The 57382-nt window shown below is 66.0% G+C and carries 57 protein-coding genes (1 of these 57 cut by a window edge); 27 read left to right on the top strand and 30 right to left on the bottom strand.

Annotation, left to right across the window (positions count from 1 at the left end):
• Positions 1 to 379, top strand: partial view of an isopenicillin N synthase family dioxygenase gene (locus NA5_RS29485; RefSeq protein WP_062991866.1) — the end only. It extends 671 nt beyond the left edge of the window; 379 of the gene's 1050 nt are visible here — the last part of the coding sequence; the start codon falls outside the window, past its left edge; it ends in the stop codon at positions 377 to 379.
• A 9-nt stretch (positions 380 to 388) separates the two neighbouring features.
• Here NA5_RS29485 and NA5_RS29480 read toward each other — a convergent pair whose 3' ends face one another.
• The gene (locus tag NA5_RS29480) at positions 389 to 1255 is read right to left on the bottom strand and encodes a MetQ/NlpA family ABC transporter substrate-binding protein (protein ID WP_084484512.1); all 867 of its coding nucleotides are present in this window, start codon (positions 1253 to 1255) and stop codon (positions 389 to 391) included.
• 131 nt (positions 1256 to 1386) lie between these two features.
• Here NA5_RS29480 and NA5_RS29475 point away from each other — a divergent pair, with 131 nt between their 5' ends.
• The 3 genes from NA5_RS29475 to NA5_RS29465 are packed head-to-tail and all read left to right on the top strand — an operon-like array spanning position 1387 to position 3984.
• Positions 1387 to 2262: a MetQ/NlpA family ABC transporter substrate-binding protein gene (locus tag NA5_RS29475; protein WP_062991864.1), complete on the top strand. Its 876-nt coding sequence runs from the start codon at positions 1387 to 1389 to the stop codon at positions 2260 to 2262.
• Positions 2259 to 3269, top strand: a complete 1011-nt coding sequence (locus NA5_RS29470) for a methionine ABC transporter ATP-binding protein (protein ID WP_062991861.1) — start codon at positions 2259 to 2261, stop codon at positions 3267 to 3269. Before NA5_RS29475 ends, NA5_RS29470 begins: the two co-directional genes overlap by 4 nt.
• Before the next feature lie 52 nt (positions 3270 to 3321).
• A complete protein-coding gene (locus NA5_RS29465) occupies positions 3322 to 3984 on the top strand; it encodes a methionine ABC transporter permease (protein WP_062991949.1) in 663 nt (220 codons plus the stop codon).
• A gap of 69 nt (positions 3985 to 4053) precedes the next feature.
• Here NA5_RS29465 and NA5_RS29460 read toward each other — a convergent pair whose 3' ends face one another.
• Positions 4054 to 4491: a DUF4189 domain-containing protein gene (locus NA5_RS29460; RefSeq protein WP_062991859.1), complete on the bottom strand. Its 438-nt coding sequence runs from the start codon at positions 4489 to 4491 to the stop codon at positions 4054 to 4056.
• Between the two features lie 462 nt (positions 4492 to 4953).
• Between NA5_RS29460 and NA5_RS29455 the strand changes: the two genes are divergently transcribed.
• Entirely contained in the window at positions 4954 to 6315 is a 1362-nt protein-coding gene (locus tag NA5_RS29455) for a hypothetical protein (protein WP_157110695.1), read from the top strand.
• Between the two features lie 79 nt (positions 6316 to 6394).
• Here the strand turns inward: NA5_RS29455 and NA5_RS29450 are convergent, their stop codons facing one another.
• From NA5_RS29450 to NA5_RS29420, 7 genes are read right to left on the bottom strand one after another with little or no spacing between them, the layout of a single operon-like run.
• Entirely contained in the window at positions 6395 to 6766 is a 372-nt protein-coding gene (locus tag NA5_RS29450) for a metal-sulfur cluster assembly factor (RefSeq protein WP_062991855.1), read from the bottom strand.
• Positions 6763 to 7257 (bottom strand): Fe-S cluster assembly sulfur transfer protein SufU, encoded by a 495-nt coding sequence (gene sufU, locus NA5_RS29445; RefSeq protein WP_062991852.1) that lies wholly within the window; start codon positions 7255 to 7257, stop codon positions 6763 to 6765. The genes NA5_RS29450 and sufU overlap by 4 nt, the downstream gene beginning before the upstream one ends.
• A gap of 3 nt (positions 7258 to 7260) precedes the next feature.
• On the bottom strand, positions 7261 to 8514 hold the full coding sequence (locus NA5_RS29440) for a cysteine desulfurase (protein ID WP_062991850.1): 1254 nt from the start codon (positions 8512 to 8514) through the stop codon (positions 7261 to 7263).
• 1 nt (position 8515) lies between these two features.
• Positions 8516 to 9292: a Fe-S cluster assembly ATPase SufC gene (gene sufC, locus NA5_RS29435; RefSeq protein ID WP_062991848.1), complete on the bottom strand. Its 777-nt coding sequence runs from the start codon at positions 9290 to 9292 to the stop codon at positions 8516 to 8518.
• A gap of 39 nt (positions 9293 to 9331) precedes the next feature.
• On the bottom strand, positions 9332 to 10543 hold the full coding sequence (gene sufD, locus NA5_RS29430) for a Fe-S cluster assembly protein SufD (protein ID WP_062991846.1): 1212 nt from the start codon (positions 10541 to 10543) through the stop codon (positions 9332 to 9334).
• A complete protein-coding gene (sufB, locus tag NA5_RS29425; RefSeq protein ID WP_062991844.1) occupies positions 10543 to 11979 on the bottom strand; it encodes a Fe-S cluster assembly protein SufB in 1437 nt (478 codons plus the stop codon). Before sufB ends, sufD begins: the two co-directional genes overlap by 1 nt.
• A complete protein-coding gene (locus NA5_RS29420; protein ID WP_062991842.1) occupies positions 11976 to 12791 on the bottom strand; it encodes a helix-turn-helix transcriptional regulator in 816 nt (271 codons plus the stop codon). Before NA5_RS29420 ends, sufB begins: the two co-directional genes overlap by 4 nt.
• Before the next feature lie 340 nt (positions 12792 to 13131).
• On the opposite strand from NA5_RS29420, the gene mptB reads away from it, so the two are divergent.
• The 4 genes from mptB (at position 13132) to NA5_RS29400 (ending at position 17846) form a co-directional block, all read left to right on the top strand.
• Positions 13132 to 14880, top strand: coding sequence for a polyprenol phosphomannose-dependent alpha 1,6 mannosyltransferase MptB (gene mptB, locus NA5_RS29415; protein WP_169811376.1), 1749 nt, complete (start codon positions 13132 to 13134; stop codon positions 14878 to 14880).
• Between the two features lie 125 nt (positions 14881 to 15005).
• Positions 15006 to 15941 (top strand): ABC transporter ATP-binding protein, encoded by a 936-nt coding sequence (locus NA5_RS29410; RefSeq protein ID WP_174555287.1) that lies wholly within the window; start codon positions 15006 to 15008, stop codon positions 15939 to 15941.
• Complete coding sequence (locus NA5_RS29405; RefSeq protein ID WP_062991840.1) at positions 15938 to 16729, top strand: ABC transporter permease; 792 nt, start codon at positions 15938 to 15940, stop codon at positions 16727 to 16729. Before NA5_RS29410 ends, NA5_RS29405 begins: the two co-directional genes overlap by 4 nt.
• Before the next feature lie 142 nt (positions 16730 to 16871).
• Positions 16872 to 17846: a COX15/CtaA family protein gene (locus NA5_RS29400; RefSeq protein ID WP_062991838.1), complete on the top strand. Its 975-nt coding sequence runs from the start codon at positions 16872 to 16874 to the stop codon at positions 17844 to 17846.
• Between the two features lie 212 nt (positions 17847 to 18058).
• Here NA5_RS29400 and NA5_RS40745 read toward each other — a convergent pair whose 3' ends face one another.
• Positions 18059 to 18250 carry a hypothetical protein gene (locus NA5_RS40745; protein ID WP_157110694.1) on the bottom strand — a complete coding sequence of 64 codons (192 nt, stop codon included), beginning with the start codon at positions 18248 to 18250 and terminating at the stop codon, positions 18059 to 18061.
• Here NA5_RS40745 and NA5_RS29395 point away from each other — a divergent pair.
• Complete coding sequence (locus tag NA5_RS29395) at positions 18249 to 19160, top strand: 2-hydroxyacid dehydrogenase (protein ID WP_062991943.1); 912 nt, start codon at positions 18249 to 18251, stop codon at positions 19158 to 19160. The genes NA5_RS40745 and NA5_RS29395 overlap by 2 nt on opposite strands.
• Before the next feature lie 18 nt (positions 19161 to 19178).
• On the opposite strand, the gene NA5_RS29390 is transcribed toward NA5_RS29395, so the two are convergent.
• A complete protein-coding gene (locus tag NA5_RS29390; RefSeq protein WP_062991836.1) occupies positions 19179 to 20015 on the bottom strand; it encodes a hypothetical protein in 837 nt (278 codons plus the stop codon).
• Between the two features lie 189 nt (positions 20016 to 20204).
• Between NA5_RS29390 and NA5_RS29385 the strand changes: the two genes are divergently transcribed.
• Together NA5_RS29385 and NA5_RS29380 are read left to right on the top strand one after the other, a co-directional pair.
• Positions 20205 to 20897: a type 1 glutamine amidotransferase domain-containing protein gene (locus NA5_RS29385; protein WP_062991834.1), complete on the top strand. Its 693-nt coding sequence runs from the start codon at positions 20205 to 20207 to the stop codon at positions 20895 to 20897.
• A 203-nt stretch (positions 20898 to 21100) separates the two neighbouring features.
• Positions 21101 to 21814 (top strand): respiratory nitrate reductase subunit gamma, encoded by a 714-nt coding sequence (locus tag NA5_RS29380; RefSeq protein WP_062991833.1) that lies wholly within the window; start codon positions 21101 to 21103, stop codon positions 21812 to 21814.
• Between the two features lie 5 nt (positions 21815 to 21819).
• Here the strand turns inward: NA5_RS29380 and NA5_RS29375 are convergent, their stop codons facing one another.
• Entirely contained in the window at positions 21820 to 22167 is a 348-nt protein-coding gene (locus tag NA5_RS29375; protein WP_062991831.1) for a hypothetical protein, read from the bottom strand.
• Positions 22168 to 22228: 61 nt separating this feature from the next.
• Between NA5_RS29375 and NA5_RS29370 the strand changes: the two genes are divergently transcribed.
• On the top strand, positions 22229 to 23194 hold the full coding sequence (locus NA5_RS29370; RefSeq protein ID WP_062991829.1) for a quinone oxidoreductase family protein: 966 nt from the start codon (positions 22229 to 22231) through the stop codon (positions 23192 to 23194).
• A 179-nt stretch (positions 23195 to 23373) separates the two neighbouring features.
• Here NA5_RS29370 and NA5_RS29365 read toward each other — a convergent pair whose 3' ends face one another.
• Positions 23374 to 23976, bottom strand: a complete 603-nt coding sequence (locus NA5_RS29365) for a TetR/AcrR family transcriptional regulator (protein ID WP_218020187.1) — start codon at positions 23974 to 23976, stop codon at positions 23374 to 23376.
• Positions 23977 to 24253: 277 nt separating this feature from the next.
• Between NA5_RS29365 and NA5_RS29360 the strand changes: the two genes are divergently transcribed.
• Together NA5_RS29360 and NA5_RS29355 are read left to right on the top strand one after the other, a co-directional pair.
• Positions 24254 to 25036 (top strand): zinc-binding dehydrogenase, encoded by a 783-nt coding sequence (locus tag NA5_RS29360; protein WP_218020186.1) that lies wholly within the window; start codon positions 24254 to 24256, stop codon positions 25034 to 25036.
• Between the two features lie 46 nt (positions 25037 to 25082).
• The gene (locus NA5_RS29355; protein ID WP_062991827.1) at positions 25083 to 26498 is read left to right on the top strand and encodes an FAD-dependent monooxygenase; all 1416 of its coding nucleotides are present in this window, start codon (positions 25083 to 25085) and stop codon (positions 26496 to 26498) included.
• Between the two features lies 1 nt (position 26499).
• Here the strand turns inward: NA5_RS29355 and NA5_RS29350 are convergent, their stop codons facing one another.
• The gene (locus NA5_RS29350) at positions 26500 to 27489 is read right to left on the bottom strand and encodes a heme o synthase (protein WP_062991939.1); all 990 of its coding nucleotides are present in this window, start codon (positions 27487 to 27489) and stop codon (positions 26500 to 26502) included.
• Between the two features lie 305 nt (positions 27490 to 27794).
• Here NA5_RS29350 and tkt point away from each other — a divergent pair, with 305 nt between their 5' ends.
• The 5 genes from tkt to pgl are packed head-to-tail and all read left to right on the top strand — an operon-like array spanning position 27795 to position 34338.
• Entirely contained in the window at positions 27795 to 29936 is a 2142-nt protein-coding gene (tkt, locus tag NA5_RS29345) for a transketolase (protein ID WP_062991937.1), read from the top strand.
• 6 nt (positions 29937 to 29942) lie between these two features.
• On the top strand, positions 29943 to 31073 hold the full coding sequence (gene tal / locus NA5_RS29340) for a transaldolase (protein WP_062991825.1): 1131 nt from the start codon (positions 29943 to 29945) through the stop codon (positions 31071 to 31073).
• 4 nt (positions 31074 to 31077) lie between these two features.
• Positions 31078 to 32679: a glucose-6-phosphate dehydrogenase gene (gene zwf, locus NA5_RS29335; RefSeq protein ID WP_062991823.1), complete on the top strand. Its 1602-nt coding sequence runs from the start codon at positions 31078 to 31080 to the stop codon at positions 32677 to 32679.
• Positions 32676 to 33584 carry a glucose-6-phosphate dehydrogenase assembly protein OpcA gene (opcA, locus tag NA5_RS29330; protein WP_062991935.1) on the top strand — a complete coding sequence of 303 codons (909 nt, stop codon included), beginning with the start codon at positions 32676 to 32678 and terminating at the stop codon, positions 33582 to 33584. Before zwf ends, opcA begins: the two co-directional genes overlap by 4 nt.
• Positions 33577 to 34338: a 6-phosphogluconolactonase gene (gene pgl, locus NA5_RS29325; RefSeq protein ID WP_062991822.1), complete on the top strand. Its 762-nt coding sequence runs from the start codon at positions 33577 to 33579 to the stop codon at positions 34336 to 34338. The genes opcA and pgl overlap by 8 nt, the downstream gene beginning before the upstream one ends.
• Here pgl and NA5_RS29320 read toward each other — a convergent pair.
• On the bottom strand, positions 34335 to 35105 hold the full coding sequence (locus NA5_RS29320; RefSeq protein WP_062991820.1) for an amidohydrolase family protein: 771 nt from the start codon (positions 35103 to 35105) through the stop codon (positions 34335 to 34337). The two genes, pgl and NA5_RS29320, sit on opposite strands and share 4 nt — an antisense overlap.
• Positions 35106 to 35173: 68 nt before the next feature.
• Here NA5_RS29320 and NA5_RS29315 point away from each other — a divergent pair, with 68 nt between their 5' ends.
• From NA5_RS29315 to NA5_RS29305, 3 genes are all read left to right on the top strand, one after another.
• Complete coding sequence (locus NA5_RS29315) at positions 35174 to 35527, top strand: MerR family transcriptional regulator (protein ID WP_062991818.1); 354 nt, start codon at positions 35174 to 35176, stop codon at positions 35525 to 35527.
• Positions 35528 to 35676: 149 nt separating this feature from the next.
• Positions 35677 to 37851 (top strand): thiamine pyrophosphate-dependent enzyme, encoded by a 2175-nt coding sequence (locus NA5_RS29310; protein WP_084484510.1) that lies wholly within the window; start codon positions 35677 to 35679, stop codon positions 37849 to 37851.
• Positions 37852 to 38000: 149 nt separating this feature from the next.
• On the top strand, positions 38001 to 38480 hold the full coding sequence (locus NA5_RS29305; RefSeq protein WP_062991931.1) for an SRPBCC family protein: 480 nt from the start codon (positions 38001 to 38003) through the stop codon (positions 38478 to 38480).
• Positions 38481 to 38485: 5 nt separating this feature from the next.
• Here NA5_RS29305 and NA5_RS29300 read toward each other — a convergent pair whose 3' ends face one another.
• Complete coding sequence (locus NA5_RS29300) at positions 38486 to 39472, bottom strand: alpha/beta fold hydrolase (RefSeq protein WP_245672449.1); 987 nt, start codon at positions 39470 to 39472, stop codon at positions 38486 to 38488.
• 54 nt (positions 39473 to 39526) lie between these two features.
• Here NA5_RS29300 and NA5_RS29295 point away from each other — a divergent pair, with 54 nt between their 5' ends.
• On the top strand, positions 39527 to 40375 hold the full coding sequence (locus NA5_RS29295; protein WP_062991816.1) for an SDR family NAD(P)-dependent oxidoreductase: 849 nt from the start codon (positions 39527 to 39529) through the stop codon (positions 40373 to 40375).
• Between the two features lie 3 nt (positions 40376 to 40378).
• Here the strand turns inward: NA5_RS29295 and NA5_RS29290 are convergent, their stop codons facing one another.
• The gene (locus NA5_RS29290) at positions 40379 to 41212 is read right to left on the bottom strand and encodes a LysR family transcriptional regulator (RefSeq protein ID WP_062991814.1); all 834 of its coding nucleotides are present in this window, start codon (positions 41210 to 41212) and stop codon (positions 40379 to 40381) included.
• Positions 41213 to 41282: 70 nt separating this feature from the next.
• Here NA5_RS29290 and NA5_RS29285 point away from each other — a divergent pair, with 70 nt between their 5' ends.
• Positions 41283 to 42416, top strand: a complete 1134-nt coding sequence (locus tag NA5_RS29285) for a YbfB/YjiJ family MFS transporter (RefSeq protein WP_062991812.1) — start codon at positions 41283 to 41285, stop codon at positions 42414 to 42416.
• Here the strand turns inward: NA5_RS29285 and secG are convergent.
• The 4 genes from secG to NA5_RS29265 are packed head-to-tail and all read right to left on the bottom strand — an operon-like array spanning position 42403 to position 45649.
• Positions 42403 to 42636: a preprotein translocase subunit SecG gene (gene secG / locus NA5_RS29280; protein ID WP_062991810.1), complete on the bottom strand. Its 234-nt coding sequence runs from the start codon at positions 42634 to 42636 to the stop codon at positions 42403 to 42405. The genes NA5_RS29285 and secG overlap by 14 nt on opposite strands.
• 58 nt (positions 42637 to 42694) lie before the next feature.
• Positions 42695 to 44305, bottom strand: coding sequence for an MFS transporter (locus NA5_RS29275; RefSeq protein ID WP_084484509.1), 1611 nt, complete (start codon positions 44303 to 44305; stop codon positions 42695 to 42697).
• Between the two features lie 37 nt (positions 44306 to 44342).
• Positions 44343 to 44996 (bottom strand): hypothetical protein, encoded by a 654-nt coding sequence (locus tag NA5_RS29270; RefSeq protein WP_157110693.1) that lies wholly within the window; start codon positions 44994 to 44996, stop codon positions 44343 to 44345.
• Positions 44993 to 45649 carry a hypothetical protein gene (locus tag NA5_RS29265; protein ID WP_062991806.1) on the bottom strand — a complete coding sequence of 219 codons (657 nt, stop codon included), beginning with the start codon at positions 45647 to 45649 and terminating at the stop codon, positions 44993 to 44995. Before NA5_RS29265 ends, NA5_RS29270 begins: the two co-directional genes overlap by 4 nt.
• Positions 45650 to 46032: 383 nt before the next feature.
• Here NA5_RS29265 and NA5_RS29255 point away from each other — a divergent pair, with 383 nt between their 5' ends.
• Positions 46033 to 46827: an META domain-containing protein gene (locus NA5_RS29255; protein ID WP_062991802.1), complete on the top strand. Its 795-nt coding sequence runs from the start codon at positions 46033 to 46035 to the stop codon at positions 46825 to 46827.
• Positions 46828 to 46829: 2 nt separating this feature from the next.
• Positions 46830 to 47348: a hypothetical protein gene (locus NA5_RS29250; protein WP_062991800.1), complete on the top strand. Its 519-nt coding sequence runs from the start codon at positions 46830 to 46832 to the stop codon at positions 47346 to 47348.
• Positions 47349 to 47354: 6 nt separating this feature from the next.
• Here the strand turns inward: NA5_RS29250 and NA5_RS29245 are convergent, their stop codons facing one another.
• The 9 genes from NA5_RS29245 to NA5_RS29205 all read right to left on the bottom strand — a co-directional run.
• Positions 47355 to 47984 carry a DUF1579 family protein gene (locus tag NA5_RS29245; protein ID WP_157110692.1) on the bottom strand — a complete coding sequence of 210 codons (630 nt, stop codon included), beginning with the start codon at positions 47982 to 47984 and terminating at the stop codon, positions 47355 to 47357.
• A gap of 155 nt (positions 47985 to 48139) precedes the next feature.
• Positions 48140 to 48925 carry a triose-phosphate isomerase gene (gene tpiA / locus NA5_RS29240; protein WP_062991796.1) on the bottom strand — a complete coding sequence of 262 codons (786 nt, stop codon included), beginning with the start codon at positions 48923 to 48925 and terminating at the stop codon, positions 48140 to 48142.
• A 3-nt stretch (positions 48926 to 48928) separates the two neighbouring features.
• Positions 48929 to 50143, bottom strand: coding sequence for a phosphoglycerate kinase (locus NA5_RS29235; RefSeq protein WP_062991793.1), 1215 nt, complete (start codon positions 50141 to 50143; stop codon positions 48929 to 48931).
• 5 nt (positions 50144 to 50148) lie between these two features.
• Entirely contained in the window at positions 50149 to 51168 is a 1020-nt protein-coding gene (gene gap / locus NA5_RS29230; RefSeq protein WP_062991791.1) for a type I glyceraldehyde-3-phosphate dehydrogenase, read from the bottom strand.
• A gap of 318 nt (positions 51169 to 51486) precedes the next feature.
• Positions 51487 to 52470 carry a DNA-binding protein WhiA gene (gene whiA / locus NA5_RS29225; RefSeq protein WP_062991789.1) on the bottom strand — a complete coding sequence of 328 codons (984 nt, stop codon included), beginning with the start codon at positions 52468 to 52470 and terminating at the stop codon, positions 51487 to 51489.
• A complete protein-coding gene (locus NA5_RS29220) occupies positions 52461 to 53507 on the bottom strand; it encodes a gluconeogenesis factor YvcK family protein (RefSeq protein WP_062991787.1) in 1047 nt (348 codons plus the stop codon). The genes whiA and NA5_RS29220 overlap by 10 nt, the downstream gene beginning before the upstream one ends.
• Complete coding sequence (rapZ, locus tag NA5_RS29215) at positions 53504 to 54508, bottom strand: RNase adapter RapZ (RefSeq protein WP_084484508.1); 1005 nt, start codon at positions 54506 to 54508, stop codon at positions 53504 to 53506. Before rapZ ends, NA5_RS29220 begins: the two co-directional genes overlap by 4 nt.
• Positions 54509 to 54591: 83 nt before the next feature.
• The gene (gene uvrC, locus NA5_RS29210; RefSeq protein ID WP_062991785.1) at positions 54592 to 56610 is read right to left on the bottom strand and encodes an excinuclease ABC subunit UvrC; all 2019 of its coding nucleotides are present in this window, start codon (positions 56608 to 56610) and stop codon (positions 54592 to 54594) included.
• Positions 56611 to 56655: 45 nt separating this feature from the next.
• Positions 56656 to 57382: LysR substrate-binding domain-containing protein (locus tag NA5_RS29205; protein WP_062991783.1), on the bottom strand; the 727-nt coding region annotated here is incomplete at its 5' end.

The raw sequence follows: 57382 nt of genomic DNA, 5'->3' as shown, positions 1-57382 counted from the left end.
CCTCCAGGTTGTCGGCGCCGACAACCGTTGGCACGATGTACAACCCGCCGACAATGCCTTGCTGGTCAACCTCGGCGATCTGATGGCGCGCTGGACCAACGAACGCTGGCTGTCTACCCTGCATCGCGTCATGCCGCCCATCACCGACGGCACCATCCAAAGACGCCGCAGTGCGGCCTTTTTCCACGACGGCAATCCGGACGCCGTCATCGAAACGCTCCCCTCCTGCATCGGTGCGGGCAGTAAGTATGCCCCGATCACGGTCGCCGAACACCTGCGCACAAAACTCGCCGGATCCCGTGCCCTGCAACCCAATATCAATGCCCCCCGCGAGGCGGCTCGCGTCATCGCCGCGGCAGGCACCGAATACACGGAGTGACCGCACCGCTCATTTGCGGAACTCGGCCTCCAACTCCGTCAGCGTCGCTTGCAGATCCGCCGCATCATTCGTCTTGAAGATGCCCTGGAATCCGGCCTCTGCTCGGATGGCCGCCTCGACCTCGGGGTCGTGGTAAAGCTTCACCAGCGCGAGCAGTTTCGGGTTGTCCTTGTCTTCGGCGCGGGCGGCGAAGATATTGATGTACTGCTTCAGCTCCGGGCGTTCCGGATCGTCGGTGAAGATGGTCTCGTTCTTGGTCAGCCCCGCGGGGCGGGCGAAGGTGTCATCGACGAACGCGGCGTCGACGCTTTCCAGCGACTGCGCGGTCAGCGTCGGATCGATGGTCTTCAGCGTCACCCGCGATGCGTCGGCATCCACATCCTCGAGCTTCGAATCCCAACTGGCACCGCCCTTCAGCACGATCAGTCCGGCGGCGGCCAAGCCGAGCAGCGGGCGGACCTGGTTGGCGGGGTTGTTGCTCAGCGTGATCTGGCCGCCCTTGGGGATCTGCGCCACCGACTTGTGCTTGCGTGAGTACAGCGTGAGCGGGTAGATCTCGGTCGCACCGATCGGCACCAGGGTGTCGTTATTGCGGACGTTGTAGTTGGCCAGATACCGCACGTGCTGGAATTTATTGAGATCGATCCGACGTTGTGCCAGTGCGGGATTCGGCTGGTTGTAGTCGGTGAAGTTGACGAACTCCACGGCGATGCCTTGTTCGGCGGCCTTCTTCTTGTAGACATCCCAATGCGGCAGCGAAATGTCGTTCACACCGATGCGCACCACATCGGGATGGTGCTCCCCACCACACGCGACCCCACCGGCGGCCAGGGCAAGAAGCAGGGGAATCACCAGAGCACGGCGCAGCAATCGCATTGCAGGCAACCTAGACGCCCGTCCAACTAGTTGCCAGGGTTTCGCTCAGCACAATCCAAACCGTTGTCCGCCCCCCGGACGCATCGCTTGGATTACCGGGTTCATATTGCGACAAGCATTCGGGAGCACGAGTGAAATTCCATCGGGTACTCGCGATCCCGGTCCTGGTAGCCACCGCGGCCCTCACCCTGACGGCGTGCGGCAGCGACGACAAGGCTTCCTCCGACAACGTAGTGCGCATCGGCACCACCGACAAGGATCACGCCTGGGACGTCTTCGAGGAAAAGGCCAAGGCACAGGGCATCACCCTGCGAATCACCAACTTCTCCGATTACAAGCAGCCGAATCTCGCACTGTCGCAGAAGCAGATCGATCTCAATCTGTTCCAGCATCTGCAGTTCCTCGGCGCCTATAACGTCGCCAACAACGACACCCTGACGCCGATCGCCTCCACCTACATCGTGCCGCTCGGGCTCTATTCCAAGAAGCACAAGTCGCTCGCGGATCTGCCGCAGGGCGCCGAGATCGCGATCCCGAACGATCCGACAAATCAGGCGCGGGCATTGTTCGTACTGCAAGCTGCCGGTTTGCTGAAGCTCTCCGGCGTCAGCAAGGCGCCGACGCCCGCCGATATCGATAAGGGAGCGTCCAAGGTCAAGGTGACCCCGGTGGACGCGGCGCAGACCGCGCTCTCACTGGCCTCGGTCGACGGATCGATCATCAACAACACCTTCCTCGACCGCTCCGGCATCGACCCCAATTCGGCGCTCTACAAGGATGATCCGAAGAATCCGGCGGCCGAGCCGTACATCAATGTCGTGGTCTCCAGGGCCGAGGACAAGAACAACGAGCTCTATCAGAAGGTGGCCCAGCTCTGGCACGATCCGGACGTGCAGCAAGCGCATGCCGAGGTCACCAAGAACACCGCGGTCGAAGTGAAGCGCAGCGGACCCGAGCTGGAGCAGATCCTGGCCAGGGTGCAGCAGACCGTCAAAGATGGCAAGTGAGCGAGCAGACAGTTCCTGCGGTGCAATTCCGCGCGGTCACCAAGGTTTTCGGCAAGGGCACGGATAAGCAGGTCGCGCTCGACCATATCGACCTGCGGATCGAACAGGGCGAAATCTTCGGTGTGATCGGCTATTCCGGCGCGGGCAAGAGCACGTTGGTCCGGCTGATCAACGCATTGGAGAAGCCGACCACCGGCACCATCGAGGTCTCCGGCACGCCCATCACGGGTGTGCGGGAGGCCGAGGTGCGCCGCATCCGCCGGAATATCGGCATGGTGTTCCAGCAGTTCAACCTATTCCGATCGCGCACGGCCGCAGGCAATATCGAGTATCCGCTGAAGGTCGCGGGCTGGAAGCGCGCCGAACGCAAGGCGCGAGTCGAGGAGCTGCTCGAGTTCGTCGGACTCGCCGATAAGGCTCGCAGTTATCCGGATCAGCTCTCGGGTGGTCAGAAGCAGCGGGTCGGCATCGCCCGGGCGCTGGCGACCTCGCCGTCACTGCTGCTCGCCGACGAATCGACCTCCGCGCTGGACCCGGAAACCACCGGTGAGGTGCTGCGGTTGCTGAAGAAGATCAATCGCGAACTCGGCGTGACCATCGTGGTGATCACGCACGAGATGGATGTGATCCGCGCGGTGGCCGATCGGGTCGCGGTGCTCGCGGAGGGCAAGATCGTCGAATTGGCCAGCACCTTCGAGGTTTTCGCGACCCCGCGGGGGGTGCCGACGCAGTCGTTCGTGGAGACCGTGCTGCGCAATCGGCCCGATGCCGACGAGCTGCGGCGACTCGGTGAGCTACACGGCGGGCGGTTGGTCACCGTGGATATCGATGACAAGCGCGGGATAGGTGCGGCGCTGGCCGCGGCCGCGCATGCGGGCGTCGAGTTCGAGGTGGTGTACGGCGGGGTGAGTACGTTGCAGGACAGGACATTCGGCAGCGTGACGCTGGCATTGCACGGTTCGGATGACGATGTGGACGAGGTGGTCGAGCGGCTCGATCGCCGCTAGCGACTGCTCGCAGGTCGCTGGAAACGATCTGCGTCGGCTGAAAGGAGAACTCGTGCATACCGATTGGGACAAACTCCGGCCGGTACTGACCGAGGCCATCGGCACCACCATCTATCTGGTGCTGCTCACCTTCGTGGTCGGTGGATTGATCGGGCTGTTGCTCGGCACCGCCCTCTACACCACACGCAAGGGTGGGCTGCTGGCGAATGCGCCGATCAATGTGCTGCTCAATGTGTTGGTGAATGTGGTCCGGCCGATTCCGTTCATCATCCTGCTGGCGGCGCTCGGTCCGGTCACCCTCGAAGTGGTCGGGACGACGATCGGCACGGAGGCCGCGGCCTTCGTCATGATCGTGGCGGCATCCTTCGGCATCGCCCGCATTGTGGAGCAGAATCTGATCACGGTGGATCCGGGCGTGATCGAGGCGGCCAGGGCCGTCGGCGCCGGTCCGCTGCGGATCATTCTGACGCTGCTGATCCCGGAAGCGTTGGGCCCCTTGGTGCTCGGCTATACCTTCGTGGTGATCGCCATCGTCGATATGTCCGCGATGGCCGGCACGGTCGGCGGCGGTGGGCTCGGCGATTTCGCGCTGGTCTACGGGTATCAGCGCTTCGACTGGCAGGTCACCCTGGTCGCCACGTTGATCATTATCGTCGGCGTTCAGGGGATTCAGTTCCTGGGCAATATCATTGCCCGCAAGGTGCTGCGCCGCTGATCCCTCGGCGCGGCCACATCCGAATGCGCTCTCGACACGATCCGTGTCGAGAGCGCATTCGTTTTTCCGTCAGCTCGCGTTCGCGGTGCACTGCGAATCGACGATGCGCGGTTCGCGCGGCACCGAGCTGCCGAAGTTCAGCAGTGGCGGCGGTGCGGTCGGCCCGGCATTGGCGATCGCCTGCTGCTCGGCCTCGGCCCGGGTCGGCGCCCAAGCCCAGCCCAGGTGATCATCGCCATTGCGGGCGACGGCCGCGCACGCATTGGCGAACTGCACGATGACGTGGCAGCTGGACAGACCGCACTGCTGCACCGCGGCACGGTCCGAATCCGCCCAGTTCGAGTAGTCGTACGCCCATCCGAGGGTCGCATCACCGCGCGATGAGACCGAAATCGCCAGCGAGCCGTAGAGGCCCTCGTCCGCCTGTGCGGCACCGGTCCCGGCGGCGACGAACGCACCCGCGGACGCGGCCACCAGACCCATGGCGGCCTTGGACGATAGTGACATGTGTTGCGCTCCCCAGTTCCGAAAATAGCTTCGGCTCGAATCCTCACCGTTTCGATCCGAATTGTCCAAATCTTTGTATCACCAGAGCTGAACAACCGTAGACCAGCGCCCCCTGGTCGGAGATCCCAACGCCTCCGACACTCCTGCCGACGCGCCGATACAGTGACACCTTTTGTCGCCAAAACCCTGCTCTTTGAGTGCCTTTCGCATTCTCGCGCGTGGTGTGCGGTGCATACCGTTGTGGGGTCGACTGTCCAGGCGAGATGGAGGGTGACCTCGATGCTGGTTGTCAACGAACGGGATACGCAAGGGGCCCGACAATGCGTCCTCGAATGGATACGGACTTGGAACGGCCAATACGTCATTGTCGGGCTTGCCGTTTCGGGGTATCCCATACCCAGCGGAAACGACGGCGACCCAGCTGAGACGGACGTGGTGGTCATCACACCACGCGCTGTGGTCGTGATCGAAGCGCAGGAAATCGATGCGGAGCCGATTCGGCTGCGCGACGATGATCCATTCGACCTGAGCCAGCTGGTGCGCAGACAGCACCCGGACGCCTTCGTCGACCGGCTGGTCGTGGTGATGCCGCCCGGTGAAGGGACCGGCACACCGGACATCGAATCGCGAAAGCCCAGCGGCACCATGGTTCTCGGCTCGTCGACGGAGTTGCGAGCCTGGTTCCTCCGAACGGCGAACCGGAAACTGATCTGGACTGCTGAACAGACATATGAACTGCTCGGCGAGCTCGGCCTTTCGCATGTGGTAACCATCGAAGAGCTGGTGGCCGAAGGATTTCCGTCGCAAACCAGACGACCTGAGCGCCCCGCCTCGAGAGTGCTGGTGGCCGCGTCCGCGCTCGGTGCCGTCGAACTTCCCGACGACGGTCACATGTCGTCGGACAGATCACCGTCCGGGGCCCCATACCCGCCATGGCTTCCCCCCGACATCGACGAGGAGCCGTCGGAAAGCGTATCGCTGACCGAAGTCGGTACCGATACGGAGCCGCAGATTCAGGTATATGTACCGTTGGAGCCACCGCCGGTTGACCATCCGGATGCGATACCGGCTCCGTCGACTCCGCAGTTGACGTCGGCATTCACCGACCGTTGGTCGTCGTGGATCGAGTCCGACGGGTTGTCGGACGTGCCTGCGTCTCACCGCCGTGACCTCGACCGCCGCGGTCGTCCGCATCGAGAGCAGCGCCTGCGCAATTGGTTGCCGAAACCGACCGCACCGATTCTGGTTGCTACCGCGGCCTCGGAAAATCAGCCTTGGGCGTCGGCTGAGCAGCAACCGCGATCGGTGGCGCAGCCGCAGCGTTGGACCGAGACCGGGTCGGGGCCTCGGTCCGCCATCGAGCCGCAGCCAGTGTCGACAGCACCGGCGCCCCCGCCGATGGTCGCGGCGCAGCCGATATCGGAGCCGGAGCCACCGCATTCGTCGGCAGTCGGGTGGGAACCGCCGCCGAGGATCGAGCCGCAGCCTCTGCGATCGTTGCGGCCGAGCAGTGCTCCCGCCGCCGCGGCTACACCTCGAGGTTCGACTCCTCGGGTGGCGTCGGTGCTGCGCACCTGTGTCGCTACCGTGCTCGCCACGGGGTCGAAGCTCATCGCTGGCCTGCCGCAACTGCTCGCGACGGCCGTGGTGATCGGGGTGGTGGTCGCCACGATCTGGTTACTTGTTTCCGAAGGTATGCACCCGAAACCCACTGTGGTCCAGCCGAGCCCGGAATCGAGTACCGAGCCTGCTGTGCTGCCGCAACTACCAGCACCACCCCAGTCACCCTCGGTGCGGTGCTTCCCATTCCAACAGCAGTGCTGACCGACGCGAGCCACGCACTGGTTCTCAGGGCGTGGCTCGTGCGCACGACCGGCTCACCGTCGCAGCGGTATTCGCGGTTCTAGACCGTGAAGCCCAAGGCGCGCAGCTGTTCGCGGCCGTCCTCGGTGATCTTGTCCGGCCCCCACGGTGGCATCCAGACCCAGTTGATCTTGAGGTCTTCGACCAGGCCGGAGCGGACCAGGGCGTTGCGGGACTGGTCCTCGATGACATCGGTCAGCGGGCAGGCCGCCGAGGTGAGGGTCATATCGAGGGTGGCGATATTGTCCTGGTCGACGCTCATGCCGTAGACCAGACCGAGGTCGACGACATTGATGCCGAGTTCGGGGTCGACGACGTCGCGCATCGCCTCCTCGATATCCTCGAGCTGCTTGATGTCCTCGGCCGAAAGTTCGACCTGCTCGGTCGTTTCGGTAGCCGGTGTCTCACTCATGACGTCTTTCCATTCGTGGAGATATCGCTGCCCATGGTCCGCTCGGCCTCTTGCGCGGAGGTTATCCGGATCACCGCATCTTTGAACGCCAGCCAGCCCAGCAGTGCGCATTTGACCCGCGCGGGATACTTGGACACTCCGCTCAGCGCGATACCGTCGCCGATCATGTCCTCGTCGCCCTCGACGGTGCCGCGGCTGGAGATCATCTCGTTGTACGAGTCGACCACCTTCAGCGCCTGCTGCACCGGCAGCCCCATCACCTGATCGGTGAGGATCGAGGTGGCGGCCTGGCTGATCGAACAGCCCTGGCCGTCGTAGGACACATCCGCGACATCACCGTTGTCGTCGAGCTGGACGCGCAAGGTCACCTCGTCACCGCAGGTCGGGTTGACGTGATGCACCTCGGCACCGAACGGCTCCCGCAGCCCGCGGTGATGCGGGTGCTTGTAGTGGTCCAGGATCACTTCCTGGTACATCTGCTCCATGCGCATGTCTTATGCAACTCCGAAGAAGCTCTGGGCCTTCCGCACGGCGGCTACCAGCTGGTCTACCTCGTCGAGCGTGTTGTAAACCGCGAAGGACGCGCGGGCGGTGGCCGGAATGCCGAGTCGACGCATCAGCGGCCAGGCGCAATGGTGGCCCACGCGCACGGCCACGCCCTCGTCGTCGAGAATCTGCCCGACGTCATGGGCGTGGATGCCCTCGACCACGAACGACACCGCGCCGCCACGATCGATATTCTCGGTCGGTCCGACGATCCGCACGCCCGCGATCGCCGCGAGTCCATCCAGCGCCGCACCGGTGAGCGTATGCTCATGTGCCGCAACGGCTTCCATGCCGATCTGTTCGAGATACCGCACGGCCGCGCCCAATCCGACCACCTGCGAGGTCATCGGCACACCGGCCTCGAAACGCTGCGGCGGCGGCGCGTAGGTGCTGCCCTCCATGGTGACGGTCTCGATCATCGAACCGCCGGTAATGAACGGCGGGGTCTCCGCGAGCAGCGCACGCCGCCCGTAGAGCACGCCGACACCGGACGGGCCGAGCATCTTGTGCCCGGAGAACGCCGCGAAATCGACGCCGAGCTCACGGAAGTTCACCGGCATATGCGGCACCGACTGGCAGGCATCCAGCACGGTGAGCGCCCCGACTTCCTTTGCCCGGCGCACCAATTCGGCGACATCGCTGACCGCACCGGTCACATTCGACTGATGCGTGAACGCGACGACCTTGGTGGCGGGCGACAATTCGAGCGAATCGAGATCGATCCGGCCGTCATCGGTGATGCCGTACCACTTCAGAGTCGCACCGGTCCGGCGCGCAAGCTCTTGCCAGGGCACCAGATTCGCGTGATGCTCGAGCTCGGTGATGACGATCTCGTCGCCCGAACCGACGTGGTACGGGAAGCGATCATCGGAGAACGCGTAGGTCACCAGGTTCAGCGATTCGGTCGCGTTCTTGGTGAAGACGATCTCGTCCGCGTCCACGCCGACGAACCGGCCGATATCGGCGCGTGCGCCCTCGTACGCGTCGGTGGCCTCCTCGGCCAACTGGTGCGCACCGCGGTGCACGGCCGAATTGCGCTCGGTGAGGAATTCACGTTCCGCGTCGAGCACGGCGAGGGGACGCTGCGAGGTCGCGCCGGAGTCCAGGTACACCAACGGCTTCCCGTCCCGAACCGTGCGGTTCAGGATCGGGAAGTCGGCCCGGATGCGGGCGACGTCGAGGGTGCGGACCGTGGCGGTCATATCAGGCTCCAGCGGTAGCGGTCTGAGTGAAACGTACGTAGCCATTCGCGTCGAGTTCTTCGGCCAGCTCGGCGCCACCCTCGGCGACAATGCGACCACCGACGAAGACGTGCACGAATTCGGGCTGGATGTAGCGCAGGATGCGGGTGTAGTGCGTAATCAGCAGCACGCCACCGTTCTCGCGCTCCTTGTAGCGGTTGACGCCCTCGGAGACGATGCGCAATGCGTCGACGTCCAGGCCGGAGTCGGTCTCGTCCAGGATGGCGATCTTCGGCTTCAGCAGACCCAGCTGCAGGATCTCGTGGCGCTTCTTCTCACCACCGGAGAAACCCTCGTTCACACTGCGCTCGGCGAAGGCGGCGTCGATTTCCAGCTCGCTCATCGACTCCTTCACCTCCTTGACCCAGGTGCGCAGCTTGGGGGCCTCGCCGCGGACCGCGGTGGCCGCGGTGCGCAGGAAGTTCGACATCGAGACACCGGGAACCTCGACGGGGTACTGCATCGCCAGGAACAGACCGGCACGCGCCCGCTCGTCGACCGACATCGCGAGCACATCCTCGCCGTCGAGGGTGATCGAACCGGACGTCACCGTGTACTTCGGGTGCCCGGCGATGGCGTAGGACAGCGTCGACTTGCCGGAACCGTTCGGGCCCATGATCGCGTGCGTCTCACCGGATTTGATGGTGAGGTTCACGCCCTTGAGGATCTTGATGGGCTCGCCGGACTCGTCCGGGTTGGCGACCTCGACGTGCAGGTCCTTGATTTCCAGGGTGGTCATCGAATTCGAGTTCCTTTGTGGGGAGTAGGTTTCGGTCGGTCAGACGCCGATCGCGGCGAGTTCGGCCTCGATGGCCGCCTCCAGCCGCTCCCGGATCTCGGGGACCGCGATCTTCTGGATGATTTCGTGGAAGAAGCCGCGCACCACCAGACGGCGGGCCGCATCCTCCGGAATACCGCGAGCGCGCAAGTAGAAGAGCTGCTCATCGTCGAAACGACCCGTCGCGGAGGCGTGCCCGGCGCCAACGATCTCGCCGGTCTCGATCTCCAGGTTCGGCACCGAATCGGCGCGCGCGCCGTCGGTGAGCACCAGATTGCGGTTCACCTCGAAGGTGTCGGTGCCCTCGGCGGCGGCGCGGATGAGCACGTCACCGACCCACACCGTGCGGGCATCGCCCTTCGGCGAATGCGGATCGCCCTGCAACGCACCCTTGTACAGCACATTCGACTTGCAGTGTGGCACCGCGTGGTCGACGAGCAGGCGCTGCTCGAAGTGCTGACCGGCGTCGGCGAAGTAGAGGCCGAGCAGCTCGGCGTCGCCGCCGGGACCGTCGTAGCGAACGTTCGCGGTGAGGCGCACCAGATCGCCGCCCAGTGTCACCGCGATATGCCGCAGGGTCGCGTCGCGACCGAGCTTGGCGTGGTGCGCGGTGGTGTTCACGGCGTCGTCGGCCCAGTCCTGGACCGCGACGACGGTCAGCTTCGCACTGTCACCGAGCACGAATTCGACATTCTCGGCGTAGGTCCCGCTGCCACGCTGGTCGATGACCACGGTTGCGACGGCGAAATTGCCGAGGCGAATCTGCAGGTGCCCGTAGGCGGTTTTGCCCTCGCCGGGACCGGTGACCGTCACGACCACCGGCTCGGCGACCTCGATCTCCGAGCCGACCGATACGACCGTCGCCGACTCGAAGCCCGAGTATGCCTGGGCGGCAACACGATCCGACGGCACACCGGCCACGCCGAGACGAGAGTCGGTGCGCGCCACCGTCTCCACGTCCACACCGGCGACCGAGGAGACCTCGACCGTGGCCTTGCCGTCGCGGACCGCGGTGCCGTCGTGCAGACCGCGCAGTCGACGCAGTGGGGTGAACCGCCACGCCTCGTCCTTGCCCGAAGGCACCTCGAAGGCGTTAACGTCGTAGGAGGTGAAGACCTCCCCTTTGTTGGTCGCGGCCCCTGCGCCCGGGTTCTGAATCGGCTTGGCCGTGGGGTTCTCGCCCTCGACCGCTCCAATTACGCCAGTCGCCATCAGCCAACGGCCCCTTCCATCTGCAGCTCGATGAGCCGGTTCAGTTCCAATGCGTATTCCATCGGGAGTTCCTTGGCGATCGGCTCGACGAAGCCGCGCACCACCATCGCCATCGCCTCGTCCTCGGTGAGGCCGCGGCTCATCAGGTAGAACAGCTGGTCCTCGGACACCTTCGAGACCGTGGCCTCGTGGCCCATGGTCACGTCGTCCTCGCGGATGTCGACGTAGGGGTAGGTATCGGAGCGGCTGATCGTATCGACAAGCAGCGCATCGCATTTCACGGTCGACTTGGAACCGTGCGCACCCTTGTTGACCTGGACCAGACCGCGGTAGGAGGCCCGGCCACCACCGCGTGCCACCGACTTCGACACGATGGTCGACGAGGTGTGCGGCGCCAGGTGCAGCATCTTGGCGCCGGTGTCCTGGTGCTGGCCCTCACCCGCGAACGCGACCGAGAGCACCTCGCCCTTGGCGTACTCACCGGTCATCCAGACCGCCGGGTACTTCATGGTGACCTTGGAACCGATATTGCCGTCGATCCACTCCATGGTCGCGCCCGCCTCGGCCTTGGCCCGCTTGGTGACCAGGTTGTAGACGTTGTTCGACCAGTTCTGGATGGTGGTGTAGCGGCAGCGGCCGCCCTTCTTCACGATGATCTCGACGACCGCGGAATGCAGCGAATCGGACTTGTAGATCGGTGCGGTGCAGCCTTCGACGTAATGCACGTAGGCGCCCTCGTCGACGATGATCAGGGTCCGCTCGAACTGGCCCATATTCTCGGTGTTGATCCGGAAGTAGGCCTGCAGCGGAATGTCGACGTGCACGCCCGGCGGCACGTAGATGAACGAACCACCCGACCACACTGCGGTATTCAGCGCGGAGAACTTGTTGTCACCGGCCGGGATGACCGTGCCGAAGTACTGTTCGAAGATCTCCGGATGCTCGCGCAGACCGGTGTCGGTGTCCAGGAAGATGACGCCCTGGGCCTCCAGATCCTCGCGGATCTGGTGGTAGACGACCTCGGATTCGTACTGCGCGGCGACACCGGCGACCAGGCGCTGCTTCTCCGCCTCCGGGATGCCGAGCTTGTCGTAGGTGTTCTTGATGTCCTCGGGCAGGTCTTCCCAGCTCTCGGCCTGCTTCTCGGTCGAGCGCACGAAGTACTTGATGTTGTCGAAGTCGATGCCGTCGAGATTGGAGCCCCAATTCGGCATCGGCTTGCGATCGAAGATGCGCAGCGCCTTGAGCCGGTGCTCGAGCATCCACTCGGACTCGTTCTTCTTTGCCGAGATGTCGCGGACGACAGCCTCGGACAGGCCTCGTTGTGCACTGGCACCGGCCACATCCGAATCGGCCCAGCCGTAACCGTATTTGCCCAGGGAAGCAATGGTTTCTTCCTGAGTGAGCGGTTGCACCTGGTCGGTGGTCGTCGTCATTCGGCACTCCTTCCGGAGTCGTTCGTACGTTCCGCTGCGGGCTGTGCAGCGGCTTTGTGGGAAGCGTTATCGGTGATAGGGAGAACGAACAGCGGCACATGGGTCGTGCACGCGCAATCGCCGTTGGCGATCGTCGCAAGTCGCTGCACGTGGGTTCCGAGCAGGTCCCGGAAAGCGTCGAGTTCGGCCTCGCACAACTGCGGGAATTCCTCGGCGACGTGGGCCACCGGGCAGTGGTGCTGGCAGATCTGCACGCCAGCGCCGACCTTGCGGGTGGACGCGGCGAATCCGGCGTCGGTGAAGGCCTCGGCGATCTCGTCCGCCTTGGCGGTGGTGGACTCGGCAGTATGTTCGGCGACCGGTTCGATGCCTTCGACAATGGTGCGCGCCCGCTTGCGCGCGAAATCGGCAATGGCGTGCTCCCCGCCGATCTCACCGAGCTGGCGAATGGCAGCACCGGCCAGATCGTCATAGGCGTGGCCGAGCCGTCCTCGACCAACGGCCGTCAGCTGATACTGCTTGGCGGGGCGGCCGCGACCCTTCTGCTGCCACGGCGCCGAGCGACTGGCCCGCGCCTGACCGGATTCGATCAGCGCGTCCAGGTGCCGACGGACACCGGCAGGCGTCAAGCCGAGCTTGGTGCCGATCGCGGTCGCGGTGATCGGGCCCTCTTCGAGCAGCAGCTGGACCACGGCGGCACGAGTATGCCCTTCACCGCCCGTGACCAGGGGCGCGGGCGCAGCAACGGACCCGGCACCGGTACGGCGACCGGCCCCTCGATCCTCGTCATGCGGCAAACCCACGGTTTTCACAACACCAGTGTGACGGAATTAGTTCCCGGAATCTAATAAGGGTGCCCTGACTCGACCGTGCCGATGACCTGCACCGGAGCGTTTTCGCGCGGCGTCCGGGTGCAACACGTTCGCGACCTGCAGGTCTCCCGCGCCGACCGGCCCGAGCACCCGGCGGAATTGCGAGTGCGATTTAGGCCACACATCGGTGCAGAAAATCGGACAGCGCACTGCGACCAGCTTCGTGAGCGGCGCTTCGCGCCGCGGTGACCGCGACCGCCGAGCGTAGTTCGAACCTGCCCTGCGGTCGGTTTCGCGGGGCGCTGGATGCGCCGGTGGCATCGGCTACGCTGGCCGCGTGATGTCAGGCGAACACGGCGAACCAGGTGTCGAACCGAGCCGGTCGACCACCTCGGGCACCCTGATTCGCCTGCGTCGGACCGCGCCGATCCGCACCGCCGTTTCGCTGGGGCGTCGGATCATCGGCCTGGATGTCGCGCCCGACCACACCGTCGGCGACACCCTGCACATCAACGAACCCGAAGCCGCCGAACTCAACCTGCAGGAGACCGCGCAACTGCGTCGCGTCCGGCTGTTGGGCGCGACCGGTTCGGTCATGATGGCCATCGGCGCGCTCGGTCTCGGCGCCCAACCCACGCTGCAGAATCCGACCTACGGCAAGGCGATTCTCGGGCTGCCCGCACGGGTGCACAATTCGGGGCTGGCCACGACCATGGTCGGCACGGTCATCGTGATGCTGGCCTGGCTGCTGCTCGGCCGATTCGCACTCGGCTTGCAGTCCAACCGCATTCGCCGGATCAGCAGATCACAACTGGACCGCACACTGCTGCTGTGGATCATCCCGCTCTCGGTCGCACCGCCGATGTTCAGTCAGGATGTCTATTCCTATCTGGCCCAGGGGGAGATCGCGGCGAGCGGACTCGATCCCTATGACGTCGGCCCGGTACAAGGGCTCGGCCAGGACCACATTCTGACGCGCAGCGTCCCTAATATCTGGCAGAATTCGCCCGCTCCATACGGCCCACTCTCGATTTGGCTCGGCAAGGGCATCGCCGAAATCGTCGGCGACAATATGCTCGCCGGGGTGCTGCTGCACCGCATGCTGGCGCTACTCGGCGTGGCCTGCATCGTGTGGGCGCTGCCCCGACTGGCACAGCGGTGTCGAGTGTCCCCCGTGGCCGCATTGTGGCTCGGCGCCGTGAACCCATTGGTGATATTCCACCTGGTATCCGGTGTGCACAATGAGGCCATGATGCTCGGCCTGATGCTGGTCGGGTTGGAGTATGGTCTGGCGGCCCTGAGCAATATCGGCCCGATGCGCGGACACGCACTCGTGCTGCTTTTATCGGGAACCACCCTGATAGCGCTGTCCGCCATGGTCAAGATCCCATCGATGCTGGCACTGGCATTCGTGTGGATGGCACTGAGTCGAAAATGGGGCGGCGATTGGCGTGCGGTGCTCAGAGCCGCGCTATTCCTCGGTTGTGTCACCGGCACCGTCATGCTGGCGGTATGCCTGGGCAGCGGACTCGGCTTCGGCTGGATAGACACCCTGACCATGGCCAATTCGGTGCGCAGCTGGATGTCGCTGCCCACCGCGCTCGGCGTCGCCACCGGATTCGGCGGCGTGCTATTGGGATTGGGCGACCACACCACCGCACTGTTGAGCATCACCCGACCGATCGCGGCGGCCGCGGCCTCGCTGGTGGTGGTGCGGCTCATGGTGGCCACCTGGCGGGGACGGCTGCATCCGGTCGGTGCACTCGGCGTCGCCTTCGGCGCTGTCGTCCTGCTGTTTCCAGTGGTACAGCCCTGGTATCTGCTCTGGGGCATCGTCCCGCTGGCGGCATGGGCCAGCCGACCCGCCTTCCGAGTGCCCGCGACGATCGCTTCGGCGGCGATCAGCGTCATGCTCATGCCCTCGGGCAGCGAAATCCCGCCCTTCGTCCTTATCTATGCGGCCTGCATCACCGTTCTCACGTGCACGCTGATGATCCTGGCCACCCGCAAGTCGCTGCCGTGGCGGCTGCATCAGCTCGGCGCCGACACGGCGCCCACCGCGGCCGGTCCTTCCGGACCACAGCGGTGACGAGGCAGGGGTGTCGTCCGGGTCACATCCGTCCACGGCTTACGGTGTGACACCGTGAGGGAGCGAAGCGAGCGAACAATGGGCACAGCACCCTTGGACGCGACGGAGCCGAGCACCGAGGCGCGATGGTGACCGCAGCCTCGGAACCCGCCGTCTGTATCGACGGCGTCGTCAAACGTTACGGCGAGACCACCGCCGTCGACGGGATCAGCTTCGCCGTCGAGCAGGCACAGGTGCTGGCCCTGCTCGGACCCAACGGCGCGGGTAAGACCACGACCGTCGAAATGTGCGAGGGGTTCAAGACCCCGGATGCCGGTTCGGTGCGAGTGCTCGGACTCGATCCGATCGCCGACTCGGACCGGTTGCGCCCGCGCATCGGCGTCATGCTGCAGGGCGGTGGCGCGTACCCCGGTGCGCGCGCGGGCGAGATGCTCGACCTGGTCGCCGCCTACTCCGCCGATCCGCTCGATCCCGCGTGGTTGCTGAAAACCCTTGGCCTGCAGGACAACCGGCGCACACCGTACCGACGGTTATCCGGCGGCCAGCAACAGCGGCTCGCCCTGGCCTGTGCGCTGGTCGGAAAGCCGGAGATCGTCTTCCTCGACGAACCGACCGCGGGCCTGGACGCACAGGCCCGGCTCATCGTGTGGGAGCTGATCGATGCGCTGCGCCGCGACGGTGTCACGGTGCTGCTCACCACGCACATGATGGACGAGGCCGAACAACTGGCCGACCAGCTGGTGATCATCGATCACGGACGGATCGTCGCCTCCGGGACGCCCGCCGAGGTGACCGCACACGGCGCGGCCGGGCAGCTGCGCTTCACCGCCCCACCGAAACTCGATCTACGGCTGTTGAAAACCGCGCTGCCGGAAGGTTTCTCGCCGCGCGAGACGACGCCCGGACAGTATCTGATCGAGGGTGAGATCGATCCGCAGGTACTGGCGACGGTGACCGCGTGGTGTGCCCAGCAGAATGTGCTGGCGACCGATATCCGGATCGATCAGCGTCGCCTCGAGGACGTCTTCCTGGAACTCACCGGACGGGACCTACGCGGATGAATCAGCCAGATCTCGCCGGGAACCGCTTCGCGCCGGGCACTTTCATTCCCGATCCACGTCCGAGCGGCCGCCTCGCCATGATGAACGCGCAGACCCAGCTCGAGCTGATCCTGTTGCTGCGCAACGGCGAACAACTGCTGCTCACCATGTTCATTCCGATCACCCTGCTGGTCGGGCTCAGCCTACTGCCGTTCGGGGACCTCGGTGCGGATCGGGTCGACAAGATCGTGCCCGCGGTCATGATGGTCGCGGTCATGTCGACCGCCTTTACCGGGCAGGCCATCGCGGTCGGATTCGACCGGCGATACGGTGCGCTCAAGCGCCTCGGCGCCACCCCACTGCCGCGCTGGGGCATTGTGGCGGGCAAGAGCGCCGCGGTACTGATCGTGGTGGTGTTGCAGGCAATCCTGTTGGGGGCCATCGGTTTCGCGCTCGGCTGGCGACCCGAACTCGCCGGGCTCGGGCTCGGCGCGCTGGTGATCGCGCTCGGCACAGCCACTTTCGCGGCCATGGGTCTGCTGCTCGGCGGCACGCTCAAGGCGGAGATCGTGCTGGCGCTGGCGAATATCCTCTGGTTCGTCATGCTCGGCATCGCGAGCATCGTGTTCGCGTCCGACGATCTGCCCTCGGCGGTGAATGTGCTCGTGCGGTTGGTGCCGTCCGGGGCGCTGGCCGTCACGCTGGAAGACGCCATGCGCACCAGCATCGACTGGTTCGGCATCGCCGTGCTCGCCGCATGGGGCGGCATCTCCGCATTCCTCGCCGCCCGCTTCTTCCGCTTCGACTGACTCGCTCGAGATCAGGGGAGCTGGTGGCGGAGGCTTCTCGACCGATGCCGCCACAGTGTCCACCGGATCTCGAGCACGCGGCAACGACGGGGTGTAGTAGACCGGGTGCGGGTCGTTGAAGGGGCCGGGCTACGATCGTTGGGTGCTGTATCGCGCATTCCTGCGGCTCGTCGATCTGCTCCCGCTGCCCTCGTTGCGGGTGCAGCGACTGATCGCCGTCGCGGTCATCGTCTCCCAGGCGGGTATCGCCGTCACCGGTGCGATCGTGCGGGTCACGGCGTCCGGACTCGGATGCCCGACGTGGCCGCAGTGCTTCCCGGGCAGCTTCACCCCGACCGGAGTGGCCGAGGTTCCGGTGCTGCATCAGACCGTCGAGTTCAGCAATCGCATGCTGACCTTCGCGGTGACATTGTGCGCGGCGCTCATCGTGCTCGCCGTCACCCGGGCCCGCCGCCGTCGCGAGGTGCTGGTGTACGCATGGTTGATGCCGGGCGGCACGGTGCTGCAGGCGATCATCGGCGGTGTCACCGTGCGCACCGGTCTGCTCTGGTGGACGGTGTCGGTGCATCTGCTGGCGTCGATGCTGATGGTGTGGGTCGCGGTGGTCATGTTCGCGAAGGTCGGCGAACCCGATGACGGGATCGAAGCGATCCAGGCGCCCGCGCCGCTGCGCTGGCTGACCGGGCTGAGCGGTATCGCGCTCGCCGGTGTCCTCATCGCGGGCACGCTGGTCACCGGTGCCGGACCGCACGCGGGCGATAAGAGCATCGAACGACCGGTCGAACGCCTCCAGGTCGAGATCGTCACCCTGGTGCACCTGCACTCACAATTGCTGGTCGGCTATCTCGCACTGCTCATCGGCTTGGCCTTCGGCCTCTTCGCCGTCGGCATCACCCCCGCCGTCCGCACTCGCCTGTCAGTCCTGCTCGGCTTGGTCCTCGCCCAGTCCCTCGTCGGCGTAGTCCAGTACTTCACCGACGTCCCCGCCGCCCTGGTCGCCACCCACGTAGGCGGCGCCGCAGCCTGCACCGCCGCCACCGCCGCCCTCTGGGCCTCCCTCCGCACCCGCGAACACATCTCAGCCCCGATCCCCAACTCCACAGAACAGCTGGCGTAGCCCGTCCGGCCCGCCGTTCCAACGGAACCATCAGCGTTGAGCACCGAAGCGCCACAACCATTGCCTGGCATCGAGCCGTACCAGCGCGGCCTCCTCGCACCACTTCGCCAATGACGCCTGGCTCGGCAATGGCGCCTCATTGCCGGAGGCACATCAGCTCGCGGGATTCCGGCTGCGCTGATTCATGGTCGTCTCGACCTGGCCGGATCTCTCTACACCGCTTGGCAATTGGCGCAGGCATGGCCGAGTGCCGAATTGCGGGTCATCGCGGATTCCGGGCACACGGCAGCCCAGCCACGCGTGACGCGATACTCGGGGCGTCGACTCGTTTCGGTAGCGACGACGGTGAATGGTCCGATGATGGGATGCAGTTCGGTGCTGGGCGCGGCTAATCTGGCAGGCATGCCGGTAACTGTGCTTGTGCCTGATGATTATGGGGTCGAGGTGTTGGCTCGGCTCGATGGGATACGGCCGGTTCGGTATACGCCCGGCGAAGCGCTGCCTGCGGCGGCGGAGTTGGCAGAGGTGTTGGTTCCGGCGTTCCTGGGTCGGCCCGAGTCGATCGATCTGGCCGGGCTGCCGAAGTTGCGGTTGGTGCAGATGCTGACGGCGGGGGCCGAAGGGTGGATCGGTCGGCTGCCCGATGGGGTGCTGCTGTCGAATGCGCGGGGTGCGCACGGTGGCAGCTCTGCGGAGTGGGTGGTCGCAGCGCTGCTCACGATGTATCGCGAGCTGACGGAATTCGCCGACTTGCGGCGCGAACATCGCTGGTATCAGCATCGGACGGATACGTTGGCGGGTAAGCGAATCCTCGGCATCGGTGCGGGTGATCTCGCCGTCGAATTGCGCCGCAGGGTGGAAGCTTTCGACGCGACGCTGACGCTGGTCGGCACGAACGCACGCGACGGTGTGCACGGCGTCGACGAATTACCGCGGCTGCTCGGCGAATTCGATGCCGTGGTGCTGATGGTTCCGGTGACCGATCAGACCATCGGCATGGTCGATGCCGAATTCTTGGCGAGGATGGCCGATGGCGCGGTGCTGGTGAATGTCGCGCGCGGGCCGATCGTGCGGACCGAAGCGCTACTGGCCGAACTGGTTTCGGGTCGATTGCGCGCGGCCCTCGATGTCACCGACCCGGAGCCGCTACCGCCCGACCATCCACTGTGGACGGCACCCGGCCTGCTGCTGACGCCGCACGTCGCGGGTAGCAGCCGCGGCAGTCTCGAACGCGCCTATGCCGTTGTCGCGACGGAGATCGCCCGATTCACGGCCGGTGAGTTGCCGAAAAACCTTGTGCGCGGCGATTATTGACGCGTATCAACGACCCGACTATGCGAACCGCGGCCGAGTGGCCCGCGCTAGCGTTCGAATCAATGCGTCCGATGCCAGTTGTCCGCGCTCGAGCCGCAGCCCCGCGTAGCAGGGATCACCGTTCTCGACGAGCCCGACGATCATCGGCTCTGCCAATTGCTCTGCCGCGAAGGCGTATATCTGCTCCAACTTCGGCACGATCAGACCGTAATCGAGTGCCCGTGCCACGCGTCCCTCCAGCGCGAGCACCGCATCGACGGACATATTCGTCAGCGGATACACCTCGGGAAAAACATTGCGCAGGTCGAGAAAAAGCCGAACCGAGCTGCGGCGCGGGTCGGCCGACCAGCCGCCGAGGGCCCCGAACCGGCCGAGCGCGAGCGTCGGCCGCGCCACCAGTACGTGGGTGAACAGCACCCGCATCAGCGTCACATTGATCATCAACCGTTCGGCGGGCAGTTCGGCCGCGGCCAACTCCTGATGTTCCAGATAACCTGCGACGATGCTTCGATTATGCGCCCGATACCACGCCGCGGGCGAAGGGGCGGTGAGGAATTCGAGCCACAGCAGGGCACCGGGTGTCGACGCATCGCGGGTCCCGGCATGGTGCAGCAGCGCGGCCTCCAGTTTGTCGTGCAGCAGCCGGTCATTGATCGCCCGCCACCACGGGCTGCCGGTCTCGGCGTGCAGCACGCCGCGGGCGAGTTCCCACTGCAGGAAGGCGATTTCGGCCCGACGGTAGGCGCGAAGCTCCGGTGGATAGAAGCTCTCGGCGAGCGCGACACGCTGCTGCGCGTCGGCATGCGCGGCACCAACACGCCGAGCCGCCAGCTCGCTCGCCTTATCCGCGTTCATCGTCCCCTACTTTACGATCCGGACGGCGTCCGGACTCGGAACCGGAGACCCATTATTATTCTGATGTCTCCTATTGGCGATCCAATTGGTGCTTCGATGATCTGGTGCCTAACGTCGACATCGCGACGGATTGGCACTCCGGATGCGGAACATCAGCACGTCGAACCATCCCCGATCAGGAGGCACACGATGTCGAAGGTTCTTTTCGTCATGACCGGCGTCGACTACTGGACGCTCGCCGATGGCACCAAACATCCGACCGGCTACTGGGCCGAAGAGGTAGTGGCACCGTATAAGGCCATCAAGGCGGCGGGTCACGAGATCGTGGTGGCCACTCCCGGCGGTGTCGTTCCGACCGTCGACCAGGGCAGTCTCGCGGCTGAGGTCAACGGCGGCGCGGACGGCGCCGCGCAGATCGCCCGGACCTTGGCCGATGCGGCGGAATTGCGCAGCCCCATCCGGCTCGAGGATGTCGACGTGACCGACTACGACGCCGTCTACTACCCCGGCGGACACGGCCCGATGGAAGATTTGTCGGTGAATACCGACTCCGCCGCGCTGCTCGGTGCCGCGCTGGCCTCGGGCAAACCGCTCGGCGTCGTCTGCCATGCGCCCGCCGCGCTGCTCGCGACCGCCATCGACGGCGAATCCCCGTTCGTCGGCTACCGGGTCACCGGATTCACCAATGCCGAAGAGACACAAGCCGGTTTCGCCGATAAGGCCAAGTGGCTGCTGCAGGATCGGCTGGTCGAGCTCGGCGTCGATTTCCGCGAGGGCGAGCCGTGGGCCCCGCATATCGAGGTCGATTGCAATCTCTACACCGGGCAGAACCCCGCATCGTCGGCACCGCTCGCCGCAGAGATTGTCAAAGCACTGGGCTGATCCCGATGGCCGCGATGGCCCACCGAGGTGCTGGGCGCCACGCGGCCCCGCCTGATCCACTACGGCGTCCGACGCACCTGATCGCCACCGACCGCACCGCGCTCCTCAGCTGCGCCATCGTCGTCCTGTCGGACCACGAGTCCCGAAGTACCGCTGGGTAAGGGCCGTTGGTCCCTTGTTCCACATTCGGTGTCTCTGCGAACGTGATACGTCCGATCGTCGGCAAGGGAAGCGAACTCGCCGTGACATCGCTGTTGTGGATCGCGCTGCCCTACGGCGCGTTCATCTCGTTCGTGCTCGGTCACGTATGGCGCTACCGGCGCGACGGTTTCCGCAGCTATTCCAACTATCCGGAGATGGATCGCAGCCAGCGGGTCGGATCGACGGCATTCCGGCTCGGCGTCTGCCTCATAGTCCTCACCCGACTGATCCAGGTGATCACCGCCGAACCGCATGCCCGCCCCTCCGGTGCGCTGCACGTGGTCATCACGATCGTGCAGATCGGCGGTGCCGCCGCGGCCACGGTAGGGGCGGTGTTGCTGTTCCTACCGGATCTGATCGCGGGTCCGTCGCGTCCGGTGGTCACCCCGCTCGACCGCATCACCTTCCCGGCGTTGACCGCCGCGCTGCTATCCGGGGTGATCATCGAATACGACCCGACCACAGTGGCACGCGAATATCGAACCGGCGAAACGCTTTTCGCTTGGTTCCGCTCGCTGTGCACCATCGATCCGTATCCCGAGGCCATGCAGCATGCCCCGCTCATCTACCAGGCGCGCGGCTTGATCCTGCTGCTGATCCTCGGCATCTGGCCCTTCACCCGGCTCGCGGGCATCTTCGCTGGCCCGGTCGTGCGGCTGGTCCTGCGCGTCCCACGCGAAACTCGCGGTTCGGACGGCGCGATCACGCGAGCCTGAGCGGCTCAGTTCTCGTTGCGCGCCTTGGGAAAACGGGTCTGTCGGGCGACCCAACCAGCCATCTTGGCCCAGTGCCCTTTACGCGGGGTGACCACCGAAATCAGCTCGCGGTCCCATTCATCGGCCTCGGTGAGCCCGTCGACGGTTTCGACCAGCTCCTTCGCGGTCGCCAGATCATCGACCACGCGGTCACCGAGGACACCGTCGGAGCCGACCAGGGTGACACGCACACCCGCGCGGCCGATCGGCTGCAGCACGGCGGTGGCGGAGCCGCCGTGCTCGGCGACGAATCCCTTGACCGAATCCACTAGTGAACCCGACAGCTGCACTGGGGCGGCGGCTTCAACACTCATGGCGGCTAGTTTACTGACCGGTACGTTCGGGTCCAGCCCGCGTGGGTGTAGAACGGATCTCATGCGCGCTATTCAGGTTTCCGAGCACGGCGGTCCCGAAGTCCTGAACTATGTCGAGGTGCCGGATCCGCAGACCGGTCCGGATCAGCTGCTGGTCGACACCGAGGCGATCGGCATCAACTTCATCGACACCTATATCCGTACCGGCCGCTATCCGCAGGCGGTCCCCTATATCCCCGGCGCGGAGGGCACCGGCGTGGTCGCCGAGGTCGGCCCGGATGTGACCGAATTCGCCGTCGGCGACCGGGTCGCCTGGGCGGCCGCGCCCGGCAGCTACGCCCAGCGAGTCGCGGTTCCGGCGGCGGTCGCGGTCAAAGTGCCCGACGGTGTCGACGCACCGGTGGCCGCGTCGGCACTACTGCAGGGTATGACCGCGCACTACCTGATCGAATCGATCTACAAGCCCGAACCCGGCGAGACCGTGCTGGTGCACGCGGGCGCGGGCGGCGTCGGCCTCTTGCTCACCCAGCTCGCCGTCGCACGCGGTGTCCGGGTGATAACCACCGTCTCCTCGGACGCGAAGGAGAAACTGTCCCGCGAGGCGGGCGCGAGCGAGGTACTGCGCTACACCGATGATCTCGCCGAGCAGGTCCGCGCGCTTACCGAGGGCGTCGGCGTCGCCGCCGCTTACGACGGTGTCGGCGCGGCCACCTTCGAGGCCAGCCTTGCATCGTTGCGGGTACGCGGCATGCTGGCCCTGTTCGGCGCGGCCAGCGGCCCGGTACCGTCCTTCGATCTGCAGCGCCTCGGCCCGGCGGGCTCGCTGTTCGTCACCCGACCCACGCTGGCGCACTACACCCGGGACCGCGCCGAATTGGTCTGGCGCGCAACCGATATCCTCAACGCGATCGCCAACGGCACCCTGGACGTGCGGATCGGCGCCACATATCCGCTGGCCGAAGCCGAGCAGGCGCACCGCGATCTCGAGGGCCGCAAGACAACCGGCTCGATCGTGCTACTGCCGTAGCCCTATACCAACGGCCGTGCACCGGCGCGGCCGTTGGTACACGGAACCAATTGCCCCGCAGTCTGATTCATTCCTCCCGTCGCCGCCGGATCGGTTCCACTGCCGCGCAGCCCAATCACACCTCTGCCGGGCAGTTTCCCTGCGCCGCAGCCCGATTCACCCGACGGAGCGCTGCCGAGTCAGTAGTCCCGTCCGGTCAGACCGCGGTAAATGAACCGCGTCAACCCCTCGATCGCCTGGTCATCGGTCAGCGCGACGGTGCCGTCCTCGACCAGCGCCACCATGCCCTGGGCGACCTGGAACATCATCGCCAGACTGGCATCGATGCTGCTCGGCAGCCGTAATCCCTGGTCGGCCAGGACATCCAGATGATCAGCGATATCCGCGCGCTGTTCGACCCCGAACCGTCCGAGTACGCGCGCGAAATCCTCGCTGACGATCGCCGCCTGCGTCATGGCGCGCAGCACCGGCGCATGTTCCCGCGCAAAGGTCCAATATCCGGCGACGTGATACCGCACCGCCTCCGGATCACTGAAATCGGATTTGTGTTCGGGCTGCTCCGCGCGCTCGTCCCCGGCGCTCGCCAGATCGTTCAGCAGGGCTTGGAGCAGTTCCTCCTTGCTGGCGAAGTGGTTGTAGAACGACCCGGCCGCGCGCCCCGCTGCCGCGGTGATGTCGGTGATCTTGGTGTTCAAGTAGCCACGTTCGGCGAACACCCGCCGCGCCGCATCCTTGAGCGCCTGTTCGGTCTCTGCGGACTTCTCCCGGCGACTCGACGTCACGCGCACCACCTCCTTGACAGGAAAACCTACCAACTCCATACTGAATTCAGATTCAGTGAATTTCAATTCAGATTGGTGGCGATGATGAAAGCGGCAGTCCTGCACAGCGCACGTGAGGTTCCCGTATACGGCGACTTCGACGACCCTCAGGTGACCGAAGGTCGGGACCTGGTGGAACTGGTGGCGGCGGGCATCCATCCGATCGTTCGAGCGCTGGCCGCCGGCACGCACTACGGCAGCACCGGCGCCTATCCCCCTGATCCCGGGCATCGACGCGGTGGCACGCACCGCCGAGGGTGCACTCGTCTACACCGGGTTCCCGCAGGCCCCCTACGGCACGCTGGCCGAGCGGATGGCGGTGCCCGCGCGGATCCGGATTCCCCTCCCGACCGGCGTCGATCCGGCGCGGATCGCCGGTGGTCTCAATCCCGGTTTGTCCTCGTGGCTGGTTCTGCGCGAACGCCGCGCCGCACTGACCGACCAGAAGCTCGGCACCGTGCTTGTCCTCGGCGCCACCGGGGCCGCGGGTCTGCTAGCCGTGCAGAACGCCTTCGTACTCGGCGCGGACCGGGTGATCGCCGCCGGACGCAATCCGTCGGCGCTCGATCGGGCGGCGGGATACGGCGCGAGTACGGTCACGCTCCAGGACGACAGGGCAGCCACCGCGTCGGCGCTGGCCGAGGTGATCGGTGCCGAGGCGCCGAGTCTGGTGCTCGACTATGTGTGGGGCGCACCGGCCGAGGCCGCCTTGGCGGCGCTCGGACGCCAGGGGCTGACCGAGGACGACGCGGATATCGCATACATCCAGATCGGCACGATGGCAGGTGGCGAGGCTGCCGTCCCGGCGGCGTTGTTGCGCAGCCGTCGCATCACGATCTCCGGCAGCGGAGCCGGATCCACGTCGGTGCAGTCGATGGTGGCCGCCATCCCCGAATACATGCGCTTGATCGCCGACGGCCGATTGGACACCGCGGTACAGGAATTCCCGCTCTCGAAGATCGAAGAAGCATGGGCCGCAGCGCAATTAGGTTCCCCCCGGGTGGTCGTCGTCCCGGATTGATCGATCGACACCCAAGCCGCCGACACAAATTCAGTACGGAGATATCGTGCACACGCAAGTACTCATCGCAGGCGCCGGACCCACCGGCCTCACCCTCGCCATCGACCTGGCCCGCCGCAATATCCCGGTGCGCATTATCGACCGGGCAACCGAATTCTTCGCCGGATCGCGCGGCGACGGCATCCAACCGCGCACCCTCGAAGTCTTCGACGACCTCGGCGTACTGGACGCGGTCCACCGGGCCGGAGCACCGACACCGGTCATCCGCGCCTACTCCGGCAATCAATTCGCGGGCGAACATCGGATGGCCGAACCGGTCGAGCCGACGCCCGCGGTCCCCTATCCCAACCCCTGGGTGCTCGGGCAGTCACATACCGAGGCCATTCTGCGTGATCGGCTCGCAGAGTTCGGCGTGCGGGTCGAACTCGCCACGGCGCTGGTCACTTTCGAACAGGACGAGACCGGCGTCGAGGTCGAATTGGCGCACGACGGCGTCGTCGAGACGCTGCGTGTCGCCTATCTCGTCGGCGCGGACGGCGGCAAGAGCACCGTCCGAAAGATGCTCGGCATTGCGTTCGAAGGCAGCACCGATGATTCGATCCGCATGTTGCTCGGCGATGTCAGTGCCGACGCACTCGATCACGACTACGGCTACTGGTTCGCCGCCGCCGGTCGCCCGATGGACGGAATCGTATTGTCCCCGTTGCCCGGTGGCAGCCAGTTCCAGTTCGGCGCGCCATTGGACACCGACGCCGAGCCCACCCTGGAGCTGCTGCAGCAGTTCGTCGACCGCTACGCCGGAGATCTGGATATCGTCCTCACCGATCTCACCTGGGCGACGGTATGGCGGCCGAATATCCGTCTGGCGCAACGGTTCCGGGAGGGCAGGGTATTCCTCGCGGGCGATGCCGCGCATGTGCATCCGCCCACCGGCGGACAGGGCATGAACACCGGTGTCCAGGATGCCTACAACCTCGGCTGGAAGCTCGCGGCCGCCGTCGCGGGCGACCAATCACTGCTGGACAGTTACGAATCCGAGCGACGCGCGGTGGCCGCACGGGTGCTCGGCATCAGTACCGAACTGCTGGACAAGCTGGTCGATGGTGCCGAGGACGCCATGCAGCGCGGCGAGCAGACGCGTCAATTGGATATCAGTTACCGCGATCCGGTCGACCCCGGCGTGCTCGTCGCGGGTGACCGCGCGCCCGACGCACCGGTCAAAGATGCCGACGGTCGCCCGATTCGACTGTTCGACCTGTTCCGTGGACCGCATGCGACGCTGCTGTCATTCGGCGAAACCGACGTACCGCCCGAACCCGGTGTCGAGGTGTACCGCGTGATCCGCCCCGGCGATAAGGCGACCGGACCGTACGTCGTGGATGTCGACGGTCACGCCTTCGCCGCCTATGACGCGGTCGACGGCACCACCGTACGAATCCGGCCCGACGGATACCTCGGCTGACCTAGCCGAAGAAGCTGCCGATCGTGTCCCACCCGAGCACCGAATCCACCGCGAGACCACAGAACACCACGGCCAGATAGTTGTTGGACTGCAAGAACAGTCGCAGCGGCTTCACCGATTCACCACGTCGCACACCGGAGTACAGCTGGTGCGCCATGAGCAGGAACCACGCTCCGGCCACCAGCGCGACCGCCGCGTAGACCACACCGGTCGCGGGGACCAGCGCGAGGGTGGTGAGCACGGTGAGCCAGGTGTAGATGACGATCTGCTTGGTGACAGCCTGCTCGGTGGCCACGACCGGCAGCATCGGCACCCCCGCCGCGCGATAGTCCTCCTTGTAACGCATGGCCAACGCCCAGGTGTGCGGCGGCGTCCAGAAGAAGATGACACCGAACAGCGCGATCGCGGGCCAGCCGATGTTTCCGGTCACCGCCGACCAGCCGACCAGCGCGGGCATACATCCCGCCGCGCCGCCCCACACCACATTCTGTGAGGTCCGACGCTTGAGGCCGAGGGTGTACACGAAGACGTAGAACAGGATCGTCGCGACGACCAGCAGACCACTGAGCAGATTCGCCTGCCACCACAACCAGGCGAACGACCCGATACCGAGCGTCACACCGAAGACGAAGGCGTGCGAAGTCGGCACGGCCTCCCTGGCCAGCGGCCGCTTCGCGGTCCGCTTCATCACCTTGTCGATATCGGCGTCGGCGACACAGTTGAGGGTGTTCGCGCTCGCGGCGCCCATCCAACCGCCGAACAGCGTGGCAAGGATCAGTCGGATATCGACATGGCCGCGGTCGGCCAGCAGCATCGTCGGAATGGTCGCGACCAGCAGCAGCTCGATGACTCGCGGCTTGGTCAACGCGATATAGGCGAGCGGTCGCCGCAGTAGTCGGGACAGCAGGCCATCGCCGGTCAACCGGTCGGCCAGCGCCGTCGCGGAGGAGCCGTGTGCGCCATTGCCACCCGGCTGTTGCCCTATCCGCACTATCTCTCCTCGCACGCTGTGCATCGCATCCGGCATGAACCACTACCGCGCTCCCCTGCTCGAGCTGGTGCGAGGCGGCAACTACTACAGACGATGGTAGACCCAGCCGCACAGCCTTCTTTCCATAGCCCCTCGCTGCGGCACGCTGTCGCAGCGATTCGACACCCGTGAGTAAGCCGGGTTCGTCACATGCCGGTCATCGGGCACATCTAGGGTAGTTGGGGTAAACCGGTTCGCATTCCACCGCTGCCGTGCGTGCACCCCTCGCCACCGTCGACGAAACCAATGTCAGGAGAACCTCGGTCGTGTCAGTCACAGACGACATCCGCGCCCTCACTCAGCCGAACCACCCGGACGACTGGACGGATCTGGACACCAAGGCCGTCGACACCGTTCGGGTTCTGGCCGCCGATTCGGTGCAGAACGCCGGGAACGGGCACCCCGGCACCGCGATGAGCCTCGCACCGCTGGCCTACACCCTCTACCAGCGCACCATGCGCCTGGATCCGACCGATCCGAGCTGGGTCGGCCGGGACCGCTTCGTGCTGTCCTGCGGCCACTCCAGCATCACCCAGTACATCCAGCTCTACCTCGCCGGATACGGTCTGGAGCTGAACGACCTCGAACATCTGCGCAAGTGGGGCTCGCTCACCCCAGGACACCCCGAGTTCCGCCACACCGACGGCGTCGAGATCACCACCGGCCCGCTGGGCCAGGGTCTGGCCTCCGCGGTCGGCATGGCGATGGCGGCGCGGCGTGAGCGCGGTCTGTTCGACCCGGACGCCGCACCGGGCACCAGCCCGTTCGACCACTTCATCTACGTCATCACCTCCGACGGTGACATGGAAGAGGGCGTCACCTCCGAGGCCTCCTCGCTCGCGGGCACACAGCAGCTCGGCAACCTGGTCGTCATCTACGACGACAACAAGATCTCCATCGAGGACGACACCACCATCGCCTTCACCGAGGATGTCGCCGAGCGCTACCGGGCCTACGGCTGGCATGTGCAGGTGGTCGAGGGCGGCGAGGACGTCGTCGCCATCGAGGCGGCGCTGGCCGCGGCCAAGGCGGAGACCGGCAAGCCCTCGATCATCGTGCTGCGCACCATCATCGGCTACCCGGCACCGAACAAGATGAACACCGGTGCCGCGCACGGTGCCGCACTCGGCGCCGACGAAGTGGCCGCCACCAAGAAGATCCTCGGCTTCGACCCGGAAAAGAAGTTCCAGGTCGACGACGATGTCATCGCGCACACCCGCAAGGTCATCGAGCGCGGCCAGCAGGCGCATGCGGCCTGGCAGCAGCAGTTCGACGCGTGGGCCGCCGCCAACCCGGAGAACAAGGCGCTGTTCGATCGGCTCGCCAAGCGTGATCTGCCCGAGGGCTGGGCCGCGAATCTGCCGACCTACGAGGCGGATCCGAAGGGGATGGCCACCCGCAAGGCGTCCGGCAAGGTACTCGCCGCGCTGGCGCCGGTGCTGCCGGAGCTGTGGGGCGGTTCGGCCGACCTCGCCGAATCCAACAACACCACCATGCCCGACGCGCCGAGCTTCGGTCCGGAGTCGATCTCGACCGGTATGTGGAAGGCCAACCCGTACGGCCGCACCCTGCACTTCGGTGTGCGCGAGCACGCCATGGGCGCGATCCTCAACGGCATCGCGCTGCACGGCCCGACTCGCCCCTACGGCGGCACCTTCCTGGTCTTCTCCGATTACATGCGCCCGGCCGTACGCCTGGCCGCGCTGATGCGGGTACCCGCGATCTACGTGTGGACGCACGACTCCATCGGCCTCGGCGAGGACGGCCCGACGCATCAGCCGATCGAACACCTGGCCGCGCTGCGCGCGATTCCGGGTCTGAATGTGGTCCGCCCCGGCGACGCCAACGAGACCACCTACGCCTGGCGCACCATCCTCGAGCGCGACAGCAGCGAGCACACCTCGCACTTCTCGGTGTCCGAACCCGCCCACCAGGACGGACCGTCCGCGCTCGCGCTGACCCGCCAGGATCTGCCGATCCTAGAGGGCACCAGCTACGAAGGTGTCAAGAAGGGCGGCTACGTGCTTGCCGAGGCGTCCATCGGGACACCGCAGGTCATCCTGATCGCGACCGGATCCGAGCTGCAGCTCGCCGTCGCCGCCCGCACTACGCTGGAGGCGCAGGGCATCGGTACCCGCGTGGTCTCGATGCCGTGCGTGGAGTGGTTCGACGCGCAGGACAAGGCATATCGGGACGAGGTACTGCCGCCGACGGTCGCCGCTCGGGTGGCCGTCGAGGCCGGTATCGCGATGCCGTGGTACCGGTTCACCGGTGACGCGGGCGAGATCGTTTCGATCGAGCACTTCGGTGCCTCGGCCGATTTCAAGACCCTGTTCCGCGAGTTCGGGATCACCGCGGAAGCCGTAGTCGCTGCCGCGCAGCGCACCCTGGACAACGTGAAGGGATAAGAGCTCATGGCACAGAACGAAAACCTCGCCGCCCTCTCCGCCGCGGGCGTCTCGGTGTGGCTCGATGATCTGTCGCGGGACCGGATCCAGTCCGGCAACCTGGCCGAGCTCATCGAAACCCGCAGCGTCGTCGGCGTCACCACCAATCCGACCATCTTCCAGGGCGCCCTGAGTCAGGGTCATGCCTACGACGGTCAGGTGAAAGAGCTTGCGGCCCAAGGCGCGGATGTGGATTCCGCGATCCGGACCATCACCACCGACGATGTGCGTGCGGCCTGCGATGTACTGGCCGGGGTATACGAGGCCAGCAACGGTGTCGACGGCCGGGTCTCCATCGAGGTCGACCCGCGCCTGGCATTCGACGCCGAGCAGACGGTCGCGCAGGCCATCGACCTGTGGAAGACGGTGGACCGGCCCAACCTGTTCATCAAGATTCCGGCCACCGAGGCTGGCCTGCCCGCGATCACCCGGGTGATCGCGGAGGGCATCAGCGTCAACGTCACCCTGATCTTCTCGGTCAAGCGCTACCGCGAGGTGATGGGCGCTTACCTCGACGGTCTGCGCAATGCCAAGGGTGCCAGCCACGATCTTGCCAAGATCCATTCGGTCGCTTCGTTCTTCGTCTCCCGGGTGGACACCGAGATCGATAAGCGGCTGGAGGCGATCGGCACGCCGGAGGCGCTGGCACTGCGCGGACAGGCGGGTGTCGCCAACGCGCGCCTGGCCTACGCCGAATACCAGGATGTCTTCGACGGCGGTGCGCACACCTCGACCTACAACCATCTGGCCGCCTCCGGTGCGAATCGGCAACGGCCGCTGTGGGCTTCGACCGGTGTGAAGAATCCGGAGTACTCGGACACGCTGTATGTCACCGAGCTGGTGGCGCCGAATACGGTGAACACGCTGCCGGAGAAGACCCTCGAGGCGGTCGCCGATCACGGCGAGATCCGTGGCGACGCCGTCAGCGGTACCGCCGCGGCCGCGCAGGATGTGTTCGACAAGCTCACCGCGGTCGGCATCGACCTCGACGACGTATTCGAGGTACTCGAGCGCGAGGGTGTGGAGAAGTTCGAGAAGTCGTGGGAGGAGCTGCTTTCCGCCACGGCAGGCGAACTGGCCAAGACCGGAGATAACTGACCCGATGGCCGGCACTCAGACCAATACCTGGAAGAACCCGCTGCGCGACGAGCGGGATAAGCGGGTTCCCCGCATCGCGGGACCGTGCAGCATGGTGATCTTCGGCGTCACTGGCGATCTGTCCCGGAAGAAACTGATGCCGGCCATCTACGATCTGTCGAACCGGGGGCTGCTGCCCCCGGGCTTCGCACTGGTCGGCTTCGCGCGCCGGGACTATGCGGACGAGGACTTCGCGAACGTCGTGCTCGACGCGGTGAAAGCGCACGCGCGCACGCCATTTCGGCAGGAGGTCTGGGATCACCTGGCCGAGGGCATCCGTTTCGTGCAGGGCTCCTTCGACGACGATTCCGCCTTCGCCAAACTCGCCGATGTGCTGGCGAAGCTGGACAAGGATCGCGGCACCGGCGGCAATCACGCCTTCTACCTGTCGATTCCGCCGAATATGTTCCCGGTGGTGCTCGATCAGCTCTCCGAGCACAAACTGGCCCAGCCGACGAAAACGAATGGCGAGGGCCGCAAGCCGTGGCGCCGGGTGGTGATCGAGAAGCCGTTCGGCCACGATCTGGACAGCGCACACGAGCTGAATGCCTTGGTCAACCGGGTGTTCCCGGAGGAGACGGTATTCCGCATCGATCACTATCTCGGCAAGGAGACGGTGCAGAACATCCTGGCACTGCGCTTCGCCAACCAGCTCTACGAACCGATCTGGAATGCCAATTACGTCGACCATGTGCAGATCACCATGGCCGAGGACATCGGATTGGGCGGGCGCGCGGGCTATTACGACGGTATCGGCGCGGCCCGCGATGTCATCCAGAACCACCTGCTGCAATTGCTCGCGCTGACCGCCATGGAGGAGCCGATCAGCTTCGAGCCCAAGCAGCTGCAGGCGGAGAAGATCAAGGTGCTCTCGGCGACCAAACTCGTCGAGCCGCTCGATGAAACCACCGCGCGCGGACAGTACGCGGAGGGTTGGCAGGGCGGCGAGCATGTGGTCGGACTGCTCGACGAGGAGGGTTTCGACCCGCAATCGCGCACCGAGACCTACGCGGCGATCACCCTCGAGGTCGACACCCGACGCTGGGCGGGCGTGCCGTTCTACCTGCGCACCGGAAAACGCCTCGGCCGCAGGGTGACCGAGATCGCGGTGGTGTTCAAGCGGGCGCCGCATCTGCCGTTCGATCAGACCATGACCGAGGATCTCGGGCAGAACGCACTGGTCATCCGGGTGCAGCCCGATGAGGGCATTACCACCCGGTTCGGTTCGAAGGTGCCGGGGTCGAGCATGGAAGTGCGCGACGTCAATATGGATTTCAGCTACGGCGAGGCGTTCACCGAATCCTCCCCCGAGGCCTACGAACGCCTGATCCTCGATGTGCTGCTCGGGGTGCCGTCCCTGTTCCCGGTGAACGCGGAGGTCGAATTGTCCTGGCGCATCCTGGATCCGGTGCTCGAGCACTGGGGGATGGTAGGAGGCGGAGCCGACGGGGTGGGTGAGAACAGCGCCGCCGACGGTAAGCCCGAACAGTACGAGGCGGGGACCTGGGGTCCAGCCTCCGCCGATGAGATGTTGGCCCGGACCGGGCGCGAATGGCGGCGGCCATGATCGTCGATATGCCGCAAACCACCACCTCCGAGGTCACCAAACGTCTGGTGCGGCTTCGGGAGAGCAATGGCGTGATCACCATGGGCCGGGTGCTGACGCTGGTCGTGTGCACGCTGGACAGCTCCGAGGCCGAGGACGCCATCGACGCCGCCAATGACGCCAGCCGCGAACATCCCTGTCGCGTTGTCGTTTTGGCGCGCGGTGACCGCGAGGCCGAGACCCGACTCGATGCTCAGATCCGCGTCGGCGGTGATGCGGGTGCGGCCGAGGTGATAGTGCTGCGGCTGCAGGGTGATCTGATCAACCACGAGAGCAGTGTCGTCATCCCCTTCCTGCTGCCCGATACCCCGGTGGTGGCCTGGTGGCCGCGCGGAGCCCCGGAGTTCCCGTCCAAGGATTCGGTGGGGCGCTTGGCGACTCGCCGCATCACCGACGCCACCTTCGCGGCCGATCCGCAGGCGACGATCAAGAAGCGGCTCGGCTCCTACGCCTCCGGTGATACCGATCTGGCGTGGAGTCGCATCACCTACTGGCGTGCGCTGCTGGCGGCCGCCATGGACGAACCGCCGTTCGAGCCGGTGGAGTCGGTGACCGTCTCCGGACTGCGCGACGAACCCGCGCTGGATATGCTCGCGGGCTGGCTGGCCGCCCGGCTCGACTGTCCGGTGCGGCGTCGCTCGGGCGCCTTGCGTGTGGAGGTGCATCGCTCGACTGTGTCGATCGCCATCGAGCGGCCACAGACCGGGCGCACCGCGACACTGACCCGCACCGGTGACCCGGATCAGCGAATCGCATTGGCGCGCCGGGAAACTCGTGACTGCCTCGCCGAGGAACTGCGACGGCTGGATGCCGACGAGATCTATGCCGAGGCGCTCGCCGGAATCGAAAAGGTGACCTATGAGTGAGCGCGCGAACTCCCCCGCGAACACCGTCGAGGTGCACGACGACACCGACTCCTTGATTGCCGCGGCGGCCGCGCGATTCGTCGCGATCGTGGTGGCCGCGCAGGCGGCGCGTGGCTCCGCATCGGTGGTGTTGACCGGCGGCGGAACCGGGATCGGACTGTTGGAATCGGTCCGCAAGACACCCGGCGATATCGACTGGTCGCGGCTCGATGTGTTCTGGGGTGACGAGCGATTCGTGCCCGCGGGTGATTCCGAGCGCAATGATCTGCAGGCGCGGCAGGCGCTGCTGGATCATGTGCCGGTGGATCCGTCGCGGGTGCATCCGGTCGCCACCTCCGATGGTGAATATCCGGATCCGGTCGAGGCCGCCGCGGAGTACGCGGCGGCGGTGCACGCCCACTTGGCGGAGCACGGAGCCTTCGATCTGCATCTACTCGGCATGGGTGGCGAGGGGCATGTGAATTCGCTGTTCCCGCATACCGATGCGGTGCGCGAACAGCACGAACTCGTTGTCGCGGTATCGGATTCGCCGAAGCCGCCGCCGGTGCGGGTCACGCTGACGCTGCCCGCCGTGCGGCGCAGTCGCCATGTCGTGCTGGTCGTCGGCGGTGCGGCCAAGGCCGAAGCCGTTGCCGCGGCGGTGGCGGGTGCGGATCCGGTGGAGATTCCCGCGGCGGGCGCCGTCGGGTCGGAAACCACTGCGTGGCTGTTGGACCGGGACGCCGCCGCGGCATTGCCGGATGCCGCGAGCTAACTCAGCAGCTGCCGCGCCGTCGCGCCGAGGACCAGTTCGCGCACGTGTGGTGAGCGGGTGGCGCGTTCGACGATCGTGCGTGCGATGACCGGGTCGCCGTAGGGCGCGTCCGAGCCGAAGAGGGTGCGCTCGGGAATTTCGGCTATGGCTAGGCGGACCGCGAAAACGATACTGGCAGTGGACAGTTCGAGATACATATTCGGCGTATCGCGGACCAGTTCGATCGCTTCCATCCAGTGCGCTCCGCCGAGCTGGGAGACCACCAGGGGTACGCGAGGGTAGCGGCGCGCGAGGTCGGTCAGGGTGCGCAGGTCGGCGGCGGTCGTGGGCGCGGCGCCGTGGACGACGACAGGGAGTCCACCGTGGTCGGTCGCGGCACGGAGTACCGGCTCGACGAGAGCGGCTCGGCCGGGCGGCGGGGTCAACTCTCCGATGCCGCGCAGACCGCGCCCGACTACCTCGCATTCGACGATCGCTTCGGCGTCGGGTGCGTCGAGCGGCACCGAGGCGAAGCCGATGAAGCGGTCCGGGTGGGCGGCGAGTGCGGCGTCTAGTTCGCGCCGAGCCGTTTCGCGGCCGAGTGCACCGCCACCGGCAAGTGCCCGAGTCAGCAGGTCCATCTCCGCGCGGAGTTCGGTGAGGGTTGCGGCCCGCTCGGGATGCGGTCGGGTCATGAAGAGGATGGTCTTGTCCACGCCCGCCTCGTCGAGCAGCGCGATATGGTCGGTGAGCGGGTCGTGGACGTGGCTGTGTGCGTCGATGATCAACGTTTCTCCTGGCGGAATCGAGTTACCGACCCGAGTGTTGATCCCTGACACCATGGGAAGGTCAAATCATGCTGATCGGTGAGCTGGCCAGCCGTACCCGCACCAGCGAGCGGCTGCTGCGCTATTACGAGCGGGTCGGGCTGCTGTCGGCCGAACGCCGCCACAATGGGTATCGCGAGTACGACGCCGATGCCGAGCGGCGTGTCGGGCAGATTCGCGCTTTGCTCGCGGCGGGACTCTCGACCCGGGTGATCGGGCAGCTGCTGCCGTGCGCGGTCGACGATGGTGCGTTGCGGGCCTGTTCTGGCGTACTGCCCGCGCTGCGGGAGCGGCTGGCGGAGCTTGATCGTCGGGCCGTTGAGCTCGATGCCGCTCGCGAGCTGCTGCGGCGGACAATCGAGGAGACCGAGCACTCACGCTGATGCCGCGTCTGACTGCGGCCGATGAAATCCGCGATTGGTCACCGGGTACTCGGAGAAGTTTCTCGCAACTACCGCGTTGATCAGAATACTTTCGGAAATCGCACCGAAATCGGGCCCTCGGAGCGGCATCCGTCGGAGATGATCACAGCGTGACCGAACAGCGAGTCGATCTTGATGAACGGTTCCGGGCCGAACTATCGGCGCTGGAGCCGCGACCGAGCCGTCCCGTCGAGCAGCCGCTCGAGGGTGTCGGGCTCACCGGAGCCCAATGCCTGGAGCTGTTCGAATCACAGGCGACCAGTAGACATCTCGATCTGGCGGCGCGCCGGCTGGGCAGTGCGAAGCGCGGCTACTACAGCATCGGGTCATCCGGGCACGAGGGCAATGCGACGGTGGCGGCGGCCCTGCGCCGCACCGATCCAGCGCTGCTGCACTATCGCTCGGGGGCATTCTTCGTGCACCGGGCCAGGCAAGTGCCCGGTCTGGACCCGATCAGGGATGTGCTGCTCGGCGTGGTCGCGGCGGCCGCCGAACCGATATCCGGCGGCCGACACAAGGTTTTCGGCAGCAAACCGGCTGCGGTGATCCCACAGACCTCCACCATCGCCTCACACCTGCCGCGTGCCGTCGGACTCGCCTTCGCGATCGAACGCGCGGCACGGCTCGGTGTCGCCTGCGAATGGCCGTCGGATTCGGTGGTGCTGTGCAGTTTCGGCGACGCGTCGGCCAATCACTCGACTGCCGCCGGTGCCATCAATGCCGCGATTCACACTGCACGCCAAGGGGTTCCGCTGCCGCTGCTGTTCGTATGCGAGGACAATGGCATCGGCATCAGCGTCCCGACCCCGCCGGGTTGGATCGAACAGTCCTACGGCATTCGCCTCGGTCTGCAGTATTTCGACGCGGACGGCTGCGATCTCCTCGACGCCGCGACAACCGCGACCCAGGCGGTCGACTGGGTGCGCGAACAGCGCAAACCCGCCTTCCTCCATCTGAGCACCGTTCGTCTCATGGGACATGCCGGATCCGATGTCGAATCCGGCTACCGCAGCCGCACCGATATCGCCGCCGACCTGCGCCGCGACCCGGTGACCGCAACCGGTCGCCTCTTGGTCACCTCCGGCGTCGCCACCCCGACCGAAGTCATCGCCCGCTACGACGATATCGGTGGCCGAGTCGCCGCCATGGCCGAATCCGTATGCCACGAACCGAAATTGACCTCTGCCGCTGCGGTGACGGCACCGTTGGCCCCACTGCAACCGGACCTGGTGCAAGCCGATGCGTTGCGTCGAGGACACGCGATTACCCAAGGTGATCCGGTGACATTGGCGCAGGCGATCAATCAGACGCTCGCCGCGCTGCTCGACCAGGACAACGACATCCTGGTGTTCGGCGAAGACGTCGGGCGCAAGGGTGGCGTGTACGGCGTCACCAAGGGCTTGCAGAAAAAGTTCGGAGTGCGCCGGGTCTTCGATACGCTGCTCGACGAACAGAGCGTGCTCGGCACGGCGTTGGGCGCCGGGCTCGCCGGATTCGTGCCGATTCCGGAGATCCAGTATCTCGCCTACGTACACAATGCCGCCGACCAGTTGCGCGGGGAAGCCGCCACCCTGTCGTACTTCTCCCAGGGGCAATACCGGAATCCGATGGTCGTCCGCATCGCCGGTTATGGCTATCAGAAGGGGTTCGGCGGCCACTTCCACAACGACAATTCCATTGCGGCACTGCGCGATATCCCCGGCCTGATCATCGCCTCGCCCGCCCGCGCCGATGATGCCGCCGCGATGCTCCGCACCTGCGTCGGCGCCGCTCGCGTCGACGGCCGCGTCTGCGTCTACCTCGAACCCATCGCCCTCTACCACACCCGAGATCTGCACCACTCCGGCGATAATGCCTGGCTGGCAACACCTTCCGACACCGATCACGTCGCCGTCGGCCGGGCCCGCAGTTACGGCGACGGCACCGACCTCACCATCGTCACCTTCGCCAACGGCGTCCCCATGAGTCTGCGGGTAGCCCAAGGCCTCTCGTCGCGTGGCATCCGAGCCCGCGTCCTCGACCTGCGCTGGCTGTCCCCGCTGCCGACCGATGACCTACTCCAGCACGCCCGCGCCACCGGCCGAGTCCTCATCGCCGACGAAACCCGGCACACCGGCGGCGTCTCCGAATCCGTCTGCGCCGCCCTGATCGACGCCGGTTTCGACGGCCACGTATCCCGCGTGACCAGCGAAGACTCCTTCATCCCGCTGGGACCGGCGGCCACTACCGTCCTCCTGGACGAACCCGGAATCGAATCCGCCGCCATCGAACTGGTCACCCGCTGACCTGCCTGACCGGCGCGGGACTCGCCAACCCCTCGCATCGGCGAGTACGGATCCGACACGCGGTAGCTCACTTCCCGGGAATCGGATTCGGCGTGGTGACCGAGGAAATACAGTGGACATACGGTGACCAGCGGCGAAAGGGCACGGCTATGACCACGATGTCCATGCTCGGCGAGGTACGACCCGAACACGATCGGGCGATCGAGGAGGGCCGGGTGCTCCTGCACTTTCTGCGGTCGTTCCGCATGCCCGTACTCGACGTATGGTCCGCATGCGCCGAACACCGGCAATTGGATCGCTGGTTCGGGAAGGTCACCGGCGGTAATGGCAACCTGACCATCGAACCGTTCGACGGTCCCGTCCCCGGCCCCATCGCGATCCGCGTGGAAGACTGCCGCGCACCGCATGATCTGGTGATCCACATCGACGGCGGCATCCTGGAACTGCATATGACCCAGGTCGGCGTCGTCACCAATCTCGAACTGATCCGCCGCCACATCTGCCCCGCCGACGCCTGCGCAGTCGGCCCGCGCTGGCAGTATCTGCTGGACCGCCTCACCGCCTACCTGGACCGACGCCCACTTCCCAGCTGGGCCGACTATCCGGAATTGACCGACGAATATCGCTGACCCGGCTACTGGGTGAGGGCCGGATCCGGGACCAGGTCGCGGAGGTGGGTGGTGATCAAGGTATTGACCTCGTCGGTGCGTTCCAACTGCACGAGGTGACCCGCGTCCGCGATCTTGGTGACCGCCCGCAGGTCAGGAACGTTCGCGCGCAGGGTCGCGAGCGGGTCGCGGCCGCTGAAGCCTTCCATATCCGGATCGCGGTCGCCGTAAAGGAAATAGGCCGGAACGGAGATCTCGGCGTCGGCGAATTCGGCGGTGAGTTCCCAGTTCCGATCCAGCACCCGGTACCAGTTGAGACCGCCGGTGAAGCCGGTGTGCTCGAAATCCGCTGCCAGGGTGTCGAATTCGGCGATGGAGAGCCAACGCCACGGCAGTAGCGGGGCCTCGGGGAGAACATCGAGGTAGCCGGTCCCCTCGGCCGGGAAGCGCCAGGTGTCGAGGTAGTGGTAGTCGGCGCTGAGCGAATAGTAGACGCGAGCCAGGAATTCCCTTGTGCGACCGCCTAGTTCGGCATCGGCCACGCCGGGCTTCTGGAAATAGTCCAAGTGCAGGAAGTGACGCTGGGCGGCCTTGGCCCACAATTGCGATGGCGCGCGCGGCGGACGCGGAGCGAACGGGTTATTGAGCACGATGACGCCGCTCACCCGCTCCGGCGCGCGCAACGCCAACTCCCACACAAGCGCGGCCCCGAAGTCCAAGCCGACGAAGACCGCCTGTTCGGCCTCCATGTCATCGAGCAGGCCGAGCAGATCGCCGATGACGGCGCGGTTGGTGTAGTCCTCGATATCGGTAGGCACATCGGTGCGCCCGTATCCGCGCAAATCCGGCGCGACGGCCCGGTAGCCCGCCGCCGCGACGGCCGCAAGCTGGCGATGCCACATGAACCAGGTGTGCGGAAAGCCGTGGCAGAAGATCACCGGATGCCCCTCGCCCTGTTCGGCGACATGCATGCGAATGCCGTTGCTCGTCACGAACCGATGGATCAATTCCACTACGGCCTCCAATAGCTAGAACGTGTTCTTGTTTCACGGTAATGTCCCGGGATCGTGAACGGAATACCTCAGGTTCTAGGCGGCCGGGTCGCGGTGGTGACCGGCGCGAGCCGCGGCATCGGCAAGGGCATCGCGCTGGAGTTGGGCGCGGCGGGCGCTACCGTGTACGTCACCGGGCGCACGGCCGTACCGGGACGCCTACCGGGGACCGTGCACGCGACCGCGGCCGAGATCGACCTGCTCGGTGGCGCCGGGGTTCCGGTTGTCTGCGATCACCGTGACGACGACGCGGTCGAGCGACTATTCGAGCGGATCCGCAATGAGCACGGCCGACTCGATGTGCTGGTGAACAATGTCTACAACGCACCCGCCGCCGCGCGTTGGCTGGGCAAACCGTTCTGGGAGGTGCCGCCGCAGGCGTGGGATGAGACCTTCGATGTCGGCGTCCGATCACATTATGTCGCAAGCGTTTTCGCGGCACCGCTGCTGATCGAGTCGGCGGGCCTCATCGCCAATATCTCTTCGCCAGGCGCCGAGCGCTATATGCACAACTCGGTATACGGCGTGGCCAAGGCCGCGCTGGACCGGCTCACCTCGGATATGGCCGACGACCTCGCCGAGGCGGGCGTCACGGTGGTCTCGCTCTGGCCCGGAATCGTCGATACCGAGATGCTGCAAATGGTGCCACGCGATAAGGACGGCCGCCGCGTCGTCACCCTGCCGGGCGAGGGCACCTACGATCTCGACAACGCCGAATCGCCCCGATTTCCGGGCCGTGCCGTCGTCGCACTGGCCGCCGATCCGGACCGCTGCCAACGCTCCGGATCCGCTTGGCGCGTAGCCGATCTCGCCGAGGAATACGGATTCTCCGACGTCGACGGCCGGATCCCGCGCAACGACTGAGATTCAGACGAGACTCAGAAAGCGCTGTACCGATCGCAACGGCGTCGGCTTGACCCGCCAGGTCAGATAGATATGCGAGCGCGGCGCATCGACTATGTCGACATAGACCACGCCCGGATGCGGTGCACGAGTGCGCGCCAGCACCGGCACAATCCCGATACCGCGTTCGGCCGCGACGAGTTCGATCCATTCGTCGAAATTCGTGCATGTGATGACGGTGCGGTTCGGATCGGGCGCCTCCCACGATTCGGCATTGGTGGTGCCGGAAACGGTATTGGCCACCAGTGGATACCGGGCGAGATCGGCCCAGCGCACCCCGGTCGCGGTCGCCAGCGGTGAATGCACCGAAACCGCCAGTACCCGCTGCTCCGAATCGATTTCGCGGGATTCGAGATGGTGCGGCAACCAGATATCGTTGCGGTGGATGGCGATATCGATCGAGCGGTCATCGAGTGCGGCCATCGGGTCCTCTACGCGGCGCAGCGAAATCCGGCCGCCCAGCGCCTCGTAGCGGGTGCGGATCGCGGCGAACCAGGCATCGGGCAGCAGCCAGGAGAATCCGACCTCGATCGTGGCGCGCCTGCGCAGATCCGCCTGGACGGTCTCGAGATCGCCGATGATGCGCCTGCTGTGCTCGAGCAGCGCGGCTCCCTCGTCGGTCAGCTCGAAACGCCGGGACGTGCGCTCGATCAACCGACATTCGACCAGCCGTTCCAATTGCTGGATGGTTCGGGTCAGCGCGGGCTGGCTGAGGTGCAGCCGGGCGGCGGCGCGGGTGTAGTTCGCTTCCTCGCAGAGCGCGAGGTACGCCCGCAGGTGCCGCAGCTCGATATCCATGCGTTGAGCGTATACATCGTGCATAGAAAGCATTTCACAGGCTGGTCGGCGGACCATACCGTCGGATCCTGTGACCGCATCAGCACTCCTCGACACCCCGCGCCGCACCCTCGCACCAGCACTCGCCGCAGGTGCGGGCCTTGCCGCCGCCGTCGGTGTCGGGCGCTTCGCCTACACACCCCTGCTGCCCGCCATGGTGGACGCGCACCGCATCGATGCCCACGATGGCGCGCTCATCGCCGCCGCCAACTATGGGGGCTATCTCGCGGGCGCGGTGCTGCTCGCGCGTCGCCCGGACCTGAACAGCCGCAATACTTTTCGCATCTCGGCCGCGGTCCTGGTGGCCAGCGAGGCATCGGTCGCACTGCCCGGCCCTACGGTGCTTCCCGCGCTGCTGCGACTGATCGCGGGCGTGGCGAGCGCGGTGATCTTCGTCAGCTGCGCGGGGGCGATCGCTCGCCTGGGTGGCCGCGCGCACGCGGCGGGCATCGCCTTCGGCGGGGTCGGATTCGGTATCGCGCTCACGGGATTGCTCGCCCTGGCAGCGCGGCCGGTGCTGTCCTGGCAGGGGCTATGGCTCGGTGCCGCCGGGCTGACCGCCGTGCTCTTGCTGCCTGCCTTCCGACTGGATATTCACGGCGGGCACAGCACCGAGGTGGTCCGTGCGAAACGTACGAGCACAGCGTGGCGCGCACTGCTCATCGCCTACACGCTCGAAGGGGTCGGCTATATCGTGATCGGCACCTTCTTGGTCGCCGCCGTCGGCGCGCACAATGCGACGATCGGCTCGGCCATGTGGGTGATCGTCGGCGCGGCCGCCGCACCGGCGGTGCTCTGGAGCATTGCCGCACATCGCTGGACGCCGACGACCGCACTGGTCCTCGCGCTACTCGCGCAGTGCGCGTCGTCGGCCCTGCTCGCCTGGTCGACGACCATGTGGTCGGCGATCATCGCGGCGGCACTGTTCGGCGGGACGTTCATGGGCATCTGCATGCTCGCGATCCAGCTCGGCATCGAATTGACCGACCATCGGGCCGCGGCCACACTCACGGCGGGCTACGGCGCGGGGCAGATGCTAGGTCCGCTGGTCGTCGCACCGGTAATCGGCGACGGTTATGCGATGGCCTTCGTAATCGCGACTCTGGTGCTGGCGGCGGCGACAGCGGCGGCCGTCATCGTCGCCAGGCAAATCAAGCGAACTTGATCTCCAGGCCGATGCCGAGGATGGCGATGAGCCAGATCAGGCCGGTGAAGATGGTGATGCGGTCGAGGTTCTTCTCGACGACAGTCGATCCCGACAGGCTGGACTGCACGCCGCCACCAAACAAGCTGGACAGACCTCCACCCTTGGCGCGGTGCAGCAGCACCAGCAGCACCAGCAGCACGCTGGTGATGATCAGGAGGATATCCAGGAACATCCGCATGCCGGACAGTCTATGGGTGTGCGCCGGTACCCGCATAATCACCCCGGCTCGACGCGACCTACGGTGTGTCTACCGCGACCAGGTGTGTGGTGGTGTCCTGGCCGATCATGAACTCCGCGACGGCGCGTTCGCGCAATTGATCCTGGGCGGTGAGCCGCACCTGGTGCTGGTGCATATGCTCCGACCAGGAGCGCACCACGAATGCCTCGACATAGCGGTCGACCACGCCGACATCGCGATACAGCCGCCATTCCATCGCGCCGGTGCGCTGCATGGACCGTCCGACGAACACCATCGCGGCCAGGAATTCGTCGACCTTCTCCGGCGGGACATCGTAGGTGCGCAGCACCAGCACCGGTCCGTCCTCGGGATCCGGTTCGACGACCAGCTGCGGTTCCGGCCAGAAGGCGCTCGGGCTCAGATCCAATTCCTCCGCATTGTGGCGGATCGGCAGCCAGACCGAACTCAGCGCGGAACCCGCCAACAGCACCGCGGCCGCGAGCAATGCGGCCACCGGCCCCACCGCGCCGGCGACCAGACCCCACACCAGCGAACCGAGTGCCTGGCCGCCCATGAACACCAGCATGTACACCGACAACCCGCGCGCCCGCACCCATGCGGGCAACAGCAATTGCATGGTCGCGTTCATCGTCGACATCGCGAGCAGCCAGGCGAATCCGGCTCCCACCAGCAGTACCAGCACCACCGGCACGCTGTGCAGCACCGCCACACCCGCCGAGGCGATACCGAACAGGATCGCGGCCGCCGTCAATCGCTGCGTGGGCGTCAGCAGGGCGCGGACTCGCCCCAGGCCGACCGCACCCGTCACCGCACCGAGCCCGAGCGCGCCGAGCAGCAATCCATAGCCGGACGAGGACAAGCCGAGCTCGTCACGGGCGATTACCGGCAGCAGTGCCCACACCGCGCTCGCCGGGGCGATGAACAGAATCGAGCGCAACAGCACCCGGCGGATCGCGGGCGCCGCGCGGATGAATCGGGTGCCCGCCTGTAGCGCGGCCAGCGGACGTTCACTGGGCAGCTTCCGTTCCTTCGCCGGTCTGCGCCAGCTGAGCAGCACCGTGACGATGCCGACGAACGAGACCGCATTCAGCGCGAACACCAGCGTCGGCCCGGACACCGAAACCAGCACACCCGCGATGGCGGGACCGACCGCGCGCCCGATATTGATATTCATACTGCCCAGCGCGGCGGCGGACGGAATCTCTTCGCGCGCAACGAGTTCCGGCTGAATGGCCTGCCAAGACGGCCCGGTCAGCGCCTGCCCGCACCCGAGTAGGAACAGCAACGTCAACAGCACGCCCGGAGTGGTGTGCCCGGTCGCCGTCGACACCGCGAGCACCGCCGCCAACACCGCCATCGCCGACTGCGCCCCCACCAGCAACCTGCGCCGATCCAACAGATCCGCCAATACCCCCGACGGAATCGACAGCAGCATCACCGGCAATGTCGTCGCCGTCTGCACGAACGCCACCAATGTCGCGGCATTGGGCGCATCGACCAGAATCCACTGCGCCCCAACGGTTTGCATCCAGGTACCCAGATTCGAGACCAACTGCGCGATCCAGAGCGCCCGATAGATTCGCGACCGTAACGGCGCCCAGGTGGATAGAGGTGTCGTCGCATCGGCAGTGGTCACGGGCCCGAGCATAGCTACGGGTCGAAATACGTGCCGTTCGCTATATCCGTCAGTTGTACGGAGCTGATGGCCGAGGTCCGGGCGCGGCTCGGGTCGGCGGGGTGGCAGGCCGGGGCGGCTGGTAGTCGACCAGCGGGATCGGCCGCCGCAGATCGACCATGGCTGCCAACGGGATCGGATGTTCGCGCTTGATGATGGGCCCGACTTCCGGTGCGCCGATCGAGACCGTCACAGTGCAGTCACCAGGACCCAAAGCCGCGAGCATGCCATCGCGTACGGTCGCCATGAGCGGCCGAACCAGCACCGCGACACAGAGTTCGAGCTCGAATTCGCCCACCTGGCTGCCGTCGACGGTTACCTCGAGGCGCGGACAGTAGCTCCGGGTGACCTCGTGTTCGAACAACTCGACCCGCTCGACTCCGCCCGTCCGAGTACGCATCGCCGCACTGTGCAGCCGCTGGTAGCGACGCCAACCCGCGACCGCGACACCGCCGAGGTCGACCTCGAGCAACCCGTCCACCGCCCTGGCCACCTCACGCAGCGCCGCGGACCGCAGCACCTCGGTAGCGATCGGCGTTCTGCGTAACGCCAGTTGCTCGACCCCGCGCTCGTGCAGGCGCTCGGCCAATTCCCCCTCGACGACCTCACGCGCTGCCCGCCCGAACAACACCGCGCGAGCCGTTATCGATATCGGTCCCGTCATCGCGAAACCTCCCTTACCTGCAACTGCGACTCACCGACACGCAGCCGAACCCGGACGGCCGGAACAGTGGGACGCATGAACTCCCGAATATGAATCGACGGCCTCGATGCCCCGGCCACCTGCACGCGTACCAGCGGCGGGTGCGGCTCACCGCGGCCCGCGCGCGACCGATCGACGGCCTGCTTACGCCGTCGGCGCAGGACGACCGTCGCCACACCGAGGGCGAGGAGGAACACGCCGATGCCCAACACCTCACCGAAATGGTTGTCCCGCTGCGGATGGTCCACGGCCGACCCGGCGGTCGGCGTGACAGTTGTTTCCGCGACGGCTGATTGTCCGGTGGTTGTCGTGGTAATCGGCTTCGTGGTCGTCGTGATCGGCTTCGTGGTCGTGGTCGTGGTCGTGGTGGTCGCGTCGGAACGAGGGGCGATCGTGATCTGCCGGACAGCGGATTCCTCGCCGCAGGCGGCGCTGATCGTCTGCTGGCCGGTTGCGGCCTGATTGGACACGTCGATGGAAGTTTCGAACGAACCCTGGGTGACCGTCGCGTTCTGCGGCGAACCGGACCAGCTCGGGGTAATCCGGATCTGGTTGCAGTGCCAGTGATCGCCGCTCACGGTGAATTGTGTGCCGCGTTCCGCACGGGTTGGCACGCCGTTGAAAGTAGGCTCGGGACGCGGACAAGACTCCCCCACCGCACCAGCCGTAGTGCATTGCCCCGCGTTCGCTGTGGTTGTCGAAGGCGCGGTCGGCGACGGTGTGGTTGTAGTAGGCGCCGACATCGCCATCGGTACCGACGCCATGCCGACCATCCCCGCCGCGGCCACCGCGACAAGAAACGCTCGCGCCTCACTTCTCATGACTACCTCTCCGAAACGCGGATCGCCGAGCATCGATCCGTGCTACGGAACCAAGTCTGTGCCCGCCCCGACACACCGACATGAGTAACCCACTACCTGTTTAGACGGACGCACCCGCCGCGACGGCCAGCCGAGTTCTACGGTTTTCCAGCGTCGACGCCCGTACCATCGGCTACATGTCGGCTACATCGGTGCGCGTCGGAGTCCTGCTCGCGATTACGGCCGGTCTGGTGGCCGGGTGTTCGGATGACGATAAGAAAGCGGAGAAACCGGCGGGCTCGCCGATGGGGCGTACTTTCATCTCGACCGGGGTCGAGGGGCTGCAGATTCCGGGCGGCGGACCGATGACGCTCACCTTTGCCGATGGCAGGATCTCGGCGAACTCCGGCTGTAATACGGCCAATGGCACGGTGGATCTCACCGATGGGATCCTGCATGTCGGCACACTCGCGAGCACACTGCTGGCATGTCCGGAGGAACGTGGCCAGGCCGATAGTTGGCAGGACAAGGTATTGACCTCGCTGCCCAAATGGCGGGTCGACGATTCGACACTGACGCTGACCGGGAAGGAAGTAACGGTCACGTTGCTGGACAAGAAGGTCGCCCAGCCCGATCAGCCGCTCACCGGCACGACGTGGATCGTCTCCGCCCTGATGACGCCCGATGCGCAGATCCGTTCGCAGACACTCGATGATGTGAAGCCCTCGCTCAACATCGCGGCCGACGGCGGGGTCTCCGGCAGCGCCGGATGCAACCGCATGACCGGTCACGCCACCCCGGCACCGGCCGCCAATGGTCCGGATGTCACATTCCAGATCGGCACCACGAAGATGGCGTGCGCACCGGAGATCATGGAGATCGAGCAGGCGGTGCTGAAGGCCCTCGACGGCAAGACGACGGCCACCATCGACGCGGACACTCTGATCCTGCGCAATGCCAACGGCTTCGGCCTGACCATGCACGCGGTATAGCCGTGGACCAAAACACCTCCCGCACACCGGATCTGCGCCACCCGGACCGCAAACGCACCTGGCATACCGAGATCGGCCCGTGGCCGGATCTTCCGTCCGCCCACATCGAGAAGCTGCCCGCGCCGCCATCACCGGTAACCCTCGTCCGCTACGCCGAGCTCTACACCGCCGCGGGCCGCATCCGTCGCACCGACAGCGGCGGCTGGGATATGGATGCCGTCACCGCGCTACTCGCCGCGCGCGACGAATTCCTGCACACCACCTTCACTTTGGGCTTCATCGACCCCGATGGCGCACTCTTGGCCGAATGCTCGGTCGGCATCGCCGACGGCACAGCCAGGCTGTACATCGTGCACGCCACCAAGCAGCCCGCAGAACTCGCCCACCTCCTGCGCGGCACCCTGTACCGATTACACGTGCACTATCCGGACGTGCGGACCGCCGAAGTCTCGATGGACCCGCACGACGAGCCTTTGGAGCTGGCGCTCACCGCCTGCGGTTTCATAGTGAACCACCTCTGATCGGGACTACTTCCGCGTCAGGATCACCCGGTCCGCGATCCGCTCCGCCTCCCCGGGCGGGGCGAAGTAGATCTCCATGGTCACCCGATCGGCCGACTCCAGCTTGATCACCGTCCGCATCGGAATCGTCTTGCCGACGAACTGCGGACCGAGCACACCCGGATCGGTGAACTCCCCCGCCACCACGATGTCGGCGGCGCCGCCACTGGCCTTGGCGCCCTTGTAGGTCATCATCATCGGCGTCACGCTGTCCACCGTCGACCATTCGTAGCGGTCGTCGGTGGGCGAATAGCCGAGCGTGCCGAGTCGGTAATACGGTTTGCCGCCGAAGGTCCCCTCGGCCTCCTCCTGCATGAAGTTATCGCCCGTCTTGCCGATCCAGTGCCAGCGCGAGGTGATATCGCTCTTGATCGGATTGTCCGCGGTACCACCCGCGATGTAGGTCGACTTCGCGCCATTCCATTCGCCCACCAGCTGATTCAGCTTCTGGTGCCCGGCATCCTGGTTGGTGGGAGCCGCCTCGGAACTCGAGATGATTCCGACCGGTGAGGGCGAGTCGTCGGAGCATCCGGCCCCGAACGCGGTGCACGCTACAAGCATAACGGTGACGAGTGCGCGCGCCTTGATTGATCTCACGTGAAAGTCCTTGTCGGCCAATTGGATCTACAAACGCGAACAGCATCGCATCCCTGGCACCGGTAGGCCTCACCCCGAGCGGGAAGTCCCGAACGCGAATCAGCCCGGTAGTACGCGATCATGCGTACTACCGGGCTGATTCGAACAATCACCCGTCAGGGCAGCGGACCACCCGCGGCAATGGCGGACAGCGTGGCGAATTCGTCGCCCTTGAGCGAAGCACCGCCGACAAGCGCGCCATCGATATCGGTCTGCGCGACCAACTCGCCGACGTTCTTGGCATTCACCGAACCGCCGTAGAGCACCCGCACACCCGCCGCGACCTCGGCCGAGGCCAGTTCGACGATTTCCGCGCGAATCGCGCCGCAGACTTCCTGCGCGTCGGCGGGGGTGGCGACCTTACCGGTGCCGATGGCCCAGACCGGCTCGTAGGCGATGACGATCTTCGAAATCTCTTCTGCCGTCAGACCTTTGAGCGAACCACGCAACTGCTCGAGGTTGTACTCGACGTGGGTCTTCGCTTCACGGACATTGAGCCCCTCGCCGATGCACACGATCGGAGTGATCCCGTACTTCAGCGCCTGCTTGGTCTTGGCCAGCACGGTGGCGTCGTCCTCGGAGTGGTACTGCCGCCGCTCCGAATGGCCGACGACCGCGAAGGTGCAGCCCAGCTTGGACAGCATCGCGGCGCTGATCTCACCGGTGTACGCGCCCTCGTCGTGCGTCGAAACATCCTGCGCACCATAGGTGAGCAGCAGTTTGTCGCCCTCGACGAGAGTCTGCACACTGCGGATATCGGTGAACGGCGGAATCACCGCGACGTCGACCTTGGCGAAGTACTTCTCCGGCAGCGCGAAGGCGATCTTCTGCACCAGGGCGATGGCCTCGAGATGGTTGAGGTTCATCTTCCAGTTGCCCGCGATGAGCGGTTTGCGTGCCATGGTTCAGTCCTCCAATACCGCGATACCGGGCAGTTCCTTGCCCTCGAGGTATTCCAGGGATGCGCCGCCACCGGTGGAGATGTGCGAGAAGCCATCCTCGGGCAGGCCCAGCGCGCGCACGGCCGCGGCCGAATCACCACCGCCGACAACGGTGAAGGCACCCTTGCCCGTCGCGGTCACGATCGCCTCGGCGACACCCCGGGTACCGGCGGCGAAGTTCTCGAACTCGAATACGCCCATCGGGCCGTTCCAGAACACCGTCTTGGCCTCGGTGAGCAGTGCCGCGAACCGGTCCACCGACTCGGGACCGACATCGAGTCCGAGCCAGCCGTCCGGAATCTCGTTGGCTGGTACCACCTTCGAGTCCGCGTCGGCCGCGAACTTATCCGCGACGACGATATCGCGCGGCAGGTGGATGACGTCCGCGTAGCGCTCCAGCAACCCCTTGCAGGTCTCGATCATTTCCTCCTGCAGCAGCGAGGCGCCGACCGAGAGACCCTGTGCGGCAAGGAAGGTGAAGCACATGCCGCCGCCGATCACCAGGGTGTCGACCTTGGGGGCAAGTGCCTCGATGACGGCCAGCTTGTCGGAGACCTTGGAACCGCCGAGCACCACCGCGTACGGGCGCTCCGAGTTCTCGGTCAGCTTGGCAAGCACCTCGACCTCGGCGGCGACCAGCGTGCCCGCGTAATGCGGCAGCAGCTTCGCCACGTCGTAGACCGAGGCCTGCTTGCGGTGCACCACGCCGAAGCCGTCGGAGACGAACGCACCGTCATCGCCGACCAGCTCGACCAGCGCCGCCGCCAGCTTGGCCCGCTCGGCATCGTCCTTGCTGGTCTCGCGCGGATCGAAGCGCACGTTCTCCAGCAGCAGCACATCGCCGTCGGTCAGGCCCTCCGAGCGCGACAGCGCGTCGTAGCCGACGACATCACCGGCCAGCTGGACATTGCGGCCCAGCAGTTCGGCCAGCTTCACCGCGACCGGGGCGAGGGAGAACTTCGGATCCGGCTCACCCTTCGGACGGCCCAAATGAGCCGTGACGACCACCTTGGCACCGGCCTCGACCAGCGCCCGCAGCGTCGGCACCGAGGCGATGATGCGGCCCGGATCGGTGATCTCGCCGTTCTCGTCGAGAGGGACGTTCAGGTCGGAGCGCACGAGTACGCCCCGACCCTCGACACCCTCGTTCAGCAGATCCTGGAGCGTCTTGACTGCCATGCGCGTCAGAGCGACTTGCCGACGAGGCCGATGAGGTCGGCCAGGCGGTTGGAGTAGCCCCACTCGTTGTCGTACCAGCCGACGACCTTCACCTGGTCATCGATGGTCTTGATCAGCGGCGCGTCGTAGATGCACGAATGCGGGTCGGTAACGATGTCGCTGGATACGATCGGGTCCACGTTGTACTTCAGGATGCCCTTCAGCGCACCTTCGGCGGCGGCCTTGTAGGCGGCATTGATCTCATCGATCGAGGCCGACTTGCTCAGGGTCACGGTGAGGTCGGTGACCGAGCCCGTCGGGACCGGGACGCGCAGCGCGTAGCCGTCGAGCTTGCCGTTGAGCTCCGGAAGCACCAGGCCGATGGCCTTCGCGGCGCCGGTGCCGGTCGGCACGATGTTCAGCGCGGCGGCGCGGGCGCGGCGCAGGTCGCCGTGCGGACCGTCCTGCAGGTTCTGATCCTGGGTGTAGGCATGGATGGTGGTCATCAGGCCACGCTCGATGCCGAAGCTGTCGTTGAGCACCTTCGCCAGCGGGCCGAGGCAGTTGGTGGTGCAGGACGCGTTGGAGATGATGTTCTGGCTGCCGTCGTACTTGTCGTCGTTGACGCCCATGACGACGGTCAGGTCCTCGCCCTTGGCGGGCGCGGAGATGATGACCTTCTTGGCGCCCGCGGCGATGTGCCCCTTCGCCTTGGTCGCGTCGGTGAAGATGCCGGTGGATTCGACGACCACGTCGACGCCGAGGTCACCCCACGGCAGCGCGGACGGGCCCTCCTTGATGGCCAGCGCCTTGATCCGCTGGTCGCCCACCACGATGATGTCGTCGCCGTCCAGCGACACATCCTGCGGCAAGCGGCCCAGGATCGAGTCGTACTTGAGCAGAGTGGCCAGCGTCGCGTTGTCGGTGAGGTCGTTGACCGCGACGATCTCGATGTCGGTGGTGCCGAGCGCCTTCTGCGCCTCCACCGCCCGGAAGAAGTTACGTCCGATACGGCCGAAGCCGTTGATGCCAACCCGGACAGTCACGTTATCGCTCCTCAGCTTTCAAGCGGATTCATTCCGATGCCATAAAACACAGTAGTGCCCGACGGTAGTCTCTCCGACACGCACCTGGCATTCCGGAGCAGGCGGGACCTGCGCAGACGCCCGGGTATGTGGTTTCGGTGCACAAATCCGCCGTCTGTGTCCTTGTTTCGGCTCACTATGGAATCCGGTGCACGACCCCGGTCACCTGCGGTCCGAGTGGTCCGGAAGGCGCCGCGGCCGCGGACTTCGGACCGTCAGCCGGGTGGACAGCCCTGTCTCGGAAAAACGAATCGCCGCCCCGTGGGGCGGCGATTCGACTCACGCTTCGTCGAGCAATTCGGCGGTGACGGCCGATTCGGTATCGGGCACCCCCAGTTCCTTGGCCCGGCGGTCCGCCATCGACAGCAGCCGTCGAATTCGGCCCGCCACAGCGTCTTTCGTCATCGGCGGATCGGCGAGCTGGCCGAGTTCCTCCAGCGACGCCTGCCGGTGCTGCACCCGCAACTTGCCCGCCGCGGCCAAATGATCTGGCACCTCCTCGCCCAGGATCTCCAGTGCGCGTTCGACTCTCGCGGCAGCGGCGACCGCGGCGCGGGCCGAACGGCGCAGATTCGCATCATCGAAATTGGCCAGACGGTTCGCGGTGGCCCGCACCTCGCGGCGCAGCCTACGCTCCTCCCAGACGATCCGGGTGTCCTGCGCGCCCATCCTGGTCAGTAGCGCACCGATGGCCTCGCCGTCGCGCACCACGACCCGATCGGTGCCGCGCACCTCACGTGCCTTGGCGGTGATGCCGAGCCGCCGCGCCGCACCCACGAGCGCCAGCGCGGCCTCCGGACCGGGGCAGCTGACCTCGAGCGCCGAGGAACGACCCGGTTCGGTGAGCGAGCCGTGCGCGAGAAACGCTCCGCGCCAAGCGGCTTCGGCATCGCCGATGCTGCCGCCGACCACCTGGGCGGGCAGACCGCGCACCGGACGACCGCGCACATCGAGCAGACCGGTCTGTCTGGCCAGCGCCTCGCCCTCCTTGGACACCCGCACCACATAGCGCGAGGTCTTGCGCAGACCGCCCGCACCGAGCACGTGTACATCGGAGCCGTAGCCGTACAGCTCGAAGATCTCCCGCCGTAGCCTGCGCGCGATGGAACCCATATCCACCTCGGCCTCGACGATCACCCGCCCGCCGACGATGTGCAGACCGCCCGCAAACCGCAGCAGCGCAGACAGTTCCGCCTTGCGGGAACTCACCTGCGAGACCGTGAGCCTGCTCAGCTCGTCCTTCACTTCGGCTGTCATCGCCACGAGACGCGCTCCTTTCCACCCAACCCGGAACGCACATCCTGACCCATGTGCCGTCCCTCGACTCGAAGCCCTGCCAGATGTGGCCGAGGTTGCCGGATCAGCTGATCCAGTGCGGCGGCAAGCTTTCCGGGGTGATGCCGGTCGGTTCCCGCTTCGGCGACATCGGAGAAGGTTACTCGCGCCCGCAATTGTTCGGCAGCCCTGGCCACATGTTCTCTTTCGCGACCCTCCGGCACCGACCCGGAATCGACCAGTACCTCGTCGACCACGAATTCCGGTGCGTGCTGGGACAATACATGGAGATGGCGTTCCGCGGAGAAACCCGCCGTTTCTCCTGGCTCCGCGGCCAGATTCAGCACCAGGACTTTGCGCGCTCTGGTATAGACCAGCGCGTCACGCAATTCGGGCACAAGCACATGCGGAATCACGCTGGTGAACCAGGAACCCGGGCCGAGCACAACGACATCGGCGTGCTCGATGGCCGAGGTGGCCTCCGGACTGGCGGGTGGATCGGACGGAATCAGCCGCACGCGCCGCACCTTACCCGGTGTCGTCGCGATGGCGACCTGGCCGCGGATGCAGCGGCTCACCCGCGGATCCGCTTCCAGCCCGGAAACATCCGCCTCGATATCGAGCGCGATCGGCGACATCGGCAGCACCCGTCCGGTGATACGCAACATCTTGGCGACCTCGTCGAGCGCGGCGACCGGATCACCGAGCACTTCGGTCAGCCCCGCGAGGATCAGATTGCCGACCGAATGTCCGGCCAGCGCGCCGGTACCGCCGAAGCGATGCTGCACGGTGCGCGTCCACACATCGTCACCGTCGGCGGCGAGCGCGGCGAGGGCCATGCGCAGATCACCGGGCGGTGGCACACCGAGTTCCGCGCGCAGTCTGCCCGATGAACCGCCGTCGTCGGCGACGGTCACCACCGCGCTGATCTTTCTGGTCAGCCGCCGCACCGCGGTGAGCGTCGCGTACAGCCCGTGCCCGCCACCGAGCGCAACTATAGCGGGGTCCGATTCCCACCCCGTCATTCGCGCCCCAGATCCCGGTGCACAACTCGCACGACATCGGCCGGACCGGATTCCTCGGTCTCTGAGCCGATCAGTTCGCCGAGCGCCTCGGCTATCGCAACGCTGCGGTGTTTACCTCCGGTGCAGCCCACTGCCACCGTCATGTATCGCTTCCCCTCTTGGCGGTAACCATTCGTCGTCAGGTCGACCAGGTGGTGGCAGGTGCTCAAGTAATCGGCCGCGCCGGGACGCGACAATACATACTCGCTGACCACGGTCTCCTGTCCCGAATGTTCCCGAAGTTCCGGTATCCAATGCGGATTGGGTAGAAAACGCACATCCAACACCATGTCCGCATCGAGTGGAACCCCGTACTTGAATCCGAACGACTGCACCGTCAGCTGCAGTGCGGTGGGCGCGCCGCCGCCATAGGCCTCCTCCAACTTGCGGTGCAGCTGGTGGATCGAGAGTTCGGTGGTGTCGATCACCAGGTCGGCCGCCGTTTTCACGGCGGAAAGGCGAATCCGTTCGGCCGCGATGCCCGCCGAGAGCGTACCGTCGGCGCTTTCGCTCTGCAGCGGGTGGCGCCGACGCGCGAAGCCGAAGCGCCGGATCAGCACGTCATCGGAGGCCTCCAGGAACAGGATCCTGGTCGGCACGCCCGCGGACCGCAGCTGCTCGGTGACGGCCGAGAGATCGCCGGTGAAGAAGCGACTGCGCACATCCATCACCAGGGCGAGGCGGCGAATCGGCGGTTCGGCGGAGGCGCCGAGTTCGACCATCCGGCCGATCAGCTCCGGCGGCAGGTTATCGGTGACATACCACCCAAGGTCCTCGAGTACGCGGGCCGCGGTGCCGCGACCCGCGCCGGAAAGGCCGGTCACGATGACGACCTCGACCTTCGGCTGCGGTGGGTTGCCGTCGCCGCGTTCGACAGGTGCGCCGAGGGTGCCCGCGGGGCCGGTCCGCCCAGCGGCCGACCGCGGGCTGCCCGCACTGTTGTTCGATTCGACGCGTGTCATTTCCTACCGGATCTGTGTCAGGGTGCCTGTCGATCATCCCGCACCGGTTCCGGTATCGGGCGCAGACACACAACGTAGGTGTCTTATTCCTCCCGCAATGCGGCCAAAACGGCCTTAGCGGTCGCCACACCGATGCCGGGCACCTCGATGATCTGCTCGACCGTGGCCTCCTTCAGTTTGGCAACCGACCCGAAATGCGTGACCAGCGCGGTCCGGCGGGATTCGCCGAGGCCGCGCACCGAGTCCAATGCGGATGCGGTCATCCGGCGCGAGCGTTTGCTGCGGTGGAAGGTGATGGCGAAGCGGTGCGCCTCGTCGCGCACCCGCTGCAGAAGATATAGCGACTCGCTATTGCGGGGCATGATCACCGGATCGCTCTCCCCTGGCACCCACACCTCTTCGAGCCGTTTGGCCAGACCGATCACCGCGACGTCGGTGATGCCGAGTTCGTCGAGGACCTCCGCGGCGGCCGCCACCTGGGGTGCGCCGCCGTCGACCACATAGAGGTTCGGCGGGTAGGCGAATTTCCGCGGACGGCCGGTGCGTGGATCGATACCGGGGCGTGAGGTGAGTTCGAGGTCGTCGGCGGAGTGACCGTTTTCCTGACCGGATGCCAGTTCCTCGGCCGCCAGCTCGTCGCGTTCGCGGCGCAGACGATAGAAGCGCCGCCTGGTCACCTCCGCGATACTGCCGACATCATCGGAGCGACCCTCGCCCGCGGCCTCCTTGATCGCGTAATGGCGATATTCGGACTTGCGCGGCAGGCCGTCCTCGAACACCACCAACGAGGCCACCACATCGGTGCCCTGCACGTGGCTGATATCCACACACTCGATTCGTAGCGGCGCACTGTCGAGATCGAGAGCATCTTGAATGTCTTGCAGCGCAGCGGATCTCGAGGTCAGATCGCCCGCGCGCTTGAGTTTGTGCTGGGCCAGCGCCTCCATCGCATTACGCTGCACGGTTTCCGCGAGCGCCTTCTTGTCACCGCGCTGAGGCACCCGTAGTCGCACCGCCGAGCCGCGCAGTCGGCTCAACCATTCCTGCACCTGTTCGGCGTCGGCGGGCAGTTCCGGTACCAGCACCTCGCGCGGCACCGCGGTGGCCGGTTGCTCGTCCTCGCCCTGTTCGGCCATCGCGGCCTGCTCACCGTAGAACTGAGTGAGAAACTGCTCGACCAAAGCCGCGACCTCGCCACCGGCCTCCTGACCGTCGATAGCGTCGCCGGACTTGTCGACCACCCAGCCGCGCTGACCGCGCACCCGGCCGTCACGGACGTGGAAGATCTGCACCGCCACCTCGAGCTCATCGATGGCGAAGGCGACCACATCGGCGTCGGTGCCGGTTCCCAGGACGACAGCCTGCTTCTCCAGCGCCCGTCGCAGCGCTTGAACGTCATCGCGCAGCCGCGCAGCGGTTTCGAAGTCCAGGTCTTCGGCGGCGTCGTGCATCCGGCGCTCCAACTCGCGCACCATGCGGTCGGTGCGCCCGGCCAGGAAGTCGCAGAAGTCCTCGACGATCCGGCGATGCTCGTCGGCATCGACCCGGCCGATGCACGGCGCCGAGCACTTGTCGATATAGCCGAGCAGGCAGGGCCGCCCGATCTGGTTGTGCCGCTTGAAGACTCCGTTGGAGCAGGTGCGCGCGGGAAAGACCCGCAGCAGCAGATCGAGGGTCTCCCGGATGGCCCAGGCATGCGCGTACGGGCCGAAGTACCGCACCCCTTTCTTGCGCGCGCCGCGATAGACGAACAGGCGCGGGTACTCCTCGTTCAAGGTGACCGCCAGCACCGGATACGACTTGTCGTCCCGATACCGCACGTTGAATCGCGGATCGAATTCCTTGATCCAGTTGTATTCCAGCTGAAGTGCTTCCACCTCGGTGGAGACCACGGTCCATTCGACGCTGGCCGCCGTCGTGACCATCTGCTTGGTCCGCGGATGCAGCGAAGCCACATCGGCGAAGTACGAATTCAACCTGCTGCGCAGGCTCTTCGCCTTGCCGACATAGATCACACGCCCGTGCGCGTCCCGGAATTTGTAGACACCGGGTTCAACGGGAATCGTGCCCGGCTTCGGCCGGTAGGTCGCGGGATCTGCCACGAATCCAAGCCTATCGACCGGGCCCGACACATCCGCACGGGCGGCTCAGCCGAAGCGGCGGGCACCGGCGACGATCGCGTCGCACAGCGCCTGCTCCGGCGCAGACAGGGTCGTGCGGCGCCGCATCAGGACGAATTCGAGGTCGCCAAGGGTCGGGAGTCGCGGGTCTGCGAGCGTGCGCAGACCGTCCGGGATCAGGGTTTCGGCATGCACGATGGCACCGAGACCGGCAAGGACGGCGGCGCGCAGGCCGAGCTGGCTGTCGCTGGTGCAGGTCACCCGCCAGGTCCGGGCGTCACGTTCAAGCGCCCGCAATGCGATGCGCCGGGTGAGGCTGGGTGGCGGATAGGTCACCAGCGGGACCGGATCGTCGAATTCCGTTGTGGCCGAACGGCCCACCCACACCAGACGATCGCGCCAGAGCAGTTCGCCGTGCCGTTCACCGGGCAGCCGTTTGCCGACGACGAGGTCGAGTTCGCCGGTTTCCATGCGCGTTTTCAGGTTTTCGCTCAGGCCGACGGTGAGCTCCAGATCGACGCCGGGATGGGTGCGCTGGAATTCCAGCAGTACGTCGGGGAGTTCGTGGGCCATCACATCGTCGGAGGCGCCGAGACGGATCAGGCCGGTGAGGGTGGAGTCGGAGAAGTAGCGCTCGGCCTGGCCCTGCGCGTCGAGGATGGTGCGGGCGAAGCCGACCATGGCCGCGCCGTCGGCGGTCAGCGCGAGATTGCGGGTGTCGCGACGGAACAATTCCCGGCCCGCGGCCTTCTCT

The sequence above is a fragment of the Nocardia anaemiae NBRC 100462 genome, assembly GCF_001612725.1.
Taxonomy (GTDB): domain Bacteria; phylum Actinomycetota; class Actinomycetes; order Mycobacteriales; family Mycobacteriaceae; genus Nocardia; species Nocardia anaemiae.
This window is presented reverse-complemented; position numbering and strand designations above follow the sequence as displayed.

What these genes read in the sequence shown, in the direction of transcription:
- sufB (WP_062991844.1), bottom strand. Translation starts at nt 11,979, where the DNA reads ATGACGACGACCACCGACCAGGTGCAACCGCTCACTCAGGAAGAAACC.
- sufD (WP_062991846.1), bottom strand. Translation starts at nt 10,543, where the DNA reads ATGGCGACTGGCGTAATTGGAGCGGTCGAGGGCGAGAACCCCACGGCC.
- opcA (WP_062991935.1), top strand. Translation starts at nt 32,676, where the DNA reads ATGATCGTCGATATGCCGCAAACCACCACCTCCGAGGTCACCAAACGT.
- NA5_RS29390 (WP_062991836.1), bottom strand. Translation starts at nt 20,015, where the DNA reads ATGAACGCGGATAAGGCGAGCGAGCTGGCGGCTCGGCGTGTTGGTGCC.
- rapZ (WP_084484508.1), bottom strand. Translation starts at nt 54,508, where the DNA reads ATGACACGCGTCGAATCGAACAACAGTGCGGGCAGCCCGCGGTCGGCC.
- NA5_RS29480 (WP_084484512.1), bottom strand. Translation starts at nt 1,255, where the DNA reads ATGCGATTGCTGCGCCGTGCTCTGGTGATTCCCCTGCTTCTTGCCCTG.
- NA5_RS29315 (WP_062991818.1), top strand. Translation starts at nt 35,174, where the DNA reads ATGCTGATCGGTGAGCTGGCCAGCCGTACCCGCACCAGCGAGCGGCTG.
- NA5_RS29235 (WP_062991793.1), bottom strand. Translation starts at nt 50,143, where the DNA reads ATGGCAGTCAAGACGCTCCAGGATCTGCTGAACGAGGGTGTCGAGGGT.
- NA5_RS40745 (WP_157110694.1), bottom strand. Translation starts at nt 18,250, where the DNA reads ATGCCTGCCAGATTAGCCGCGCCCAGCACCGAACTGCATCCCATCATC.
- tal (WP_062991825.1), top strand. Translation starts at nt 29,943, where the DNA reads ATGGCACAGAACGAAAACCTCGCCGCCCTCTCCGCCGCGGGCGTCTCG.
- sufC (WP_062991848.1), bottom strand. Translation starts at nt 9,292, where the DNA reads ATGACCACCCTGGAAATCAAGGACCTGCACGTCGAGGTCGCCAACCCG.
- NA5_RS29275 (WP_084484509.1), bottom strand. Translation starts at nt 44,305, where the DNA reads ATGCTCGGGCCCGTGACCACTGCCGATGCGACGACACCTCTATCCACC.
- NA5_RS29270 (WP_157110693.1), bottom strand. Translation starts at nt 44,996, where the DNA reads ATGACGGGACCGATATCGATAACGGCTCGCGCGGTGTTGTTCGGGCGG.
- NA5_RS29255 (WP_062991802.1), top strand. Translation starts at nt 46,033, where the DNA reads ATGTCGGCTACATCGGTGCGCGTCGGAGTCCTGCTCGCGATTACGGCC.
- mptB (WP_169811376.1), top strand. Translation starts at nt 13,132, where the DNA reads ATGTCAGGCGAACACGGCGAACCAGGTGTCGAACCGAGCCGGTCGACC.
- zwf (WP_062991823.1), top strand. Translation starts at nt 31,078, where the DNA reads ATGGCCGGCACTCAGACCAATACCTGGAAGAACCCGCTGCGCGACGAG.
- secG (WP_062991810.1), bottom strand. Translation starts at nt 42,636, where the DNA reads ATGCGGATGTTCCTGGATATCCTCCTGATCATCACCAGCGTGCTGCTG.
- NA5_RS29440 (WP_062991850.1), bottom strand. Translation starts at nt 8,514, where the DNA reads ATGACCGCCACGGTCCGCACCCTCGACGTCGCCCGCATCCGGGCCGAC.
- NA5_RS29395 (WP_062991943.1), top strand. Translation starts at nt 18,249, where the DNA reads ATGCCGGTAACTGTGCTTGTGCCTGATGATTATGGGGTCGAGGTGTTG.
- NA5_RS29450 (WP_062991855.1), bottom strand. Translation starts at nt 6,766, where the DNA reads ATGAGTGAGACACCGGCTACCGAAACGACCGAGCAGGTCGAACTTTCG.
- pgl (WP_062991822.1), top strand. Translation starts at nt 33,577, where the DNA reads ATGAGTGAGCGCGCGAACTCCCCCGCGAACACCGTCGAGGTGCACGAC.
- NA5_RS29370 (WP_062991829.1), top strand. Translation starts at nt 22,229, where the DNA reads ATGCGCGCTATTCAGGTTTCCGAGCACGGCGGTCCCGAAGTCCTGAAC.
- tpiA (WP_062991796.1), bottom strand. Translation starts at nt 48,925, where the DNA reads ATGGCACGCAAACCGCTCATCGCGGGCAACTGGAAGATGAACCTCAAC.
- NA5_RS29305 (WP_062991931.1), top strand. Translation starts at nt 38,001, where the DNA reads ATGACCACGATGTCCATGCTCGGCGAGGTACGACCCGAACACGATCGG.
- NA5_RS29290 (WP_062991814.1), bottom strand. Translation starts at nt 41,212, where the DNA reads ATGGATATCGAGCTGCGGCACCTGCGGGCGTACCTCGCGCTCTGCGAG.
- NA5_RS29220 (WP_062991787.1), bottom strand. Translation starts at nt 53,507, where the DNA reads ATGACGGGGTGGGAATCGGACCCCGCTATAGTTGCGCTCGGTGGCGGG.
- NA5_RS29405 (WP_062991840.1), top strand. Translation starts at nt 15,938, where the DNA reads ATGAATCAGCCAGATCTCGCCGGGAACCGCTTCGCGCCGGGCACTTTC.
- NA5_RS29460 (WP_062991859.1), bottom strand. Translation starts at nt 4,491, where the DNA reads ATGTCACTATCGTCCAAGGCCGCCATGGGTCTGGTGGCCGCGTCCGCG.
- NA5_RS29410 (WP_174555287.1), top strand. Translation starts at nt 15,006, where the DNA reads ATGGTGACCGCAGCCTCGGAACCCGCCGTCTGTATCGACGGCGTCGTC.
- sufU (WP_062991852.1), bottom strand. Translation starts at nt 7,257, where the DNA reads ATGCGCATGGAGCAGATGTACCAGGAAGTGATCCTGGACCACTACAAG.
- NA5_RS29385 (WP_062991834.1), top strand. Translation starts at nt 20,205, where the DNA reads ATGTCGAAGGTTCTTTTCGTCATGACCGGCGTCGACTACTGGACGCTC.
- NA5_RS29375 (WP_062991831.1), bottom strand. Translation starts at nt 22,167, where the DNA reads ATGAGTGTTGAAGCCGCCGCCCCAGTGCAGCTGTCGGGTTCACTAGTG.